This is a genomic window from Streptomyces solicavernae, from assembly GCF_029968095.1.
Classification (GTDB): Bacteria; Actinomycetota; Actinomycetes; order Streptomycetales; family Streptomycetaceae; genus Streptomyces; species Streptomyces solicavernae.
In genome coordinates this window covers 1-53,606 of the sequence record NZ_JASCIR010000013.1, presented here as the reverse complement: position 1 = coordinate 53,606, position 53,606 = coordinate 1, and the positions used below count along the sequence as shown (strand labels likewise).

General features: G+C 73.0%; 57 protein-coding genes and 2 pseudogenes (1 of these 59 running past the window's edge). 26 read left to right on the top strand and 33 right to left on the bottom strand.

Annotated features, from left to right (window positions below; genetic code table 11):
* A protein-coding gene (locus QIS99_RS17040; protein WP_282514255.1) for a DEAD/DEAH box helicase crosses the window boundary here: on the top strand, positions 1–95 show its final stretch. It extends 1,429 nt beyond the left edge of the window; the window shows 95 of its 1,524 coding nt (coding positions 1,430–1,524); the start codon falls outside the window, past its left edge; its stop codon occupies positions 93–95.
* Positions 96–178: 83 nt separating this feature from the next.
* Here QIS99_RS17040 and QIS99_RS17035 read toward each other — a convergent pair whose 3' ends face one another.
* Both QIS99_RS17035 and QIS99_RS17030 read right to left on the bottom strand, forming a co-directional pair.
* Entirely contained in the window at positions 179–589 is a 411-nt protein-coding gene (locus QIS99_RS17035) for a hypothetical protein (protein WP_282514254.1), read from the bottom strand.
* 223 nt (positions 590–812) lie between these two features.
* On the bottom strand, positions 813–1,184 hold the full coding sequence (locus QIS99_RS17030) for a VOC family protein (RefSeq protein WP_282514253.1): 372 nt from the start codon (positions 1,182–1,184) through the stop codon (positions 813–815).
* Between the two features lie 208 nt (positions 1,185–1,392).
* Between QIS99_RS17030 and QIS99_RS17025 the strand changes: the two genes are divergently transcribed.
* Positions 1,393–2,976, top strand: a complete 1,584-nt coding sequence (locus QIS99_RS17025) for an FMN-binding glutamate synthase family protein (RefSeq protein ID WP_282514252.1) — start codon at positions 1,393–1,395, stop codon at positions 2,974–2,976.
* A 100-nt stretch (positions 2,977–3,076) separates the two neighbouring features.
* Here QIS99_RS17025 and QIS99_RS17020 read toward each other — a convergent pair whose 3' ends face one another.
* The gene (locus tag QIS99_RS17020) at positions 3,077–3,751 is read right to left on the bottom strand and encodes an NUDIX domain-containing protein (protein WP_282514251.1); all 675 of its coding nucleotides are present in this window, start codon (positions 3,749–3,751) and stop codon (positions 3,077–3,079) included.
* Between the two features lie 9 nt (positions 3,752–3,760).
* Between QIS99_RS17020 and QIS99_RS17015 the strand changes: the two genes are divergently transcribed.
* From QIS99_RS17015 to QIS99_RS16990, 6 genes are all read left to right on the top strand, one after another.
* Positions 3,761–3,967 carry a hypothetical protein gene (locus QIS99_RS17015; protein ID WP_282514250.1) on the top strand — a complete coding sequence of 69 codons (207 nt, stop codon included), beginning with the start codon at positions 3,761–3,763 and terminating at the stop codon, positions 3,965–3,967.
* A complete protein-coding gene (denD, locus tag QIS99_RS17010; RefSeq protein WP_282514249.1) occupies positions 3,964–5,004 on the top strand; it encodes a D-erythronate dehydrogenase in 1,041 nt (346 codons plus the stop codon). The genes QIS99_RS17015 and denD overlap by 4 nt, the downstream gene beginning before the upstream one ends.
* Before the next feature lie 17 nt (positions 5,005–5,021).
* The gene (locus QIS99_RS17005) at positions 5,022–5,780 is read left to right on the top strand and encodes a FadR/GntR family transcriptional regulator (RefSeq protein WP_282514248.1); all 759 of its coding nucleotides are present in this window, start codon (positions 5,022–5,024) and stop codon (positions 5,778–5,780) included.
* 139 nt (positions 5,781–5,919) lie between these two features.
* Entirely contained in the window at positions 5,920–7,071 is a 1,152-nt protein-coding gene (locus tag QIS99_RS17000; protein ID WP_282514247.1) for an alkane 1-monooxygenase, read from the top strand.
* Complete coding sequence (locus QIS99_RS16995) at positions 7,068–7,235, top strand: rubredoxin (protein WP_282514246.1); 168 nt, start codon at positions 7,068–7,070, stop codon at positions 7,233–7,235. Before QIS99_RS17000 ends, QIS99_RS16995 begins: the two co-directional genes overlap by 4 nt.
* 107 nt (positions 7,236–7,342) lie before the next feature.
* The gene (locus QIS99_RS16990) at positions 7,343–8,107 is read left to right on the top strand and encodes an IclR family transcriptional regulator (protein WP_282514245.1); all 765 of its coding nucleotides are present in this window, start codon (positions 7,343–7,345) and stop codon (positions 8,105–8,107) included.
* A gap of 34 nt (positions 8,108–8,141) precedes the next feature.
* On the opposite strand, the gene hutH is transcribed toward QIS99_RS16990, so the two are convergent.
* Positions 8,142–9,680 carry a histidine ammonia-lyase gene (gene hutH, locus QIS99_RS16985; RefSeq protein WP_282514243.1) on the bottom strand — a complete coding sequence of 513 codons (1,539 nt, stop codon included), beginning with the start codon at positions 9,678–9,680 and terminating at the stop codon, positions 8,142–8,144.
* Positions 9,681–9,833: 153 nt separating this feature from the next.
* Positions 9,834–11,270, bottom strand: a complete 1,437-nt coding sequence (locus tag QIS99_RS16980) for an amino acid permease (protein ID WP_282514242.1) — start codon at positions 11,268–11,270, stop codon at positions 9,834–9,836.
* 142 nt (positions 11,271–11,412) lie between these two features.
* On the opposite strand from QIS99_RS16980, the gene QIS99_RS16975 reads away from it, so the two are divergent.
* A complete protein-coding gene (locus QIS99_RS16975) occupies positions 11,413–12,294 on the top strand; it encodes an IclR family transcriptional regulator (RefSeq protein ID WP_282514241.1) in 882 nt (293 codons plus the stop codon).
* Here the strand turns inward: QIS99_RS16975 and hutC are convergent.
* Complete coding sequence (hutC, locus tag QIS99_RS16970; RefSeq protein ID WP_282514239.1) at positions 12,227–12,991, bottom strand: histidine utilization repressor; 765 nt, start codon at positions 12,989–12,991, stop codon at positions 12,227–12,229. The two genes, QIS99_RS16975 and hutC, sit on opposite strands and share 68 nt — an antisense overlap.
* Before the next feature lie 282 nt (positions 12,992–13,273).
* Here hutC and hutU point away from each other — a divergent pair, with 282 nt between their 5' ends.
* The 4 genes from hutU (at position 13,274) to QIS99_RS16950 (ending at position 18,143) form a co-directional block, all read left to right on the top strand.
* Positions 13,274–14,950 carry a urocanate hydratase gene (hutU, locus tag QIS99_RS16965; RefSeq protein WP_282514238.1) on the top strand — a complete coding sequence of 559 codons (1,677 nt, stop codon included), beginning with the start codon at positions 13,274–13,276 and terminating at the stop codon, positions 14,948–14,950.
* A complete protein-coding gene (hutG, locus tag QIS99_RS16960; RefSeq protein WP_282514237.1) occupies positions 14,947–15,930 on the top strand; it encodes a formimidoylglutamase in 984 nt (327 codons plus the stop codon). Before hutU ends, hutG begins: the two co-directional genes overlap by 4 nt.
* A gap of 373 nt (positions 15,931–16,303) precedes the next feature.
* On the top strand, positions 16,304–16,780 hold the full coding sequence (locus tag QIS99_RS16955; protein ID WP_282514236.1) for a hypothetical protein: 477 nt from the start codon (positions 16,304–16,306) through the stop codon (positions 16,778–16,780).
* A gap of 94 nt (positions 16,781–16,874) precedes the next feature.
* Positions 16,875–18,143: a phosphodiester glycosidase family protein gene (locus QIS99_RS16950; protein WP_408909575.1), complete on the top strand. Its 1,269-nt coding sequence runs from the start codon at positions 16,875–16,877 to the stop codon at positions 18,141–18,143.
* A gap of 107 nt (positions 18,144–18,250) precedes the next feature.
* On the opposite strand, the gene QIS99_RS16945 is transcribed toward QIS99_RS16950, so the two are convergent.
* The 13 genes from QIS99_RS16945 to QIS99_RS16885 form a co-directional block, all read right to left on the bottom strand.
* Positions 18,251–18,445, bottom strand: coding sequence for a hypothetical protein (locus QIS99_RS16945; RefSeq protein WP_282514396.1), 195 nt, complete (start codon positions 18,443–18,445; stop codon positions 18,251–18,253).
* 148 nt (positions 18,446–18,593) lie between these two features.
* Complete coding sequence (locus QIS99_RS16940; protein WP_282514235.1) at positions 18,594–19,262, bottom strand: ABC transporter ATP-binding protein; 669 nt, start codon at positions 19,260–19,262, stop codon at positions 18,594–18,596.
* Positions 19,255–20,157 (bottom strand): ABC transporter ATP-binding protein, encoded by a 903-nt coding sequence (locus QIS99_RS16935; RefSeq protein ID WP_282514394.1) that lies wholly within the window; start codon positions 20,155–20,157, stop codon positions 19,255–19,257. Before QIS99_RS16935 ends, QIS99_RS16940 begins: the two co-directional genes overlap by 8 nt.
* 68 nt (positions 20,158–20,225) lie before the next feature.
* Positions 20,226–21,164: an ABC transporter permease gene (locus tag QIS99_RS16930; protein WP_282514233.1), complete on the bottom strand. Its 939-nt coding sequence runs from the start codon at positions 21,162–21,164 to the stop codon at positions 20,226–20,228.
* Positions 21,157–22,122 carry an ABC transporter permease gene (locus QIS99_RS16925; protein WP_282514232.1) on the bottom strand — a complete coding sequence of 322 codons (966 nt, stop codon included), beginning with the start codon at positions 22,120–22,122 and terminating at the stop codon, positions 21,157–21,159. The genes QIS99_RS16930 and QIS99_RS16925 overlap by 8 nt, the downstream gene beginning before the upstream one ends.
* Before the next feature lie 32 nt (positions 22,123–22,154).
* Positions 22,155–23,753 (bottom strand): ABC transporter substrate-binding protein, encoded by a 1,599-nt coding sequence (locus tag QIS99_RS16920; RefSeq protein WP_282514231.1) that lies wholly within the window; start codon positions 23,751–23,753, stop codon positions 22,155–22,157.
* A gap of 195 nt (positions 23,754–23,948) precedes the next feature.
* Positions 23,949–25,079, bottom strand: a complete 1,131-nt coding sequence (locus QIS99_RS16915) for an acyl-CoA dehydrogenase family protein (RefSeq protein WP_282514230.1) — start codon at positions 25,077–25,079, stop codon at positions 23,949–23,951.
* Positions 25,058–26,242: an acyl-CoA dehydrogenase family protein gene (locus QIS99_RS16910; protein WP_282514229.1), complete on the bottom strand. Its 1,185-nt coding sequence runs from the start codon at positions 26,240–26,242 to the stop codon at positions 25,058–25,060. Before QIS99_RS16910 ends, QIS99_RS16915 begins: the two co-directional genes overlap by 22 nt.
* A gap of 3 nt (positions 26,243–26,245) precedes the next feature.
* The gene (locus tag QIS99_RS16905; RefSeq protein WP_282514228.1) at positions 26,246–27,208 is read right to left on the bottom strand and encodes an NADPH:quinone oxidoreductase family protein; all 963 of its coding nucleotides are present in this window, start codon (positions 27,206–27,208) and stop codon (positions 26,246–26,248) included.
* 129 nt (positions 27,209–27,337) lie between these two features.
* Entirely contained in the window at positions 27,338–27,973 is a 636-nt protein-coding gene (locus QIS99_RS16900; protein WP_282514226.1) for a helix-turn-helix domain-containing protein, read from the bottom strand.
* A gap of 147 nt (positions 27,974–28,120) precedes the next feature.
* Positions 28,121–28,855: a PIG-L deacetylase family protein gene (locus QIS99_RS16895; RefSeq protein ID WP_282514225.1), complete on the bottom strand. Its 735-nt coding sequence runs from the start codon at positions 28,853–28,855 to the stop codon at positions 28,121–28,123.
* Positions 28,856–29,061: 206 nt separating this feature from the next.
* Positions 29,062–29,373: a DUF4873 domain-containing protein gene (locus tag QIS99_RS16890; RefSeq protein WP_282514223.1), complete on the bottom strand. Its 312-nt coding sequence runs from the start codon at positions 29,371–29,373 to the stop codon at positions 29,062–29,064.
* Positions 29,301–30,056 (bottom strand): TetR/AcrR family transcriptional regulator, encoded by a 756-nt coding sequence (locus QIS99_RS16885; RefSeq protein ID WP_282514222.1) that lies wholly within the window; start codon positions 30,054–30,056, stop codon positions 29,301–29,303. The genes QIS99_RS16890 and QIS99_RS16885 overlap by 73 nt, the downstream gene beginning before the upstream one ends.
* An 80-nt stretch (positions 30,057–30,136) precedes the next feature.
* On the opposite strand from QIS99_RS16885, the gene QIS99_RS16880 reads away from it, so the two are divergent.
* The gene (locus QIS99_RS16880; RefSeq protein ID WP_282514220.1) at positions 30,137–31,069 is read left to right on the top strand and encodes an AurF N-oxygenase family protein; all 933 of its coding nucleotides are present in this window, start codon (positions 30,137–30,139) and stop codon (positions 31,067–31,069) included.
* 65 nt (positions 31,070–31,134) lie between these two features.
* Here QIS99_RS16880 and QIS99_RS16875 read toward each other — a convergent pair whose 3' ends face one another.
* The 8 genes from QIS99_RS16875 to pcaH all read right to left on the bottom strand — a co-directional run bounded on the left by QIS99_RS16875 (position 31,135) and on the right by pcaH (position 40,478).
* Positions 31,135–31,818 (bottom strand): TetR/AcrR family transcriptional regulator, encoded by a 684-nt coding sequence (locus QIS99_RS16875; protein ID WP_282514219.1) that lies wholly within the window; start codon positions 31,816–31,818, stop codon positions 31,135–31,137.
* Positions 31,819–31,887: 69 nt separating this feature from the next.
* On the bottom strand, positions 31,888–33,717 hold the full coding sequence (locus tag QIS99_RS16870; protein ID WP_282514218.1) for a bifunctional sugar phosphate isomerase/epimerase/4-hydroxyphenylpyruvate dioxygenase family protein: 1,830 nt from the start codon (positions 33,715–33,717) through the stop codon (positions 31,888–31,890).
* Positions 33,710–34,582 carry a shikimate dehydrogenase gene (locus QIS99_RS16865; RefSeq protein WP_282514217.1) on the bottom strand — a complete coding sequence of 291 codons (873 nt, stop codon included), beginning with the start codon at positions 34,580–34,582 and terminating at the stop codon, positions 33,710–33,712. The genes QIS99_RS16870 and QIS99_RS16865 overlap by 8 nt, the downstream gene beginning before the upstream one ends.
* A gap of 95 nt (positions 34,583–34,677) precedes the next feature.
* Positions 34,678–36,051 (bottom strand): MFS transporter, encoded by a 1,374-nt coding sequence (locus QIS99_RS16860; protein WP_282514216.1) that lies wholly within the window; start codon positions 36,049–36,051, stop codon positions 34,678–34,680.
* Between the two features lie 251 nt (positions 36,052–36,302).
* Positions 36,303–37,451 carry a bifunctional 3-oxoadipate enol-lactonase/4-carboxymuconolactone decarboxylase PcaDC gene (pcaDC, locus tag QIS99_RS16855; protein ID WP_282514215.1) on the bottom strand — a complete coding sequence of 383 codons (1,149 nt, stop codon included), beginning with the start codon at positions 37,449–37,451 and terminating at the stop codon, positions 36,303–36,305.
* Positions 37,452–37,661: 210 nt separating this feature from the next.
* A complete protein-coding gene (pcaB, locus tag QIS99_RS16850; RefSeq protein ID WP_282514214.1) occupies positions 37,662–39,029 on the bottom strand; it encodes a 3-carboxy-cis,cis-muconate cycloisomerase in 1,368 nt (455 codons plus the stop codon).
* Positions 39,026–39,622 carry a protocatechuate 3,4-dioxygenase subunit alpha gene (pcaG, locus tag QIS99_RS16845; RefSeq protein ID WP_282514212.1) on the bottom strand — a complete coding sequence of 199 codons (597 nt, stop codon included), beginning with the start codon at positions 39,620–39,622 and terminating at the stop codon, positions 39,026–39,028. The genes pcaB and pcaG overlap by 4 nt, the downstream gene beginning before the upstream one ends.
* Position 39,623: 1 nt before the next feature.
* Positions 39,624–40,478: a protocatechuate 3,4-dioxygenase subunit beta gene (pcaH, locus tag QIS99_RS16840; protein WP_282514211.1), complete on the bottom strand. Its 855-nt coding sequence runs from the start codon at positions 40,476–40,478 to the stop codon at positions 39,624–39,626.
* A gap of 215 nt (positions 40,479–40,693) precedes the next feature.
* On the opposite strand from pcaH, the gene QIS99_RS16835 reads away from it, so the two are divergent.
* Positions 40,694–41,143 (top strand): MarR family winged helix-turn-helix transcriptional regulator, encoded by a 450-nt coding sequence (locus QIS99_RS16835; protein WP_282514210.1) that lies wholly within the window; start codon positions 40,694–40,696, stop codon positions 41,141–41,143.
* A gap of 177 nt (positions 41,144–41,320) precedes the next feature.
* Here QIS99_RS16835 and QIS99_RS16830 read toward each other — a convergent pair whose 3' ends face one another.
* From QIS99_RS16830 to QIS99_RS16815, 4 genes and pseudogenes are all read right to left on the bottom strand, one after another.
* Positions 41,321–41,713, bottom strand: a complete 393-nt coding sequence (locus QIS99_RS16830) for a VOC family protein (RefSeq protein ID WP_282514209.1) — start codon at positions 41,711–41,713, stop codon at positions 41,321–41,323.
* The gene (locus tag QIS99_RS16825; RefSeq protein WP_282514207.1) at positions 41,710–42,012 is read right to left on the bottom strand and encodes an ArsR/SmtB family transcription factor; all 303 of its coding nucleotides are present in this window, start codon (positions 42,010–42,012) and stop codon (positions 41,710–41,712) included. The genes QIS99_RS16830 and QIS99_RS16825 overlap by 4 nt, the downstream gene beginning before the upstream one ends.
* A gap of 68 nt (positions 42,013–42,080) precedes the next feature.
* Positions 42,081–43,349: a YncE family protein gene (locus tag QIS99_RS16820; RefSeq protein WP_408909574.1), complete on the bottom strand. Its 1,269-nt coding sequence runs from the start codon at positions 43,347–43,349 to the stop codon at positions 42,081–42,083.
* Between the two features lie 6 nt (positions 43,350–43,355).
* Positions 43,356–43,952: pseudogene (locus tag QIS99_RS16815) on the bottom strand (ankyrin repeat domain-containing protein); the annotation flags it as partial.
* Between the two features lie 302 nt (positions 43,953–44,254).
* Here QIS99_RS16815 and QIS99_RS16810 point away from each other — a divergent pair.
* From QIS99_RS16810 to QIS99_RS16765, 10 genes are all read left to right on the top strand, one after another.
* Positions 44,255–44,695: a hypothetical protein gene (locus QIS99_RS16810; RefSeq protein ID WP_282514206.1), complete on the top strand. Its 441-nt coding sequence runs from the start codon at positions 44,255–44,257 to the stop codon at positions 44,693–44,695.
* A 339-nt stretch (positions 44,696–45,034) separates the two neighbouring features.
* Positions 45,035–46,201, top strand: a complete 1,167-nt coding sequence (locus tag QIS99_RS16805) for a PLP-dependent cysteine synthase family protein (protein WP_408909571.1) — start codon at positions 45,035–45,037, stop codon at positions 46,199–46,201.
* Positions 46,198–47,487, top strand: a complete 1,290-nt coding sequence (locus tag QIS99_RS16800; protein ID WP_282514204.1) for an MFS transporter — start codon at positions 46,198–46,200, stop codon at positions 47,485–47,487. Before QIS99_RS16805 ends, QIS99_RS16800 begins: the two co-directional genes overlap by 4 nt.
* Positions 47,488–47,720: 233 nt before the next feature.
* Positions 47,721–48,845 carry an LLM class flavin-dependent oxidoreductase gene (locus tag QIS99_RS16795; RefSeq protein WP_282514203.1) on the top strand — a complete coding sequence of 375 codons (1,125 nt, stop codon included), beginning with the start codon at positions 47,721–47,723 and terminating at the stop codon, positions 48,843–48,845.
* Positions 48,842–49,453, top strand: a complete 612-nt coding sequence (locus QIS99_RS16790) for a CE1759 family FMN reductase (protein WP_282514202.1) — start codon at positions 48,842–48,844, stop codon at positions 49,451–49,453. The genes QIS99_RS16795 and QIS99_RS16790 overlap by 4 nt, the downstream gene beginning before the upstream one ends.
* A gap of 33 nt (positions 49,454–49,486) precedes the next feature.
* Positions 49,487–49,918 carry a tetratricopeptide repeat protein gene (locus QIS99_RS16785; RefSeq protein ID WP_282514201.1) on the top strand — a complete coding sequence of 144 codons (432 nt, stop codon included), beginning with the start codon at positions 49,487–49,489 and terminating at the stop codon, positions 49,916–49,918.
* A gap of 256 nt (positions 49,919–50,174) precedes the next feature.
* The gene (locus QIS99_RS16780; RefSeq protein ID WP_282514200.1) at positions 50,175–50,591 is read left to right on the top strand and encodes an N-acetyltransferase; all 417 of its coding nucleotides are present in this window, start codon (positions 50,175–50,177) and stop codon (positions 50,589–50,591) included.
* 171 nt (positions 50,592–50,762) lie between these two features.
* Entirely contained in the window at positions 50,763–51,089 is a 327-nt protein-coding gene (locus QIS99_RS16775) for a plasmid stabilization protein (RefSeq protein WP_282514199.1), read from the top strand.
* Between the two features lie 99 nt (positions 51,090–51,188).
* Positions 51,189–51,380 carry a hypothetical protein gene (locus QIS99_RS16770; RefSeq protein WP_282514198.1) on the top strand — a complete coding sequence of 64 codons (192 nt, stop codon included), beginning with the start codon at positions 51,189–51,191 and terminating at the stop codon, positions 51,378–51,380.
* Positions 51,381–51,431: 51 nt separating this feature from the next.
* Positions 51,432–51,698: a hypothetical protein gene (locus QIS99_RS16765; protein ID WP_282514197.1), complete on the top strand. Its 267-nt coding sequence runs from the start codon at positions 51,432–51,434 to the stop codon at positions 51,696–51,698.
* Between the two features lie 126 nt (positions 51,699–51,824).
* Here QIS99_RS16765 and QIS99_RS16760 read toward each other — a convergent pair whose 3' ends face one another.
* Both QIS99_RS16760 and QIS99_RS16755 read right to left on the bottom strand, forming a co-directional pair.
* On the bottom strand, positions 51,825–52,628 hold the full coding sequence (locus QIS99_RS16760; protein WP_282514391.1) for a sugar phosphate isomerase/epimerase family protein: 804 nt from the start codon (positions 52,626–52,628) through the stop codon (positions 51,825–51,827).
* Entirely contained in the window at positions 52,625–52,753 is a 129-nt protein-coding gene (locus QIS99_RS16755; protein ID WP_282514404.1) for a hypothetical protein, read from the bottom strand. Before QIS99_RS16755 ends, QIS99_RS16760 begins: the two co-directional genes overlap by 4 nt.
* Here QIS99_RS16755 and QIS99_RS16750 point away from each other — a divergent pair.
* A pseudogene (locus tag QIS99_RS16750) lies at positions 52,752–53,264 on the top strand (LacI family DNA-binding transcriptional regulator); the annotation flags it as partial. The gene QIS99_RS16755 and the pseudogene QIS99_RS16750 sit on opposite strands and share 2 nt — an antisense overlap.
* Between the last annotated feature and the right edge of the window lie 342 nt (positions 53,265–53,606).

Below are 53,606 nucleotides of genomic sequence, written 5' to 3'. Positions count from 1 at the left end.
GCGGCGGTGGCGGCGGCGGCCGGTCCCGGAAGTCGGCCGAGGCCCGCAAGCTCGCGGAGGCGCGGAAGGCCGCCCGGGTGCGGCGCGGACGGTAGGCCTGCGCGCCGTGCAAGGGGGTGACCGCACACCCGTCACCCGTTGAGCCGACGGCCGCCCCGTCCCCGCGCCCGCCCCCGTCTCACCGCGAACTGATCCGCAGCTGCACCTCCCGCTCCTGGTCGCCCGAGACCGTCCCCTCGTCGTGGAAGCTGAACGCGTCCTCCAGCGCGGCGTGGACGGCCGCGACGTCCAGCGGGGCGCCCTGCAGGGTGACCTCGACCGGGCCCCGCACGCCGACCGGGCGGCGCGGCACGTTGGACGGCGAGGCCACGGCCGTCACGTCGAGGGAGGCCGACCAGACGTTGGGGGTGTGCGGGTGCCTGTCCGGGGTCACCCGACCGCACTCCTCGTACGGGAACAGGCTGCTCAGGTAGTCGAGGACGGCGTGGGCCTCGTCGGCCCGGCAGTCGCTCAGCGTCACGGAGACGCAGCGGGCGCTCCGGGCCGTGGCCACGTCCTGGGCCTTGCTCGTGGTGCTCTGGTCGTTCATGGGCTGCGTCCTTCGTGGGGCTGCGTGCGGCCGGTGGAGGTACGGGATGCGTGCGGCCGGTGGAGGTACGGGATGCGTGCGGCCGGTGGAGGTACGGGATGCGTGCGGCCGGTGGAGGTGCGGGATGGGTGCGGCCGGTGGAGGTGCGGGATGCGTGCTGCCGGTGGGCCTGCCGCCTTCCAGCGAACCACCGGAACCGCTCGGGCGCGCGCCGCGGACCGCCTCACTTCTGGCAGAGGCAGAACGGGTGCCCCGCCGGGTCCGCGTACACCCGGAAGCCGCGTCGGCCGTCCTGGTCGTCCAGGTCGAGCGGCACCGCGCCCAGGGTGAGGGCCTGCGTCTCGGCGGCGCCCATGTCGCGCACGTGGAAGTCCAGGTGCAGCTGCTGGGAGTTGTCGTCGGCGCGCGGCCACTGCGGCGGGCGGTGGCCGGGGGCGCGCTGGAAGGCGATGCGGTGGCCGCCGGGCGCGTACAGGTCGTACCAGTCGTCGTCGTACTTCTCGACCTCGCCGCCGAGCAGCCTCTGGTAGAAGCCCGAGAGGGCGACCGGGTCGGGGCAGTCCACGGCGACCAGGCAGTATTCGACCGCAGGCATATCGGTCCTCCTTGTCCGTCCCGCCCCCGGCGTCCGTTCTGTCCCCCGCGCCGTCGCCGACCGGATACCCCGTCGGGCCCGACCCACACCAGCCCGGACCCGCGGACGGCGCTACGGGTGCTCACGGCACGGGGTGGTCACGGCGCGGGGTCCCTCCGGCGGCGGAGTCGGGTGCCTCCGGGGCGGCGAAACCGGTTAAAGGACGTTCATGACACGTTTCGCAGCTCTGGCCCTGTTCGTCGCCGCTACGGCCGCGTCGGTCCCGCTCGCCCTCCTTGTCTCCCCGTGGTGGTGGCTCGCGGCGGCGGTGTGCGGGGCGCCGGCGCTGCTGGGCGCGTACGACCTGATGCAGCGGAGACACACGGTGCTGCGGAACTACCCGGTCCTCGGCCATCTGCGGTACGGCTTGGAGTCGGTCCGGCCCGAGCTGCAGCAGTACTTCGTGGAGCGGGACTACGACGGCCGCCCGTACGACCGCGACACCCGCACGATCGTCTACGAGCGCGCCAAGGGCGAGGACGCGGAGGACCCGTTCGGCAGCGAGCTCGACATGAACGAGCGCGGCTACGAGTACCTGGTCCCGTCGCTGGCGCCGGTCGACGTGCCGGAGCGGGCGCCGCGCGTGCGGGTCGGCGGCCCCGACTGCACGCTGCCGTACGACATGGCACTGCTCAATGTGTCCGCGATGAGCTTCGGCTCGCTGTCGTCGCACGCCGTGCTCGCCCTCAACTCCGGTGCCGCGCGCGGGGGTTTCGCGCACGACACGGGCGAGGGCGGGATCTCCGAGTACCACCTGCGGCCCGGGGGCGATCTGGTGTGGGAGATCGGTACGGGCTACTTCGGCTGCCGCACCCGGGACGGGGACTTCGACCCGCGGCAGTTCGCGGACCGGGCGGCGCTGCCGGCGGTGCGCTGCCTGTCCCTGAAGCTGTCGCAGGGCGCCAAGCCGGGCATGGGCGGGGTGCTGCCGGGGGGCAAGGTGAACGCCGAGATCGCGGCGGCGCGCGGGGTCCCTCAGGGGCGGACGGTGGTGTCGCCGCCGTACCACCGGGCGTTCTCGACGCCGCGTGAGCTGGTCCTCTTCCTGGCCCGGCTGCGGGAGCTCGCCGAGGGCAAGCCGGTCGGGTTCAAGCTGTGCCCCGGCTCGCGCGCGCAGTTCCTCGCGGTGTGCAAGGCGATGCTGGCGGAGGGGATCACGCCGGACTTCATCGTGGTGGACGGCGCCGAGGGCGGTACGGGGGCGGCGCCGCTGGAGTTCGCCGACCACCTCGGGATGCCGCTGACCGAGGGTCTGATCGCGGTGCACCACGCGCTGATCGGGGTGGGGCTCCGGGACCGGGTACGGATCGGGGCGAGCGGCAAGGTGGCCACGGGGTCGGACATCGTCAAGCGGCTCGCGATCGGCGCGGACTACACGAACGCGGCGCGGGCGATGATGTTCGCCGTGGGCTTTATCCAGGCCCAGCGCTGCCACACCAACCGCTGCCCCACCGGGGTCACCACCCAGGACCCGCGCCGGGTCCGCGCCCTGGACGTCGCCGACAAGTCCGTACGCGTCAGCCGCTACCAGCGGGCCACGGTGCGCAGCGCGCTGCAGATCATGGCGGCGATGGGCGTGCGCGAGCCGGCCGGACTCGGCCCGCACCTGCTGCGCCGCCGCGGCCCCGACTTCGTGTTCCGCTCGTACGCCGAGCTGTATCCGCCGCCGGAGCCGGGCGCGCTGTGCGCGGCGCCGCCCGCGGACTGGGCCGCGGACTGGGAACGCGCGGACCCGGACCGCTTCACGGTCTGAGCCGCACGATTCCTCACGGCCTGAGCAGCCTCCCGCATCTGAGCCGCCTCACGCGTCTGGCCGCCTCACGGGCCTGAGCCGCCTCACGCGTCTGGCCGCCTCACCGGCGGTCGGACAGGGCCACCGCGAGGACGAGTGCCGCGCTCGCCGCGCACCGCAGCCGCCCGTCCCGTACGGCCGACACGGCTTCGTCCAGCGGGACATGGTGGATCTTCAGGTCGGCCTCGACGGGTTCCGGGGCCGCCGGGTACGGGTCCGGGTCGACGGTGCGCCACAGGTGCACGCGGGCCGGGGTGGCGCCGGGCAGGGGGTGCAGGGCGCCGAGGCCGGTCCAGTGGCCGTCGCGGTAGCCGGTCTCCTCGGCGAGTTCGCGCCGTGCGGCCGTGGCGGGGTCGCCGTCGGCGGGGTCGACGGAGCCGCCGGGCAGCTGCCACATCACGCCGGTCAGGTAGTGGTGCTGCTCGCAGACCAGGAGCGCCCCGTCGACCAGGGCGGCCACCCGCACCTGGTCGGGCACGCGCACCCAGTTGTAGGGGCCGCCGCTGCCGTCGGGGAACGTGACCTCGTCCCGGTAGGCGGTCAGGCGCGGGGTCGCGTACAGGGGCGTGCGGCGGTGGCGGGCCCAGGGGCCGAGAGAGTTCTCCGGAGCGGTGGCTTCCTGTTCGTCCATGGGTGAAGTCCTGCCCAGGGTGGGCCCGTTCATGGGCGGGAGGCCGTCGGAGACCGGAGCGATGCGCCCGGCGAGCGGCGCCGCGATCGACATTGTGACCGGCATCACAGCTCCATGGACGCTGTCCGCAGGTCATCATACGACCCGAAGCCGGACGGCGCGAGCGAGCTGAACTTCCGTCATCTGCTGTCCGTCGTGGACGAGTTGGGCTTCGACGGCTGGGTCGGCTGCGAGTACCGCCCGCGCGCCGGCACCAGCGAGGGGCTCGGCTGGCTGAGGCACCACCGCGCCACGCACCACCACCGAGGAGCACACGCATGAGGATCGTCATCACCGGCGGATTCGGCTTCCTGGGCCGCAAGGTCGCCGAGGCGCTGCTCGACCGCCGCACCCTGGGCGGGGTCCCCGTGGACCGCCTGGTGCTCGCCGACCGGTTCGTGCCCGAGGACTCCCCCGTGCTCGCCGACCCCCTGGTGAAGGTGGTCCGCGGGGACCTCGCCGAACGGCTCGACGAGGTGTTCGCGGAGCCCGTCGACGTACTGATCCACCTGGCGTCCGCGGTCTCCGCCGAGTGCGAGGCCGACTTCGACCTGGGGATGAGCGCCAACCTGGACACCACCCGGGCCCTCCTGGACGCCGCCCGCGCCCAGGCCGCCGCCGGTGGCCCGCTGCCGCGGATCGTGTTCTCGTCCAGCGTCGCGGTGTACGGCTCGGACGCGGCGCTGCCGCTGCCCGCCGTGGTCAGCGAGTCGACGCTGCCGACGCCGCGCTCCAGCTACGGCGTGCAGAAGCGGATCTGCGAGCAGCTGGTCGCCGAGTACACCCGCCGGGGCTTCCTGGACGGGCGGGTGGCCCGCCTGATGACCGTGTCCGTACGCCCCGGCAAGCCGAACGCGGCCGCCTCCGGGTTCCTGTCCGGCATCGTGCGCGAACCGCTCGCCGGGCTGCCCGCGGTCTGCCCGGTCAGCCCGGACCTGCGGGTCGCCCTGGCCTCGCCGCGGCGCACCGTCGAGGGGATCCTGCGCATCGCCGAGGCGGAGCGCGGCAGCGGACCCGGTCAGCTGGACGGGGACCTTCCGGTGAACCTCCCGGCGCTCACGGTCACGCTCGCCGAGATGCTGGCCACGGTGCGCCGGGTCGCCGGGGACGCGGTCGCGGACCTGGTGACCGTCTCGCCCGACCCGGCCGTCGAGGCGATCGTCGGCTCCTGGCCCGCCGTCTTCGACAACGCGCGGGCGGCGGCGCTCGGCCTCACGCCCGACGCCGATTTCGAGGCGGTCGTACGGGCGTACGTCGAGGACCACCCTCAGGCCGTGGCCGCCGGTGTGGCGACCGCCGCCGGGTCGGCCGGGGCCTGACGGATAGACTGGCACGCATGTTCTCCAAGGTGAGTGGCCCCGTACGGCTCGCGGACCGGGTCGCGGCAATCCTCTCGGAGGAGATCGAGTCCGGCCGCCTCGCTCAGGGCGACAAGCTGCCCACCGAGGTCGAGTTGGTGAAGCAGCTGGGCGTGAGCCGCACGGTGATCCGCGAGGCCGTGTCCCGGCTGCGCAGCGCCGGTCTGGTCGAACCCCGGCAGGGCCGCGGCGTGTTCGTCATGCCGCGGCGCACCCGGCCGCTCGACCTGGAGGCCGGCAGCGAGGGCTCCGCGACCAAGGCGAAGGTCCTGAAGATCGTGGAGGTCCGCCGCGCCATGGAGGGCGAGGCGGCCTCCCTCGCCGCGACCCGGGCCACCCCGGCCGACGTGGAGCGGATGCGGCAGGCCCTGACGGCGATCGACGAGGCCGTGGCCGCCGGGGGCGACGGGGTGGACGAGGACCTGGCGTTCCATCAGTCGATCGCCGAGTCCACGGGCAACGAGGTGATGGTCTCCACGGTCCGCTACCTCGGCGAGGTGCTGCGCAGCGGCATCCGCGTCACCCGCGCGAACGAGGCCCGCAGGGACGACTTCATCGAGGCGGTCCGGGTCGAGCACCATGCGATCCTCACGGCCGTCGAGTCCGGCGACGCCCGCGCGGCCCGCGCGGCGGTCCGCCGCCACATGAAGCACGCGGCGTCCCGCCTCCAGGACGCGGACCAGGGGTTCTGGACGGAGCGGGGTGCGGTGGACGTGCGACTGGAGGGTGAGGGGTAGGGGCCTGATACGCGGCTGCGCCCCCGAACTCCCCTGCTCCCAGAGCCTGTTACAGCTGTTGACACCATCGTCATCAAGTGGCTGACTGCTGGACGGGGAGAGGCGTCGGACGTAACCCACCGCACGAGGAGGGCGTCACATGGCTGACTCGACGGGAATCCCGGAGCCGGACTGGCGGGATCCGAAGCGCTACTACTGGCTGCTCGGACTGTTCATCCCGGCCTTCCCCTTCATCGCCTGGGGCCTGGTCGCCGCCACCGGCCAGGGCCTGTTCTGGTGGACCGGGATCGTGCTCCTGTACGTGGTGTTCCCGGTGATCGACCAGCTGATCGGCAAGGACGCGGACAACCCGCCCAAGAGCGCGCTGGCCTGGCTGGAGCGGGACCGTTACTACCGCTGGTGCACGTACCTGTATCTGCCGCTGCAGTACGCGGGCCTCGTCCTCGGCTGCTGGCTCCTGACCCGCGGCGGCCTCGGCACGGCGGACCGGATCGGGCTGACGGTCACGCTCGGCGGGGTGGCCGGGATCGGCATCAACACCGCCCACGAACTGGGCCACAAGAAGGAACGGCTGGAGCGCCGGCTGTCGAAGGTGGCCCTCGCCCAGACGCTGTACGGGCACTTCTTCATCGAGCACAACCGCGGCCACCACGTCCGCGTCGCCACCCCGGAGGACCCGGCGAGCGCCCGCCTCGGCGAGAGCTTCTGGCGGTTCCTGCCGCGCACGGTGTACGGCAGCCTGCGCTCGGCGTGGGGGCTGGAGCGGCGGCGGCTGGAGCGGCGCGGCAAGAGCCCGTGGTCGCTGCGCAACGACGTGCTCAACGCGTGGGCGATGTCCCTCGTCCTGTTCGGCGCGCTCGTGGCGGCGTTCGGCATCGAGGTGCTGCCGTACCTGCTCGCGCAGGCGGTGTTCGGCTTCAGCCTTCTTGAGGTCATCAACTACACCGAGCACTACGGCCTGTTGCGCGCCCGCACACCCTCCGGCCGGTACGAGCGCTGCGCGCCGCGGCACAGCTGGAACAGCAACAACGTCGCCTCGAACGTGTTCCTCTACCACCTGCAGCGGCACAGCGACCACCACGCCAACCCGACCCGCCGCTACCAGGCCCTGCGCCACTGCGACGAGGCGCCCGAACTCCCCACCGGGTACGCGGGGATGATCGTGCTCGCCTACTTCCCGCCGCTGTGGCGCCGGGTGATGGACCACCGGGTGCGCGCCCACTACGACGGCGACCTCACGCGCGCCAACGTCCACCCGGGCAAGCGGGACCGGTACGGGGTGACCGCATGAGCCGGCACCGCTGTCCCGTCTGCGACTTCGTGTACGACGAGGCGTCCGGTGCGCCCCGCGAGGGCTTCCCGGCCGGCACGCCGTGGTCCGGCGTACCCGACGACTGGCCGTGCCCCGACTGCGGCGTGCGCGAGAAGGCCGACTTCGAGGAGCTGACGGCGTAAAGGAGTGGCACGGCCCGGAGTGCGGACGGCGGCGATCCGCGTCTCGTATCCCAGACAAGCCGCCGCGCTCGGGCGAGTACGACCGCGCCCGGACGTAACCTCCGGACATGGCCCCCGTCCCCGCCGCCGCCCAAGTCCTCGCCATCCTGCGCTACCTCGCCGGCCAGGCGGGCCCCGTGCCCGCGGCCGCGATCAGCCGGGACGTCGGGGTGCCGCGCTCCACCACGTACCACCTGCTCGACACCCTGGCCCGCGAGGGCTTCGTCGTGCATCTGCCGGAGGAGCGGCGGTACGGCCTGGGCGTCGGGGCGTTCGAGCTCGGCTCCGGGTACAGCCGCCAGGCCCCGTTCCAGCGCCTGGCCCGCGTGCCGCTGGCGAAGCTCGTCGACCGTACGGGGCACAACGCGCACCTCGCCGTGCTGCACGGGCGCGAGGTCATCTACGTCATCGAGGAGCGCGCGCCGGGCCGGGCCCCGCTGGTGACCGAGGTCGGCGTGCGGCTGCCCGCGCAGCTGACCGCCAGCGGACGTGCCGTGCTCGCCGGGCTCGCGCAGGCGCAGGTGCGGGCGCTGTTCCCGGACGCCGCCGCGTTCGTGCTGCGCAACGAGAAGGGGCCGGGTTCGCTGACCGCGCTCCGGCAGCTCCTGGTGGAGGCGCGGCGGCGCGGGTATGCCACCGAGGACGGCGAGGTGACCCCCGGCTTCGCGTCCGTCGCCGCGGCGGTCCTGGACCACCGGGCGCACCCGGTGGCCGGGGTGGCGGTCACGTTCCCCGCCGAGGAGGTGGACGCGGCGGAGCAGCACCGGATCGCGGCCCAGGTCTCGCGTACGGCGGAGCAGTTGAGCCGCAGGATCGGCGGAGCGGGTTCCTGACCCGCCCCGCCGATGCCCGTCGCGACCGGCGGACTCAGCCGAGTTGACCCGTCACCGACTCGGCGGCGGCGAGGGCGCGGCCCTCACGGACGTACTGCACGGCGGCCTCGATCTCGGGGGCGAGGTACCGGTCCGTGCCGGGGCCCTCGACGTGCTCGCGCAGGCCCGCGACGACGGCGGCGGTGGCCGGCGACGGCGTGAGCGGGGCGCGCAGGTCGAGCGCGCGGGCCGCGGTGAGGATCTCGACGGCGACGACACGGGTCAGGCCGTCGATGGCGCGGCGCAGCTTGCGGGCGGCGGACCAGCCCATGGACACGTGGTCCTCCTGCATGGCGCTGGAGGGGATCGAGTCCACGGAGGCCGGGGCGGCGAGCCGCTTGAGCTCGGAGACGATGCCGGCCTGGGTGTACTGGGCGATCATGTGGCCGGAGTCGACGCCGGGGTCGTCCGCGAGGAACGCGTTGAGGCCGTGGTTGCGGGCCACGTCCAGGAAGCGGTCCGTACGGCGCTCGCTGAGCGAGGCGAGGTCGGCGACGGAGATCGCCAGGAAGTCCAGGACGGCGGCCACGGGCGCGCCGTGGAAGTTGCCGTTGGACTCGACGCGGCCGTCGGGGGTGACGACGGGGTTGTCGATGGCGCTGGCGAGCTCGCGGTCGGCGACGGTCTCGGCGTGCGCGAGGGTGTCGCGGGCGGTGCCGTGGACCTGCGGGGTGCAGCGAAGGGAGTACGCGTCCTGGACGCGGGTGCACTCGGGGCCGCGGTGGCTGGCGACGATCGCCGAGTCCGCGAGCAGGGCCGTCAGGTTGGCGGCGCTGGAGGCCTGACCGGGGTGCGGGCGCAGGGCCTGCAGGTCGGCGGCGAAGACGCGGTCGGTGCCGAGCTGGCCCTCGACGCTCATCGCGGCGGCGATGTCGGCGGTGCGCAGCAGCAGCCTCAGGTCGGCGGCGGCCATGACGAGCTGCCCGAGCATGCCGTCGGTGCCGTTGATGAGGGCCAGGCCCTCCTTCTCCTCCAGCGTGACCGGGCTGAGCCCGGCGGCGGCGAGGGCGTCGGCGGCGGACATCAGCTCGCCGTCGGCGTCTCGCACCTGGCCCTCGCCCATGACGGCGAGGGCGCAGTGGGCGAGCGGGGCGAGGTCGCCGGAGCAGCCGAGGGAGCCGTACTCGTGGACGACCGGGGTGATGCCGGCGTTGAGCAGGTCGGCGTAGGCCTGGGCGGTCTCGGGGCGGACGCCGGTGCGGCCGGTGGCGAGGGTGGAGAGGCGGAGCAGCATGAGGGCCCGTACGACCTCGCGCTCGACCTCGGGGCCGGAGCCGGCCGCGTGGGAGCGGACCAGGCTGCGCTGGAGCTGGGCGCGGAGTTCGACGGGGATGTGGCGGGTGGCGAGGGCACCGAAGCCGGTGGACACGCCGTAGTGCGGAACCACGTCGTCGGCGAGGCTCTCGATCACCTTGCGGCTCTGCGAGATCTCGCCGAGGGCGGCGTGGCTGAGGGTCAAGCGGGCCCCGTGCCGGGCGACGGACACGACATCGGCGGCGGAGAGGGGGCCGACCCCTACGGAGATTTCGTTCATGGGTCCATGAAGCCTGAGGTCGGGGGTGTTCCGGCAGGGGGTGCAAGGGGGTTCCTGTCTGGTATCCCAGACGGTTGGGCGGCCGCCGGACAGACAGGAACCGGCGGCACCGCGTCGTTCGCGGTGCCGCCGGTTCCTGTGCCTGGCCTGGGGTTATGCCCGGGGTGCCGCCTTCACCGGCTCGGCGGACGGGGCGGCATCGGCCGTTTCACCGGCCACCGCCTCCGCACGCCGCAGCCCCGGCCGTACGAAGAGGTAGAACACCGACGTCATCAGGGCCAGCCAGACGCCGCCGACGATCAGGGCGATCCGGCTGTCCTCGGAGAACGCGAGGAGCACGACCACGCCCGCCATGAAGACGATGGTGATGATCTGCCCGTAGGGCCAGAACGGGGCCGGGTACTTGAGCTCCGCGACCTCCTCCGGGGTCATCTTCCGGCGGGCGCTGACCTGCGAGAGCAGGATCATCAGCCAGACCCAGACGGTCGCGAAGGTGGCGATCGAGGCGATGACGAGGAAGATCCGCTCCGGCATCAGGTAGTTGAGCACCACGCCGAGGAGCAGGGCGCCGATCATGATGCCGACGGTCATGGTGGGCACGCCGTTGCGGGAGACCTTGCGCATGACCTTCGGGGCCTGGCCGCGCTCGGCCATGCCGTACATGATCCGGCCGGCGGCGAAGATGTCGCTGTTGATGGCGGAGAGCGCGGCGATGATCACGACGAGGTTGAGCACGCCCGCGGCGGCGGTGACGCCGAGCCCGGCGAAGATCTCGACGAACGGGCTGCCCTCGGACCCGATGTGCTTCCAGGGGTCCAGGGACATCAGGACGGCGAGGGTCAGCACGTAGAAGAGCATGATGCGCACGGGGATGGAGTTGACGGCCTGCGGGATCGTCTTCTCCGGGTTCTGCGCCTCACCGGCGGTGACGCCGATGATCTCGGTGCCGCCGAAGGCGAACATCACCACGGCGAAGGAGAGCACGAGCCCCTCGACGCCGTTGGGCAGGAAGCCGCCGTGGTCCCACAGGTTGGAGATACTGGCGCCGCTGTCGCCGCCGATGCCGAAGACGAGGATGGCGAACCCGCCGAGGATCATCGCGACGATCGCCACGATCTTCGCGAACGACAGCCAGAACTCCAGCTCGCCGAAGACCTTCACGCTGAACAGGTTCATCACGCCGATGACGGCGACGGCCGCGAGCAGCCAGATCCAGCGGGGCACGTCGGGGAACCAGAAGCCCATGTAGAGCCCGAGGGCCGTGATGTCCGCCAGACAGACGACGATCATCTCCAGGGCGTATGTCCAGCCCGTGAGGAAGCCGGGCAGCTTTCCGAGGTATTTTGTTGCGTATTCACCGAAGGATCCGGCGGACGGGCTGCTCACCGCCATCTCGCCGAGCGAGCGCAGGACCAGGAAGACCGCGGCACCGCCGATGAGATAGGCCAGCAGGACACCGGGTCCGGCTGTCTTGATGGATTCCGAGGAACCGTAGAAGAGACCGGTCCCGATGGCGGAACCCAGGGCGATGAAGCGTATGTGCCGGGACTTGAGCCCGCGCTGCAGGGTCGACGAGGTGTCGGTGGTCAAGGAAGGGCCTCCTTGGAACGCCGTGTTCCGGACGAGGTGGCGGGGTTCAAACACGGGCCGGTCTACGGCTCCCGTCGGCACATCCCGCATGACGAAGGCCTTGTATATGCCTGTATATACAAGGCCGTCAAGAGGTGGACCAATGGGTGAACGAGAGTCGACGTCCAGCGCCTCGCCCGCGGTCGGGCGCGCTCTGGACATTCTGCTGCATCTCGCGGGCCGCTCCGGACCGGTGCAGGCCGCGGCGCTCGCGCGCGAGCTCGGCATCCCCCGCTCGTCGGCGTACCACATCCTCACCGTCCTGGTGGACCGCGGCTTCGTCACGTATCTGCCGAAGGAGCAGGCGTACGGGCTCGGGGTCGCATCGTTCGAGATCGGCTCGGCCTATCTGCGGCACGAGCCCCTGGAGCGGCTTGCCCATCCGATCCTGCGCAGCGCCTCGGCCCGGCTCGGCCAGACCGTGCACCTGGGCATCGTGCACGGCGCGGAGACGGTGTACCTGCTCAAGGAGCGCCCCCCGACCGGGCGGTCCGGTCAGGCCGATCCGGCGCTCGTCACCGATGTCGGCGTACGGCTGCCCGCCCACCTCACCGCCAACGGCCGAGCCGTCCTCGCGCATTCCTCACCGGCACAGCTGCGCGCCCTCTTCCCGCGGCAGGCCAGCCTGATCACCCGCACCGGCAAGGGGCCGCGCTCCCTCGCCGAGCTGATCGACCTGCTCGCCACCGACCGGGAGCGCGGCTGGTCGGAGGAGGTCGAGCTGGTCTCGGAGGGGTTCAGGTCGCTCGGCGTCGCGGCGTTCGACCACAACGAGCGGCCCGTCGCCGCGCTCAGCTCCACCTGGCAGCGGCACTACAGCAGGCACTCGCCCGACGAGGTGCGCGAGGTCCTGGAGCAGGCCGCGAACCGGCTCACGGCCGCGATGTCCGGCCGGCGTCCGACGCCGGGTACGCGTCTCAGTGCGCGTCGAACGTCCCCTCAAGGCGGTAGCGCGAGCCGGGGTGGATCAGCCGCGCCACGCTGACGACCGCGCCCTGCGACCACGTACGCCGCTGGATGAGCAGGCAGGGCTCACCGGGGCCGACGCCGAGGATCTCGCACTCCTCGGCCGACGGAAGGACCGCCTCCACGATGTGCTCGCCCCGGCCGAGCGGGGCGACCTGGGACAGGAACGTGTACGGCGTACGGGCCGTGAAGTCCTGTTGCAGATAGCCGGGGGCGAAGTCCGGGTGGACGAAGCGGTCCTCCAGCTGGACCGGGGCGCCGTCCTCCAGGTGCACCACCCGGGAGCGGAACGCGCAGCGCCGCCCGTCGAGGCCGAGCTGGGCGGCGATCTCCGGGGCGGGCAGCTCCTCGCGCAGGGAGACGACGCGGGCGGAGTGCCGGTGGCCGCGGCCCTGGATCTCGTCGGCGATGTTGTGCACCTCGACCAGCGCGGAACTGCTCTTGCGGCGCTCCACGAAGGTGCCGACGCCCATCACCCGGCGCAGCAGGCCCTCGGCGCTCAGCTCGCGCAGCGCCCGGTTCACGGTCATCCGGGACAGGCCGAGCGACTCCACGAACTGGCTCTCCGAGGGCAGCGCCTGCCCCTCGCGCCAGCTCCCGCCGACGATCTGCCCGGCCACCAGGTCCTTGACCCGCTGATAGGCCGGGGCGGCCGTGGGCTCCTGCTCCGCATAGAGCTCGGCGAGCTCCGCCGTCGTCACGACCAAGCCGTCCACCGTCCTCGTCCCCCGTCGGGCCGCCGTGCCGCGTCCCGAGCCTCACCGGAAGTGTAGGCGAGCCGACTTGGGCCGGTCAGGCCCCCGGATCACGGGCGGGGGGCGATCGCGTTCTCGGATCCGAGAACTTCGCGCGGCGGCGCTGGATCGGGGCTCCGGCCGGGCCTGTCATGGAGCACAGCGGGCCGCGTTCCTCCGTACCGGCGTACCGACATACCCCACGGGAGGGGCGTGGGCCCCGCGCAGTTCCGCACCGACCTCCGTAAGCGATCTGGAGAGAACATGACCGGCACCTCCCCCGATGCCCGCCACATCCGCGCCCCCCGCGGCAGCGAACTCACCTGCCTCGGCTGGCAGCAGGAGGGCGCCCTGCGCATGCTCATGAACAACCTCGACCCGGAGGTCGCCGAGCACCCCGAGGACCTGGTCGTCTACGGCGGCACCGGCAAGGCCGCCCGCACCTGGGAGGCGTACGACGCGATCGTGCGCACCCTGAAGACGCTCAAGGACGACGAGACGATGCTCGTGCAGTCCGGCAAGCCGGTCGGCGTGATGCGCACCAGCGAGTGGGCGCCGCGCGTGCTGCTCGCCAACTCCAACCTGGTCGGCGACTGGGCCAACTGGGAGGAGTTCCGCTCCCTGGAGGCCCGCGGCCTGACCATGTACGGCCAGATGACCGCCGGTTCGTGGATCTACATCGGCAGCCAGGGCATCCTCCAGGGCACCTACGAGACCTTCGGCGCGGTCGCCCGCAAGAAGTTCGACGGCACCCTCGCCGGGACGATCACGCTGACCGCCGGCGTCGGCGGCATGGGCGGCGCGCAGCCGCTCGCGGTGACGATGAACGACGGCGTCGCGATCTGCGTCGACGTCGACGAGACCCGCATCGACCGCCGCATCGGCACCCGCTACCTGGACGTCAAGGCCGACAGCCTGGACCACGCCCTGGAGCTGGCGGTCAAGGCCCGCGACGAGCGCCGCGGCCTGTCCATCGGCGTCGTCGGCAACGCCGCCGAGATCTTCCCGGAGCTGCTGCGCCGCGAGGCCCCGATCGACATCGTCACCGACCAGACCTCCGCCCACGACCCGCTGGCCTACCTGCCCGTCGGCATCTCCGTCGAGGACTGGGACAAGGAGCGCGAGGCGGACCCGGCCGGCTTCACCGACAAGGCCCGCCACTCGATGCGCCTGCACGTCGAGGCCATGGTCGGCTTCCTGGACAAGGGCGCCGAGGTCTTCGACTACGGCAACTCGATCCGCGACGAGGCCCGCAAGGCCGGCTTCGACCGCGCCTTCGCCTTCCCCGGCTTCGTCCCGGCGCACATCCGCCCGCTGTTCGAGGAGGGCCTCGGCCCGTTCCGCTGGGCCGCCCTGTCCGGCGACCCGAAGGACATCGAGGCCACCGACAAGGCCATCAAGGAGCTGTTCCCGGAGAACAAGCACCTGCACCGCTGGCTCGACATGGCCGCCGAGCGCGTCTCCTTCGAGGGCCTGCCCGCCCGCATCTGCTGGCTCGGCTACGGCGAACGCCACCGCGCGGGCCTGAAGTTCAACGAGATGGTCGCCAACGGCGAGCTGTCCGCCCCGGTCGCCATCGGCCGCGACCACCTGGACTCCGGCTCGGTGGCCTCCCCCTACCGCGAGACCGAGGCCATGCTCGACGGGTCCGACGCGATCGCCGACTGGCCGCTGCTCAACGCCCTGGTCAACACCTCGTCCGGCGCCTCCTGGGTCTCGATCCACCACGGCGGCGGCGTCGGCATGGGCCGCTCCATCCACGCCGGTCAGGTCTGCATCGCCGACGGCACCGAGCTGGCCGCGCAGAAGCTGTCCCGCGTCCTCACCAACGACCCCGGCATGGGCGTCATCCGGCACGTCGACGCCGGGTACGACCACGCGAGCGACGTGGCCCGCGAGCGCGGCGTGCGCGTCCCGATGGCCGAGGGTGACGCCAAGTGAGCACGTCGTATGCCGTCCCCGTCGACGCGGCCGCGCAGCGGTGGCACGGACGGGACGACGGTCCCGGTGAGGCACATCTGCGCTGGCACCACGTCGTCGCTGCGGACTCCGGTGGTCCCGGCCCGTGGGACGCGACGTTCGTCGGCTTCCGCAGCGACGAGGGCGTACGGCGCAACAAGGGCCGGCAGGGCGCGGCCAACGGCCCCGCCGAACTCCGCGCCGCCCTGGCGCCGATGGCGCTCCCGGCCTCGCTGACCGCGCTGGACGCCGGTGACGTCGAAGTCGCCGACGGGGACCTGGAGTCGGGCCACCGCCGCCTCGGCGAGGCCGTCGCCGCGCTGCTCGACAGCGGCTCCCCGGTGATCGTCCTCGGCGGCGGCCACGAGGTGGCGTACGGCACGTACCTCGGGGTGCGCGAGAGCGCGGCGATGCGGTCCGGCGGGCGTCTCGCCGTCCTCAACCTGGACGCGCACTTCGACCTCCGGGACGACGTACGGCCCAGCTCCGGCACGCCGTTCCTGCAGATGGCGCGGAGCGAGGAGGAGCACGGGCGGCGACTGAACTACCAGGTCCTGGGCGTGAGTCAGCCGAGCAACACCGAGCACCTGTTCCGTACGGCGGACTCGCTCGGCGTGCGGTATCTGCCGGACACGGAGTGCGGGCTGCTGAACGTGGCCGCGGTGGACGCGTTCACCGACGCGTTCGTGGACAGCGGTGACGTGCTGCACCTGAGCATCGACCTCGACGTGCTGCCCGCCGCGGTCGCACCCGGCGTCAGCGCTCCGGCCGCGCACGGCGTCCCGATGGAGATCGTCGAGCGGGTCTGCGCCAAGGTCGCGGCGAGCGGCAAGCCGCTGGTCGTGGACGTGGCGGAGCTCAACCCCGACCTGGACGTCGACCACCGCACGGCCCGCGCGGGCGCCCGCCTGGTGCACCGCATCCTGACGGAGCGCCACGCGGCGCCCGGCCCGGCCGCCTGACCGGGCCCCCGGATCCGGTCGCCGGGCCGCGCAGCCGAGGACAGCCGCGGCCCGGCGACCGCACCAACTGCTTCCGTCACTCCTTTCCTCCCTCCTCGCTCCTCGCTCCTCGCTCCTCCCTCCTCGCTCCTCCCTCCTCCCCTACGGCCCGGGGTGCCCTCACACCCACGGGCTACCGGGGCCGGGCGCGTGCGGCGCCCGGCCCCGGTCGCATGACCAGCGGGTTCGGCTCGCGGCACGGACGGGCGACGCCCGTTCGGCGGCCCGCACCGAGGTGCTGGCGCGGGGACCGGCCACGTTCCATGAGAGCGCGGCGCGGTCAGGCAGCCGACGGACCCGAGACGACGGCCCGCGCCGGGAAGTGGGGTTCCCCATGCGCGCTGCACACCTGCTCGGCTCCCTCGCCCTCGCCTCGCTCGCCGTAGTCGGCGTGAGGGGGCAGGCCGTCGCGGGACCGGAGCCGTCCCTGTCGATCACGCCGAGCCCGGCCCCACCCGGCGCGTCCGTCGTGGTCTCCGTGTCCGGCGGCTGCACGGCGTCCTCGGCGACCGCCACGTCCGACGCGTTCACCGCCCGCGTGCCGCTCTCGATGGGCTCCGCCGGCGTCTACACCGGCAACGCCACCATCAAGTCCGACGCCGCGCCCGGCACGCACAAGGTCGACGTCGCCTGCCCCGGCGGCGGCACGTCCACGTACACGATCCAAGTCGCCGCCCGTGGCGTACGGGGCGGACTCGGCGGCGTGCAGGACGGCACGACGGGTACCGACATCGCGATCGGCGTCGGCCTCGTCGCCCTGGCGGGCGCGGGCACGATCGCGGTCCTGCGCCGCCGAGGCCGCCGCACCTGAAGGCGCCCTACGCGTACTGGTGAACTCCCCCACGAACTGGGACAGTTGAGCGACACGTTCCCGTGACGCATCAGGGGGTGCGGTGCCGCGCGCGATGTGGGTCGGACGGTTCGGACGGATCAGAACACCTCTCGGCGGAGCGCGGCGCGGGGCCGTGACTACCGCCCTCACCTGCGCCGCCCTCCTCGCCGGGGGCCTCGCCGGAGCCACACCCGCCGCGGCGGGCGGCGGGGACGACCCGTCGCCGGTGCGCGTCGCCCCCGGCGTCGAGTACCGCTCCTTCACCCTCCCCGCCTCCCACGGCCCGGCCCGCGCCCACCTGCTCACCGTGGACCTGCGCGACCCGCGCGTCCGGCTCGACCTGCTGTACCCGGGTGCCGTGGCGGCGCGCCGCACGGTCTCCGCGATGGCCGACGCGGCGGGCGCCGTGGCCGCGGTGAACGGGGACTTCTTCAACATCACGGAGACACAGCACCCGGGCGTCGAGGCGACCGGCGCCTCCGTGGGCCCGGCCGTGGCGAGCGGGCGGCAGCTCAAGGCGGCGGTGCCGGACGGCCAGCGGTTCGGCCCGGCACTGCCGCCGGGCACCCACACCCCGGATGTGTTCGGCGTCGGCGTCGACCGGCGCGCCCGCCTGGACCGGCTCGACCTGCACGGCACGGTCCGCACCGAGCACGCCCGACTGCCGCTCGGCGGGCTCAACCAGTACGCCCTGCCGGTCGGTTCGGTGGGCGCGTTCACCTCGGACTGGGGCACCGTGTCCCGGCTGCGCTCGGTGTGCGGCACGGACACGGACCGCGCCGCGCCGTGCAGCACGGACACGCACGAGGTGACCGTCCGGGCCGGGCGTGTCGTCGCCACGGCCGACACGCCGGGTGCCGGGCCGGTCGGCGCGCACGAGACGGTCCTGGTCGGCCGCGAGTCGGGCGCGCAGGCGTTACGGAAGCTGTCGGTGGGCGAACGGGTCCTCGTACGGCATCGGCTGGTCGCGGCGGATACGCGGGTCCCGTTCCGGTTCGCGGTGGGCGGCTATCCCGTACTGCGGGACGGGCGCCCGCTGCCCGGCCTTGACCCGCTGACGTCGGCGGTGCGCTCGGCGGTCGGCGTGTCGGACTCCGGGTACCGGCTGCATCTCCTCGCCCTGGACGGCGCGCCGGAGTTCCGTTCGGGCCTGACGATCGCCGAAGTGGCCCAACTGATGCGGGAGTTGGGGGCGCGGGACGCGTTCAGCCTGGACGGCGGCGGCTCCTCCACCCTCGCCTCCCGCGACCCGGGCGCGCCGGCGGTGACCGTACGGAACCATCCGAGCGGCGGCATCGAGCGGCCGGTTCCGAACGCGATCGGGGTGTTCGCGGACGGGTGAGTCAGCCGCGCTACGGGGTCCGGGGCATGCGAGCGAAGCCAGGGCGGAGTGCTTGAACTGTCCATGGAAAGGTGACAGTTGTTCATCAGTGCGCAACGCGCAACGCGTCACGGCTTCAGATCGCTCACAAGGTCCGCCGTCGCGGTGAGGCCGTTCTGAATCGTGGGCGCGAGGCTCGTGCCGGCCAGGTAGAAGCCGAGCAGGACGCAGATGATCGCGTGCGACAGCTTCAGCGCGCCGTTGCGCAGGAACACCACCGCAAGGATCAGCAGCAGCAGGAACACCGAAATCGAAATGGCCATGGTGGCTTCCTCCTCCGCCACGTCAACTCCGTGGCTCACGGCGGCCAGTGTGGCGGAGCGAGGGCGCCGTCCAGGTGAGTGACATGTCCCCCGAACGTGTACTGACGGGGCGTGACGGACAAGTCGCCCCAGTTGTCGCGCCGATGGGTCACTTGCCCGGGGAGGCCCCGAGGTCGCTCCACTCCGCCGTCCGGTCGCACCACCGCTGCAGCAGTACCCGGTCGTGGCCCACGGCGAGCAGGCCCGCGCCGGTCTCCGCGCGGTACTCCTCGACGACCGCCACGAGCGCGGCCGTCGTGGACGCGTCCAGCATCGCCGTCATCTCGTCGCACACCAGCCAGCGCGGCCGCAGCACCAACGCGCGGGCCAGGCAGGCGCGTTGCAGCTGACCGTCGCTGACCTCGTGCGGGCGGCGGCCGAGCAGTTCCGGACCGAGGCCGACCTTTTCCGCCAACTCCCGTACGTTATACGTGACTTCATTGCCGCGGCCGTTCGCGCGCAGCGGTTCCGCGATCAGGTCGGTGAGGCGCAGGCGCGGGTCGGCGGAGAGCCGGGGCTGCTGGAAGACCACGCCGAACGCGGTGCGCCGGGCGCGCGGGGCACGGTGGCGCCAGCCGGCGGCGGCCTCGCCGTCGATCACCACACGGCCGGCGTCCGGCCGGTGCAGGAGGGCCCCGACCCGGGCCAGCGTGGACTTGCCGCAGCCGCTCGGCCCGAGCAGGCCGACGGCCTCACCGGGGGCGACGGTCAGGGAGACGTCACGGAAGACGGGCACGCGGCGCTCGTACCCGGCGGTGACGTCCTGGAGTTCAAGCACGCTGGGCCTCCAGGGCGTGGTGGCAGGCGACACCGTCGTCGAGCGGCGGCAGCACCGCGCAGGCGGAGGTGGCGGTGGGGCAGCGCGGGGCGAAGGCGCAGCCCGCGGGCAGGTCGGCCAGCTCGGGCGGCATGCCGGGGATCGGGGTGAACTCCCGCTCGGGCAGAGCGTCCAGGAGGCCACGGGCGTACGGGTGGCGGGGTCCCGGCTCGCCGAAGAAGGCGCGGGCGTCGGCGTGTTCGACGATGCGGCCCGCGTACATGACGGCGATCCGGTCGGCGATGCGCTCGGCGGCCGCCAGGTCGTGGGTGATCATCAACAGGGCGCGCGTCTCGCCGGTGTGCCGCTTCAGCTCGTCGACGGTGCGCTCGACCAGGTCCCGGTCGAGCCCGGTGGTGGGCTCGTCGGCGAGCAGCAGCGGGGCGTCGCCGATGAGGGCGAGCGCGGTGGCGGCGCGCTGGGCGAGGCCGCCGGAGAGCTGGTGCGGGTACCGGTCGAGGTGGCCGTCGGGGAACGCGGCCCGCTCGGCCGCCGCCACCGCCGCCTTGCGGATGCCTGGCTTCGGGGTGTCGGTCAACTCCCGTACGGTCTCCTCCAGTTGGGAGCGGACCGTGCGTACGGGCGTGAGGTGCGCGGCGGGCGACTGCGGGACGAGTCCGATGCGCCGCCCGCGCACGGTACGGGCCAGGGTCCGCTCGTCCGCGCGCAACAGGTCGATGTCGTCGCCGAGGAGGGCGCTGCCCGCGGTCTCGGCGTTGCCGGGGAGCAGGCCGAGCAGCGCGGAGGCGAGCACGGACTTGCCGCAGCCGCTCTCCCCGACGAGGGCCAGGCACTCCCCGGCGGCCAGCTCGAAGTGCGCGTCGCTGACGGCCCGTACGAACGTGCCGCCGCGCATCCGGAAGCGTACGGAGAGGCCCTGGACGGACAGGACGGGTGCCGACGGCCCCGGGAACGTCGAGGTGGTCACAGCATCAGCTCCGATCGGCGGCGCGGGTTGAGCCGCTCCCGCCAGGCGCCCGCGAGCCCGGCGATGGCCAGGGTGGGCACGATGATGAAGAGGCCGGGGAACAGCGTCGGCCACCAGTCGCCGGCGAGCAGCGAGCCGCGGGCGGCCTGCACGAGGGTGCCGAGGCTGGCCTGGTGCGTGGGCAGGCCGAGGCCGAGGAAGGACAGCGCGGACTCGTGAAAGATGGCGTGCGGCACCATCAGGACCGCGGCGAGCCCGGCCTGCGGCAGTACGCCCGGCAGCAGATGGCGCACGGCGACCCGCCACCGGGAGGCGCCGCCGGAGATCGCGGCGTCGACGTACGGCCGGGAGCGCAGCGACAGCACCTCGGAGCGGACGATGCGGGCCGTGGACAGCCAGTGGGTGAGCGCCACGGAGATCACCACGGGCCAGACGCCGGGCGTGAACATCGCCACGATGAAGATGCCGAGCAGCAGGTGCGGCACGGACGAGAACAGGTCGACGAGGCGCATCACGACCCGGTCGAACCAGCCGCCCGAGGCCGCCGCGGCAGCGCCCACGGCGGTGCCGATGACCGTCGCCACGACCGCGGCGACGACCCCGACGAGCAGCGAGACGCGCAGCCCGTACACGCAGCGAAGCAGCAGGTCGCGGCCCACGTCGTCGGTGCCGAAGGGGTGTGCGAGGGACGGCGGTTGGAGTTTGGCGGCGAGGTCGACGGCCTGTTCGTCGAGCTGCACCAGCGGCGGCACGACAAGGACGGCGAGGACGACGAGCCCGACGATCACGGCGGAGCTGCGCACCCGCCACGCGCGCGTGGAGCGGCGCACGGTCCCGGCGGGCTTCCAGGTCACGGGCGCGGTCTTGGCGGCCTCAGGCGCGGTCTTGGCGGTCTCAGGCGCGGTCTTGGCGGTCTCAGGCGCGGTCTCAGCCATCGAATCCCACCCTCGGGTCGGCCAGTCCGTAAAGGAGGTCGGAGAGCAGGTTGCCGAGCAGCACCGCGATCGTGGCGAGCACGGTGAGCGCGGCGAGCAGCGGGAAGTCCACGGAGGTGGCGGCCTGCACGGTGGCGGCGGCGATGCCGGGCCAGCTGAACACGGTCTCCACGAGCAGCGCGCCCGTGATGAGTTCGGGTACGCGCGAGCCGATCAGGGTGAGGACCGGGAGCAGCCCGGAGCGCAGGGCGTGCCCGAGGAGCACGGTCCGCGCGGCGAGCCCACGCGCGCGTGCGCCGCGCACCGGGTCCTCCTCCAGGGCGTCGGCGACACCTTGGCGTACGTAGAGCACGAACCAGGGCAGCTGCGAGAGCGCCAGGACGGCGGCGGGCAGCACGAGATGGCTCGCGACCTGGTCGAAGGTGACCGTGGCCGAGCCGGTGTCGGTGAGTCCGCCCGCCGGGAGCACGCCCAGCTTGAGCGCGAACAGCCACATGGCGAGCAGCCCGAGCCAGAACGGCGGGGCGGCCTCCAGGGTGTACGCGAGGGAGGTGATCCCGCGGTCGAACCAGCCGCCCTGGCGGCGGGCGGCGAGCAGGCCGAGGGCGGTGCCGAGCAGCACGGCCACGGCGAACGCCACGGTGGCGAGGAGCACGGACCAGCCGACCCGCTCGACGAGGACCTGGGCGACGGGCTGGCGCAGGACCGCCGAGTCGCCGAGGTCACCGGTGACGGCGTGGGTCAGCCACTCCCACCAGCGGGTGACCAGCGGCTGGTCCACGCCGAGGTTGGCGCGCAGCTGGTCGAGGTTCTCCTGCGAGGCGGTGAGCCCGGCGGTGCCCGCGTACGCCTTGACGGGGTCGAAGGGCGAGGCCGCGGCGACGGCGAAGACGCCGAAGGTGACGGCGAGCAGGACGGGCACGGCGAACAGGGCCCGCCGTGCCGTCATGCGCGCCATCGGCCCCCAAGGGAGCTTTCTGGAGGGGGAGTTCACTTCGTCGGCTGCCAGTCCTCGACGTTCCACCAGGGGCCGGAGGCGAGGCCGTGGTCGTGCGGCTCGACCTGGGTGGTGAGGTCGCCGAAGCGCTTGTCGACGACGTACAGGTGGTCGATGTGCGTGAGGAAGGTGTAGGCCGGGTTCTTCACCAGCTCGCGCTGGATGGTGTCGTACGCGGCCTTCCGCTTGCCCTTGTCGTCGGTCTTGCGGGCGTCTTCGAGGGCCTTGTCGACGGTGGGGTTGTCGTACCAGGCCATGTTGTTGAAGCCGTCACCGGCGAGCTTGGAGGCGAGGAGGGGGTACTGGTCGAAGTCGGGGTCGGCGGGAGAGCCGCCGCCCGCGAGCACGGCATCGGTCTTCATCCTCGGCTCGATGACCTCCCAGGTGCCGGCCTGGACCTTGACCTCGATGCCGGCCTTCTTGGCGTCGGAGGCGTAGGCGAGGGCGTGGTCCTGGCGCAGCTTGTCGCCGGACAGGTACCAGAGCGGGAACGAGGCGCGCACGCCGTCCTTCTCCCGGATTCCGTCCTCGCCCTTCTTCCAGCCGGCGTCGTCGAGGATCTGCTCGGCCTTCTTCAGGTCGTGCTCGCGCTCGGTGCCCTCGGTGAACCACTCGCTGTCGGTGGGCACCGGCCCGTAGGCCTCCTTGCCCGCGCCGTAGAGGATGGAGTCGACCATCGCCTTGCGGTCGACGGCGACGTCCAGGGCGCGGCGGACGGCGGTGTCGCCGGTGACCTTGTTGTGCGAGGGCAGGGTGACGAGCCGGTAGTCGAAGCTCTTCGCGGTGTACGTGGTCTTGTCCTGGTCGTCCTTGAAGCCCTTGGCCAGGTTGGGCGGCAGGATCGCGCCGTCGAGGTCGCCGGAGCGCAGGCGGGTGGCGCGGACGTCGTCGTCCTTGATGACCGCCATGGTGAACTTCTTGATCTTCGGCGCGCCGCCCCAGTAGTCGGGGTTGGCCTTGAAGGTGAGCTTCTCGCCCTTGGACCACTTGACCAGCTCGTACGGTCCGGTGCCGATGGGCTTGGTGGTGAAGGGGCCGCTGTTCACGTCCTGCTTGCCGGCCACGTGCTCGGGCGCGATGGGCAGCACGGTCCGCTCGGCGAAGGGGGCGTAGGGGTACTTCAGATGGAAGACGACCTGGTCCTCGCCCTTCGCCTCGACGGACTTCAGGGCGTCCAGCTCGGTCCTGGAGGCGTTGTTGGTCTTCTTGTCGAGGATGGTCTCGTACGTGAAGACGACGTCCTTCGCGGTGAACGGCTTCCCGTCGGAGAACTTCACGCCCTTGCGGAGCTGGTACGTGTACGTCTTGCCGTCGTCGCTCACTTTCGGCAGCTCGGCGGCGAGGGCGGGCTTGAGCTGCATGTCCGCGTCGTGGGTGAGCAGCCCGTCGAAGATCTTGGAGTTGCCGTCCTTGCCGTAGCCGAGGAGCGGGCTGAGGCTGTCGGGCTCGTAAGCGATGCCGACGACGGCACTGTCCTGCGCGCCGTTCCGCCCCGAGCCGTCGCTCGGCGCGGAGCAGGCCGAGGCGGCCAGGGCCAGCGCGGTGACCGCGGTGAGCGCGCCGCCCGCGGTGCGTATCGATCGGGCCGTCATGCCCACACCCCTGTTCAAGATCAGCTGTTATTGCGAACGGGTCGCAATTATGCCGTACAGGGGAGGAGGGCAGGGACAGGGGCAGCGGCAGGGGCACGGGCATGGGCATGGGCATGGGCATGGGCATGGGCATGGGTAAGCGGACGGGCTGACGTGGAACCCCGACAGGGGGCGGGGGAAGACCCCCGCCGCCCCCTACGGCGCCTCCAGCCCCACCAGCTCCCCCACCGCCTCCCGGTGCCGCCCCGCCGAACCGAGCCCCACCGCATCCGCCTTGGCGCGCTTCAGGTACAGGTGCACCGGGTGCTCCCACGTCATGCCGATGCCGCCGTGCAACTGCAGCGCCTCCTCCGCCGCGTGCACCGCGACCGGGGAGCAGTAGGCCTGCGCGAGGGCGGCCGCGAGCGGGGCCTCCGCGCTCGACGTGGCCAGCGCGTCCGCCGCGTTGCGGGCCGCCGCGCGGGCGTTGACCGTCTCCAGCCACAGGTCGGCCAGGCGATGCTTGAGCGCCTGGAACGAGCCGACGGGGCGGTTGAACTGGTGCCGGTCGCGGGTGTGGGCGACGGTCTCCGTCAAGCACCAGTCGGCGAGGCCGAGTTGCTCGGAGGCGAGCAGCGCGGCTCCGGCCCGCAGACCACGTCGTACGGCCGTGTCCGGGTCCTCGCTGATCGGCTCTCCGCCGCGGGCGCCGTCGAGGGTGACGTCGGCGAGGGGCCGGGTCTGGTCGAGGGAGGTGCGCGGGGTGACGGTGACGCCGTCCTGGTCGGCGGCGAGCGTGTAGAGGGCGTCGTCGGTGGCGACGTAGAGGAGATCGGCGCCCGCCGCGTCGGCGACCGCCGTCACCGTGCCGTGCAGGAGCCCGTCGGAGCTGCGGCGCACCCGCGCGTACGGGGCGTGCGGCGCCGTCGTGAACGGAACGACGAGGGCGCCGATCTGGCGTCCGGAGGCCAACTCCGCGAGCTGCGCGCCCACTTGGGGCCTCTCCGCCGGACAGCCGAGCAGCGTCTCGACGGCCACCACCGCACTGCTCAGATACGGCACGGGCGCCACGGCGCGTCCCAGCTCCTCCAGGACTACGGCCGCCTCGCGGTGCGTGGCGCCCTGGCCGCCGAGCTTCTCCGGTACGAGGAGTCCGGCCAGGCCCATCTCCGTCGCGAGGGTCTTCCACAGCTCGCGGTCGTACGGCTCGTCGGTCTCGATCCGGGCCAGGACGTCGGCCGCGGTGCAGTGGTCGGTCAGCACGTCCCGTACCGCCGCACGCAGTTCGGTCTCGGTCTCCGAGTAGAGGAGGTCCACAGAGGTGCTCACCTGGCCAGGTCCTTCCATGCGACGTCCTTGTCGGTGCGCGGCTCGGAGGGCAGTCCGAGGACGCGTTCGGCGACGATGTTCAGCAGGACCTCGCTGGTCCCGCCCTCGATGCTGTTGCCCTTGGCGCGCAGATAGCGGTAGCCCGCGTCACGCCCGGTGAAGTCGACGATGTCGGGGCGGCGCATCGTCCAGTCCTCGTACGACAGGCCGTCCTCGCCGAGGAGTTCGAGCTCCAGGCCGCTGATGCGCTGGTTGAGCCGGGCGAAGCCGAGCTTCATGCCGGAGCCCTCGGGGCCCGGCTGGCCGGCGACGAGCTGCTGGCGCAGGCGTTCCCCGGTGAGGCGCGCGACCTCGGCCTCGACCCACAGCTTCAGGAGTTCCTGGTGCAGATCGTGGGTGCGCAGCTCGGGGCGCGCGCGCCAGGTCTCGACGACCGGGCCGATCATGCCGCCCTCGCGGGGCAGCCGCATGCCGCCGATGGCCACGCGCTCGTTCATGAGCGTGGTCTGCGCGACCCGCCAGCCGTCGCCGACCTCGCCGAGGCGGTGCGCGTCGGGGATGCGCACGTCGGAGAGGAACACCTCGTTGAACTCGGCCTCGCCGGTGATCTGCCGCAGCGGCCGCACCTCGACGCCGGGGTCGGTCATGTCGCACACGAAGTACGTGATGCCGCGGTGCTTGGGCTGCGCCGGGTCGGTACGGGCGATGAGGATGGCCCAGCGGGCGTTGTGCGCGTTGGACGTCCACACCTTCTGCCCGTTGACCACCCAGTCGTCGCCCTCCCTGACCGCGCGTGTGCCGAGCGCCGCGAGGTCGGATCCGGCGCCGGGCTCCGAGAACAGCTGGCACCACACCTCCTCGCCCAGCCACAGCGGCCTGAGCCAGCGCCGCCTCTGCTCCTCGGTGCCGTACGCGAGGATCGTGGGCGCGGCCATGCCGAGGCCGATGCCGATGCGCCGCGGGTCGTTGTCGGGCGCGCCCGCCGCCTCCAACTCGGCTTCCACGACGGCCTGTTGGGCGCGCGGCAGGCCGAGGCCGCCGAGCCCTTCGGGGAAGTGCACCCAGGCGAGCCCGGCGTCGAAGCGCGCTTCGAGGAAGGCCTCGCGCGGGGTGGAAGCGATCGGGTGCGCGGCAAGCAACTCCCGTACACGATCGCGCAGTTGAGCCTCACTGATCGTCATGGATCAGGCTCCTTCCGGGACGATCGCCACGCGGCCGGTGGTGACGCCGTCGGCGACGCGCTGCACGGCGGCGGCGCCGTCCTTCAGGGCGACCCGTTCGCTGATCAGCGGCTTGATGGCGCCCTTCGCGGCGAGTTCGGTGAGCGTGTCGTGGCAGCGGCGGACCGCCTCGGGGTCCTTGGTGTTGTAGAGGCCCCAGTGCAGGCCGACGACCGAGTAGTTCTTCACCAGGGCGTGGTTGAGCGCGGGCGTCGGAATGGCCCCGCTCGCGAAGCCGACGACGAGGATGCGGCCCTCGAAGGCCACGCACTTCGTGGACTTGGCGTACGCGTCGCCGCCCACCGGGTCGTAGACGACATCCGCGCCCCGGCCGCCCGTGGCCTCCTTGACGGCGGAGATGAGATCGTCGCTGCGCCGGTCGATGACGACGTCGCAGCCCAACTCCTCGGCCACGCACGCCTTTTCGGGGCCGCCGACGACTCCGATGACCTTGGCGCCCGCGGCCTTGCCGAGCTGTACGGCGGCCGAGCCGACCCCGCCGGCGGCGGCGTGCACGAGCAGCGTCTCGCCGGGCTGCAGGGCGGCCCGCCGGTGCAGCCCGAACCAGCCGGTCTGGTAGCCGATGTGCAGCGCGGCGGCCTCGGCGTCGTCGAGCGCGTCGGGCGCGGGCAGCACGGCGGCCGCGTCGGCGACCGCGTACTCGGCGAAGCCGCCGTACGGCAGGGCCGGGTTGGCGAGGACGCGGCGGCCGTCCTCGGTCTCGCCGCAGATCTCCACGCCGGGCGTGAACGGCAGCGGCGGCCGGACCTGGTACTGGCCGCGGCAGAGCAGCGCGTCCGGGAAGTTGATGTTGGCGGCCCGCACCTTGAGCAGCACCTGCCCCTCGGCGGGCGTGGGCGCATCCGTCTCTTCCAGGCGCATCACCTCGCCGGGCTCGCCGTTCTCGTGCACTCGCCATGCCTGCATGCGGGGCCTCCACGGAGGGTCGTGAACCAAGCTCTCTCGCCGAGCTCATCGCATACTAAGCGGTCGCTTGCCCCCCTGGGAACCCATATCGAACCGCTTCTTCGGCTACTTCTGCAGCTACTTCTTCAGCTACTTCTTCGCGGACGGCTTGGCCCGTACGTGCATCCGCTCGCCCTGCGGGCCGAAGAGGCTCAGGAACTCCACGCCGCCGCCGTCCGCCGGGCCGAACCAGTGCGGCAGCCGGCAGTCGAACTCGGCGGCCTCGCCGGTGCCGAGCACCACGTCGTGGTCGGCGAGCAGCAGCCGCAGCTTGCCGGAGAGGACGTACAGCCACTCGTACCCCTCGTGGGTGCGCTGTTCCGGCACCTCGGTGAGCTGGGGGATCACCACCTTGTACGCCTGGAGGCCGCCGGGCTGGCGGGTCAGCGGCACCATCGTGCGGCCGTTGCGGACGATCGGCTTGGCCCGCACACGCGGGTCGCCGACCGGCGGGGCGCCGACCAGTTCGTCGAGCGGGACCTGGTGGGCGCGGGCGATCGGCAGGAGGAGTTCGAGGCTGGGCTTGCGGTGGCCGGACTCCAGGCGCGACAGGGTGCTGACGGAGATCCCCGTGACCTCGGAGAGCCCCGCGAGGGTGGCGCCGCGGTCCTTGCGAATCCGGCGGAGCCTGGGCCCGACCTCGGCGAGGACGTCCTCGGTGCCTTCGGGGGCGGGCTCGTGGGCGTGGGCGTGGGCGTGCGGGTCGTGCTGCCGTGTCCGGGTCATGCGGGCCATTGCATTTTCAGCAAGCCATGTTGTCAAGACAGCCGCTCGTGAGGGGGGCAGTCCATGTCGGCTCCGACGTGCCATCGATCACGCCGCCCCCCTCATACCCGCCGTTCCTGACAGTGCGCCAGGTCAACGGTCGGGGGCTCAACGGCTGAAGACCTCGAACCCGACCGCGGGCCGCCCGCCGAACCGGTCGGCGACCATCGAGGTGCCCATGTCGAGGATCGAGCGCGCGTAGCCCTCCGGGTCCTCGTCCGTCAACGCCTCGATGTACGCGCGGTGTTCGAGCAGCGAGCGCACCCCGCGCTCGTAGCCGGGGCCTGCGTCCTGGGCGTGCGTCGGGGTGTCCGAACCGGCGATCGCGACCCAGCGCACCCCGTTCCACGGCTCCAGGCCCTGCTCGGTCAGCTCGGGGAAGATCCAGCGGTTGCCCGCGTCGCCCACCGCGTCGAGCGCGGCGCGGCCGACGGCGACGTGGTCGGGCGTGTTCCAGAACGCCCCGCCGGCCCAGGTCTCGCGGTGGTTCAGGGTGATGACGAGTTCGGGGCGGTGGCGGCGTACGGCGGCGGCGATGTCGCGGCGCAGGGCCGTGCCGTACTCGACAACGCCGTCCCGGTGGTCGAGAAACTCCACGTTCGCCACGCCCACGACGGCGGCGCCGGCGCGCTGCTCGCGCTCGCGGAGCGCGGCGCACTCGGTGGGGGCGACGCTGTCGATTCCGGCCTCGCCTCGGGTGGCGAGGAGGTACGTGACGTCCCTGCCGCCGTCCGTCCAGTGCGCGACCGCGGCCGCGCAGCCGTACTCCAGGTCGTCCGGGTGGGCGACGACGGCGAGGGCGCGCTGCCAGTCTTCGGGCATGGGCTTCAACTGATCGGTCATGGGGGAAGGTTATGCGGGCGCGCGGGTCTTGTGCGGCGCTTGTCCGGGGCTTGTGCGGGTCGGCTCGGGCGGCCGCGGGGCGGCAGCTCGCCGCAGATCCGTTCGTTGCGCGGTAGGCAGTCGTCCGGGGCGCGGTCACCTGTCCACTGCAGCGTGGGGGCGGGGCGCGTCCTGGTGGCCCGTGCGGGTCACCCTGGGGCCGGGGGTCACTCCCGGGGCAGGGTCCGGTCCACCGCGAACGGCGGCGTGCTCGTGCCCGCGATCCGGTACCGGTCCCACGGGTCGGGATCCGTGAGTTCGCCCCGCGCCTCGCCCTGCGGGGTGCGGAGGACGGCCTCCGCCCGCTTCCCGCCGAGCCGCGCGACCAGCTCCACGTCGGCGGCGATCCGCCCGTACCAGTGGTACCGGCCGTCGATGGGCTGGAAATGTCCGCGCAGGGTGACCTCTACGGGGTGCTCCTCGCCGTCGAGGACGAGAGTGGCGGCTCCGGCGTAACCGTCGTCGGTGGGCTGTGCCATGTCGGTGCTCCTCCTGCGCTGTGCGGGTCGATGTGTACGCCGTGCCGGGCGAGGTGGCCGTCGATGGCCGCCCAGGCGACGGGGGTGAGGAAGTCGACGATCTCGGCGCGGGTCAGGGACGGGGTCCGCAGCCACCACTCGGCGGTGTGGTGGACCAGGCCGACGACGGCGTGGGCGAGCGGTGCGGAGTCGCGGGCGTCCAGGCCGAGGGCGGGCAGCCGCTCGTCGAGGATCCGGCCGAGCGCGGCGGCGGCGAGCTCCTTCCCGGCGCGCACGGCGGAGCCCTCCGCAAGCGGGCCCTCGGGGATGGTGCGGTTCACCAGGCGGTAGAGGTTGGGGTGTTGGCCGAGTACGGAGAAGAACGCGTCGAGCGCGGCGCGCACTTGGGCGACCGGGGCGAGCGAGACGTCGAGGGCGGGCATCAGGCGCTCGACGAACAGCGTGGTGGCGCGTGCGTGCAGGGCTTCGAGCAGGTCGGTCTTGCCGCTGAACTGCCGGTACAGGACGGGTTTGCTGACGCCGGCCTCGGCCGCGACCTGGTCGACCCGCAGCCGGGGGCCGTGCCGGTCGAGGGCGCGCAGGGCGGCGTCGACGAACTCCTCGCGGCGCGCGGCCCGGTGGGACCGCCACCGTTCGCTGCGTCCGTCGGCCGACCGTCCTGGTTCCCCACCCTTGACTGCCACCCGGCACACGCTACATGCTACCCGGGGTAACCGTTACCTCTAAGTAACAGTTTCTCGGCACTGCGAGGAGTGAGCCGCACATGGCCCGTGCACTGCCCCGTAACACGTCAACCGCCAAGCAGCGCCCGGCCGTTCCGGACCGGGAGAAGACCGCCGCACGGCTGCTCGCCTCGTCGGCGAAGAAGTTCTACGACCCCTCGGTCGACATCGACTGGGACGCACCGCTCTCGGACGACAAGCAGTACCTGCTGCCGCACCGCGTCTCCCTCTACGGCACCCCGCTGTGGCAGCGGATGAGCGAGGAGCAGCGGCGCGAGCTCGGCAGGCACGAGATGGCCACGATCGCCAGTGTCGGCCTGTGGTTTGAGATCCTGCTGATGCAGATGCTGCTGAAGGTGGCGTACGACGGCGACCCGACGCGGCGGCACACGCAGTACGCGCTGACCGAGGTCGCCGAGGAGTGCCGGCACGTCACGATGTTCGCGCGGCTCGTGGAGCGCATCGACTGCCCGGCGTACGGCCCGCCGGAGTATCTGCGCCGGCTCGCCAAGGTCCTGCCGACGATCGCGTACGGCCCGGCGATGTACGGCTCGATCCTGGTCGCCGAGGAGGTCCTGGACAAGTTGCAGCGGGAGATGGCGGGCGACGACTCCGTACAGCCGCTGATGCGGATGGTCAACCGCATCCACGTCATGGAGGAGGCCCGGCACGTCACGTTCGCGCGTGAGGAAGTCCTGCGCGGCGTACCGGAGTTGGGCCGGGCCGAGCTGCGCTACCAGCAGTTCATGATCGCCCTGGTGTCGTTCTTCATCTCCCGCAGCCTGATCCACCCCAAGGCGTACGCGGCGGTCGGCCTCGACCCCAGGACGGCCTGGCGCACCGCGCACGCCAACCCGCACTACCGCCGGACGCTGCGGTACGGCGGCGAGCGCATCATGCCGTTCCTTGCGGACGCGGGCCTGGTCGGCGGCCCGGGGATGCGGCTGTGGCGGAAGGCCCATCTGCTGCCGTGAGGCGGGCGGCCGCGGGCGCGCCCCGGCCCCCTCAGCGGTCGGTCGCCCTCAGCGGTCGGTCGCAGTCAGCGGTCGGTCGCCGTCAGGTACGCGATCACCATGTCGGAGAGCATCGTGCGGTAGTGGTCCCGGCTGTCGGGCGCCGTCAGGTCGCGGCCGAACAGGGCGTGGAACGTGTGCCGGTTGGCGACCCGGAAGAAGCAGAACGAGCTGATCATCGCGTGCAGGTCGACGGCGTCCACGTCCGCCGTGAACGCGCCCTGCGCGCGGCCCTCGTCGAGGATGCGCGAAATCACCTCGATCGCGGGCGAGTTGAGGGCGCCGAGGCTCGGGGCGGCGGCGATGTGCTCAGCCTCGTGGATGTTCTCGATGGAGACGAGGCGGATGAAGTCGGGGTGCGCCTCGTGGTGGTCGAAGGTCAGCTCGGCCAGCCTGCGGATCGCGGGGACCGGCTCCAGGCCCTCGACGTCCAGCTGCTGCTCCTGCCTGCGGATGCCCGCGTACGCCCGTTCCAGGACGGCCGTGAACAGCTGCTCCTTGCTGCCGAAGTAGTAGTAGATCATCCGCTTGGTGGTCTTGATGCGGGCGGCGATCTCGTCGACCCGGGCGCCGGTGAAGCCGAGCCGCGCGAACTCCTCCGTGGCCACGTCGAGGATCTCCGCCTGTGTGCGCGCCTTGTCGCGCGTGCGCCTGCCGTTGCCGGACGCGGGGTCCTGCGACGGTGCGGTCGGCGGGGGTACGGCGGCCATGCGGCTCCTCGCTACGGGCGGTCCGGGCCGGTCAGTGTATCTCCGGGGCCCGGACCGCCCGTCGCGGTCTCACGGGCGGTGCTGATGGGCGTACTGGGCGGCGAGCCTGATGCCCGCGTTCAGCGCGCCGTAGCCCTGGTGGCCGCCGGTGCGCTGGACCAGCTCGAAGAAGACGCGGCCTACGGTCGCGGTGTAGCAGTGCAGGAACTCGCCGTGCTCGTCGCGGTCGTACAGGACGCCCGACTCCCGCAGCGCGTCCAGGAGGCGGGGGTCGAGGTCGTGGCGGGCGGCCAGGTCGTCGTAGTAGTTGGCGGGGATGGGCAGGAGGGCGGCGCCGCGGGCGCGGGCCTCGCGGGCGGCGGCGATCACGTCGTCCGTGGCGAGCGCGATGTGCTGCAGCATCTGGCCGTCGGCGCCCGGGCCCGGCGCCACGTTCAGGGCCAGCCGCACCCCGCCGCCGGGTGCTGCGACGGCCCTGCTGCGGAACAGGCCGTACGGGTCGGCCAGGTCGAGGCTCTCGTGCACGGTGAGGCCGAGCACGCCCCGGTGGAACAGCACCGCCTCGTCGAACTGGTGCCAGGGCTGGGTGAGGGCGACGTGGTCGATGCGCTCGACGTGCCCCGCCTGGTGCCGGGTGGCCGGGGCGGGCTCGAAGTCGCCGGTCCAGCTGGGGTGGTCGGGCCGGCCGGTGCGGCAGAAGAACAGCTCGGTGCCGTCGGGTGCGGCGACCGCGTCGAGGGGCGCGTCGACGGGGGCGCGGCGGCGCGGTACGACGGGCGCGAGCAGGGCCTCGGCGCGGTGTGCGGCCTGCGCCGGGTCGGGGGTCTCCAGGCCGACGGCGGCCAGGGCGGGCCCGTAACGCCGGGACCCGGCACCGGAGTTGAGCAGAATCCGCGCCGCCCCCTGCTCCCACAGCTCGACCGGTTTGGAGGTGTGCCGGCCGGTGCGGGCGAAGCCGAGCGCGTCGAGGACGGCGCGTACGGGTTCGGTGTCGGGCGTGGCCAGTTCGGCGAAGGCGAAACCGGTGGGCAGGGACGGGGCGGGCGGCTCGGAAAGCCCGGCGGACTCCTCCAGGACGAGCAGGGAGCGCAGCGCGTCGACGGCGGTCCGGGCGGCGTCGGCCTGCCGGAACACGTCGTTGAACACTTCGAGGGAGAGCGGCCCGTCGTAGCCCGTCCGGGCCGCGGCCTGCACGACGGAGGCGACGTCGAGGCCGCCCTGGCCGGGGAAGCAGCGGTGGTGGCGGCTCCACTGCAGGACGTCCATGGCCATCTTCGGGGCGTCCGCGAGCTGCAGGAAGAAGATCTTCTCGCCGGGGATGGCGGCGATGCCGGAGACCTCGCTGCCGCGCGACAGGATGTGGAAGGAGTCCAGGCAGGTGCCGAGCGCCGGGTGGCCGGCCTGCTCGACGATGCGCCAGGCGTGGTCGTACGTGTCGACGTGCCGCCCCCAGGCCAGGGCCTCGTACGCGATCCGGATGCCGTGCTCCTGGGCGCGGCCGGCGAGGCGGTGCAGCTGTTCGGCGGCGAGGGCGTCGTCGTCCAGGGCGCGCGGGTCGACGCTGGAGCAGACGAGCAGCAGGTCGGCGCCGAGCCGCCGCATCACGTCGAACTTCCGCTCCGCGCGCCGCAGATTGCGTACGAAGACGTCCTCGGGCACGGCCTCGACGTCGCGCATCGGCTGGTAGAGGTCGATGGCGAGGCCGAGGTCGGCGCAGCGGGCGCGGATCTCCTCGGGACTGAGGACCGTGCCCAGCAGGTCGTTCTCGAAGATCTCGACGCCGTCGAAACCGGCCGCGGCGATGGCGGTGAGCTTCTCGGAGAGCGGACCGCTGAGGGAGACGGTGGCGATGGACTTGCGGGCGCCGAGCCGCGCGGCGGAGGGCTGCGGGTCAGCCATGGCGGCCGCCCAGGGAGGCCGGGGCGGCGAGTTCCGCGAAGTCCGCGAGCATCGCGTCGCTGTGCGGTTCGAGGCCGGTGAACAGGCGGAAGGCGTCGGCGGCCTGGAAGACGGCCATGCCGCCGCCGTCGAGGGTACGGCAGCCCAACTCGGCTGCGGTGTCGAGGAGTTGGGTGCGCAGTGGCCGGTAGACGACCTCGGCGACCCAGAGTCGGGGGTGGAGCAGTCCGGCGGGGAGCGGGAGTCCGGGGTGGGCGGCCATGCCGGTGGGGGTGGCGTGCACGAGGCCGTCGGCGGTGCTGACGTCGGCGGGCCGGCCGGTGTCCGCGCGGCCCGCGCCGAAGCGGGCGGTGAGCGCGTCGGCCAGGGCGGCGGCGCGCGCGGGGTCGGTGTCGCAGACGGTGAGCCGGTCGACGCCGAGGGTGAGCAGGGCGTGCGCGACGGCGGCGCCGGCTCCGCCCGCGCCGAGCTGGACGACGTGACCGGTGGGCACGTCGGGCAGTCCGCGCGCGAAGGCCTTGGCGAAGCCGGTGACGTCGGTGTTGTGCCCGACGGCGCGCCCGTCGCGCAGGACGACGGTGTTGACGGCGCCCAACTCGGCTGCTTCCGGGGCGAGTTCGTCGAGGTGCTCGATGACGAGCTGCTTGCAGGGGTGGGTGATGTTCAGCCCGTCGAAGCCGAGGAGGCGGGCGGCCCGCAGCAGCTCGCCCACCTCCTCGGGCGGGGTGCCGAGCACGTCGAGGTCGAGCGTGCGGTACAGCAGCGGGACGCCGTGCCGGACCGCCTCGCGTTCGTGCAGGGCGGGACTGAGCGAGGGCCCGATACCGGAGCCGATCAGGCCGGTGAGGTACGAGGAGGAGGGCACGGGGTGCCTTTCTGCTGGTGTGACTTCCGGTGGGGTGACTTCCGGGGGTGACTTCCGGCGGGTGACTTCCGGCGGAGGGGACGAAGGAGCCGCGCTCAGACCGCAGCCGACTGCTTCGCGGCCCCCGGCCGCCCCGCCGCCTCCTCCGGCCGCAGCCCGAGTTCAGCCGTCGGCACCTTGTGCGTCTCCCGGCCGGTGGCCACCGCGACGGCACAGATCACGCACACGACCGCGGAGAACACCGCAACCCCCATCCAGTTGGCCCCGTCGCCCCCGGCGATCCGCTCCGCGATGGTCACCGCGAACCCGGCGACGGCAAAGCCGATCTGCGTGCCGACGGCCATGCCCGAGAGCCGGACGCTCGCCGGGAACATCTCGCCGTAGAAGGAGGGCCAGATGCCGTTGGCCGCGCTGTAGACGACACCGAAGAAGAGCACGCCGACGGCGAAGACCAGCGGGTAGCTGCCGAGGGAGATCGCCCACAGGTAGACGAAGATCAGCACGGCGCAGCCGAGCGCGCCGAAGAGGAAGACCGGCTTGCGGCCGATCCGGTCGGAGAGCTTGGCCCAGAGCGGGATGGCGAGCAGCGCGACGGCGTTGGCGCAGCCGTTGACCCAGAGCATGCCGGTCTTGTCGAGTCCGACGGCGTCGCTGGTGGCGTACGCGAGGGCCCAGACGGAGAAGATCGTGCTGACCGTGGCGATCAGGGCCGCGCAGATCACGCGCAGGACGCTCGCCCAGTGGTTCACGAGCAGCTCGGCGAGCGGCATCTTCGCGACGGCCGCGTGGGCGCTGGCCTCCTGGAACACCGGCGTCTCGTCCAGGGTGCGGCGGATGACGTACCCGATGACGGCGACGACCGCGCTCAGCAGGAACGGGATGCGCCAGCCCCAGGTGTACAGCTGCTCGTCGGGCAGCGCGGCGACCGGGATGAAGGCGAGGGTGGCGAGGATCTGGCCGGCCTGGGTGCCGTTGAGCGTGAAGCTGGTGTAGTAGCCGCGGCGGTGTTCCGGGGCGTGTTCCAGGGTCATGGCGTTGGCGCTGGCCTGCTCGCCGGCCGCGGAGAGGCCCTGCAGGACGCGCATCAGGACGAGCAGCACGGGGGCGACCGTCCCGGCCTGGGCGTACGTGGGCAGGCAGCCGATCAGGAACGTGGACAGGCCCATCAGGACGAGCGTCCAGACCATGATCGTACGGCGGCCGACACGGTCGCCGATGTGGCCGAGGACGAGGGCGCCGACGGGGCGGGCGGCGTAGGCGACGCCGAAGGTCGCGAGCGAGATCAGGGTGGCGGTGGCCGGGTCGTCCGGGTTGAAGAAGACCTTCGGGAAGACCAGGGCGGCGGCGCTGCCGTAGATAAAAAAGTCGTAGTACTCAAGGGCGCTGCCGATCCAGGCGGCGAAGGCGGCCTTGCGGGGTTTGCCCGTGGGCGGGGCGGGCGGCACCTGGGCGGCTTCCGGGTGGGACACGGGGGCTCCTCGGGGGGAGAGGCAGGGAACGGGGGCGGCGGCTCGCAAAGTCGCGGCGCCCGGGGAGTCTGCGGGAAGGCGGGTGCTGTCTGAAGTGTGCGACGACACCGTGAACACCTGCAGTTAACGCACTAGATAGTTAATTAACTTGGCTGTGATGCTGCCCGGACCTCCGGTTGGTGTCAAGGGGTCCGGGGAGACTCCGTGGAGGCTCCCCGGGAATCCGTCCGCACCGGAGGACCGGGCTCGGCTCAGCGGGTCTCCGGGCCGTCCTCCGCGAGGACGCGCTGGGCGACGGCGAGCGCGGCGTTGGCGGCGGGCACACCCACGTACACGCCGCTCTGCAGCAGTACGGCGCCGATCTCCTCGGGGCTGAGCCCGTTGCGTACGGCGGCGCGTACGTGCAGGGCCAGCTCGTCGAGGTGGTTGTGGGCGACGAGGGCGGTGAGCGTGACGAGGCTGCGGTCGCGGCGGCTGAGGGTGGGGTCGGTCCAGATCTCGCCCCAGGCGTAGCGGGCGATGAAGTCCTGGAAGCCCGCGGTGAGCCGGGTGGTGCGTTCCTGGGCGCGGTCGACGTGCGCGTCGCCGAGCACTGCGCGGCGCACGGTCATGCCCCGGCCGGGTCCGGGGGCCCCGAGGTGGTCACGCAGGGCGGCGAGGACGGCGTCGGGTTGTTCGGCGGGGGCGAGGTGTGAGGTGTGCGCGAGCTCGGTGAGCCGGGCGCCGGGCACGGCGTCGGCGATCTCGCGCGCGTGCGCGGGGGGCGTGGCGGGGTCCTCGCGCCCGGCGACGACCAGCGTGGGCGCGGTGACGGAGGGCAGGTCGGGGCGCAGGTCGCAGGCGGCGAGCGCGTCGCAGCAGGCGGCGTACGCCTGCGGGTCGGTGTGCCGCAGATCGTCGACGAGCGTGTGCCCGAGCCGCCCGTCCTCCCCGTCCAGGAACCCGGGCGTGAACCACCGCCCCGGCGCCCCTTCGACGACGGCGCTCATCCCCGACTCCCTTACCCGGGAGGCCCGTTCACGCCACGGCTCGGGCCGCCCGAAGTGCGCGGAGGAGCAGACGACGGCGAGCCGGTCGACCCGCTCGGGGTGGTGCGCGGCCAGCCAGAGGCCGACGGCTCCGCCGAGTGAGACGCCCGCGTAGTGGAAGCGGTCGAGGCCGAGGCGGTCGGCCAGGTCGAGGACGAGGGCCCCGAGTCCGGCGACGGTGGCACCGGGACCGATGAGGTCGACGGGCGACTGGCCGTGCCCCGGCAGGTCCCACCGGACGGTACGGAACGCCGAGCTCAGCTCGGGCGCGACGGCGTCCCACAGGGCCGTGGACGTGCCGAGGGAGGGGCCGAGGAGGAGCGCGGGGGCGGTCGGGGGGCCGGCGGAGTGGTGGTGCAGCGTGTCGTTCATGGCTGGCTCATTCGGTGCAGGGTCATTCGGTGCGGGCTCATTCGGTGGTGGCTCATTCGGGGCAGGGTCATTCGGTGCGGGCTCATTCAGTGGTGGCTCATTCGGGGCAGGGTCATTCGGTGCGGGCTCATTCAGTGGTGGCTCATTCGGGGCAGGGTCATTCGGTGCGGGCTCATTTGTTGCAGGCTCGCTCGTTGCTGACGCGGAGGCTCAGCGCCGGGTGAGGGCGCGGTCGGTGAGCGCCGCCGCGGCGCCGGTGTAGTGGGTGGGGTCGGTCAGGTCGGCCAGGTCGAGGGCGGCCACAGCCTCCTCGTCGAGCCCTTCGGCGTACAGCAGATCGGCCCAACTGAACTGCGCTGCAAGGCCGTTGGCCGACGCCTTGGTCAGGAGCCGCTTGGCCCGGGTCCGGCCCAGCGGCCCGGAGAGGGCTGCGGCCAGGCGTTCGGTCACGATTCTGCCGCCCGTGAGGTCCAGGTGGGCCCGCATCCGGCCGGGGAACACCCGAAGCCCGGCGGCGAGTTCCGCGGCGTCACGCGCGGCTCCGCCCACCGTACGCAGCAGCTCCCGCAGCGTCTCCCACTCGGCGTGCCAGGCCCCGGCGGGCCGCTCGTCCTCCGCCGCCACGCTGCCGTACAACGTGGCCGCGAGGGCCGGGGCGCGGCGGGCCGCGGCGGCGATCAGCGTGGACCGGACCGGGTTGGCCTTGTGCGGCATGGCCGACGAGCCTCCCCCGCCACCCTCGGCGAGCTCGCCGATCTCGGTACGGGAGAGGACGAGCACATCGGCGGCCACCTTGCCGAGCGCACCCGCCGCGAACGCGAGCGCACCGGCCAGGTCGGCGACCGGGGTGCGCAGGGTATGCCAGGGCAACTGCGGGTCGGCCAGGCCGAGTTGACGTGCGTACGCGGAGGGGAGCCGCAGGTCGGGCTCCTCCCCCGGCCCGGCGAAGGCCCCGAACGCGGCCAACGTTCCCGCCGCACCGCCGAGTTGGGCGGGCAGGCTCGCGCGCACGGCGGCGAGGCGGTCCCGGGCGTCGAGGATCAGGGCACGCCAGCCCGCCGCCTTCAGACCGAAGGTCGTGGGCACGGCGTGCTGGGTGAGCGTGCGGCCCGGCATCGGGGTGGCGCGGTGGGTGGCGGCTAGACGGCCCAACCCCTGTGCTGTGCTGTCGAGTTCGGGCACGAGCAGGTCAAGGACGCGGGACGCGACCAGCATCGCCGCCGAGTCCAGGATGTCCTGGCTGGTCGCCCCCCGGTGCACGTACTCCTTCGCATCCTCCGGCACGGCGGCCGTCAGGTCCGCGACCAGCGGGATCACCGGGTTGCCGCCCGCTCGGGCCCGCACCGCGAGGTCGCGGACGTCGAACCGCTCGGCCCGCGCGGCATCGGCGACGGCGTCCGCCGCCCGCTGCGGGGCCAGGCCGAGCTCGGCCTGCGCGCGCGTGAGGGCCGCCTCCGCGTCCAGCATGGCCTGCAGGAACTCCCGGTCCCCGGTGGCGAGTTCGGCGGGCGCGGCGACCCGCCCGGGTGCGAGCAACCCGACGTCGTACGCGGCGGCCCAGGTGTTCTCGTACGTCACGAGAACTCCAGGAACACCGTCTCGTCCGGCCCCTGGAGGCGCAGGTCGAAGCGGTGCGTGGCGTGGGGTCCGGGGGTGGCGATGAGGGTGGTGCGGCGCTCCGGCGGCAGGGCGGCGAGCAGCGGGTCGGCCGCGGCGGACGCCGGGTCCCCGTTCGGCACGTACACGCGCGTGAACAGGTGGTGAGTGAGGCCGCGGGCGAAGACGCAGACGCTCAGGTGCGGGGCGTGGCCGCCGCGGGCGCCGGGGCGCAGGGTGCGGATCGCCCAGTGGCCGTCGGCGTCGGTGGCGACGCGCACGAAGCCGGTGAAGTCCACGCCGTTACGGCCGAGGAAGCCGCCGGTGACCGGGTCACGCCGCAACGATCCGCCCTGTTGCGGGAGTTGACCCTCCGCGTCCGGGCCCCAGAACTCCAGGAGCGCGTCCGGCACAGGGGCGCCCGCGCCGTCCAGGACCCGGCCGTGCACGGTGATCGTGTCGGGGTGGGCGTGCGGGGCTGCGTCGGGGCCGCCGGGGAAGGGCAGGGCGTAGCCGTAGAACGGGCCGATGGTGTGCGACGGGGTGGGCGGGGTGGGCGGGGTCTGGGGGCTCATGTCAGCGTCCCTCCTCGATCCAGGTGGCGGCGGGGCCGTCGAGCACGATGTCCCAGCGGTAGCCGAGGGACCACTCGGGCCTGGACAGATCGTGGTCGTAGGCGGCGACGAGGCGGGCGCGGGCGGCCTCGTCGGTGACGGACTGCAGGATCGGGTCGTACGCGAAGAGCGGGTCGCCCGGGAAGTACATCTGGGTGACGAGGCGCTGTGTGAAGGCCGTGCCGAACAGCGAGAAGTGGATGTGCGCGGGCCGCCAGGCATTGGCGTGGTTGCGCCACGGGTAGGCGCCGGGCTTGACGGTGGTGAAGCTGTACGAGCCGTCGTCGCCGGTCAACACCCGCCCCACGCCGGTGAAGTTGGGGTCGAGGGGTGCGGGGTGCTGGTCGCGCTGGTGGGCGTAGCGGCCGGAGGCGTTGGCCTGCCAGAGCTCGATCAGCTGGCCGCGCACGGGCCGCCCGTCCCGGTCGAGGAGCCGGCCGCTGACGGTGATGCGCTCGCCGAGCGGCTCGCCCTGGTGTTGGCGGGTGAGGTCGCTGTCGAGTTCGGTGACGTCGGTCCGGCCGAAGGCGGGCGAGGAGAGTTCCACGGCCTCCGGGTCGAGCCGGGTGTCGATGGCGACGGGCGGCTGCGTGGGGTGGCGCAGGATGCTGGAGCGGTAGGGGGCGTAGTCGCGCGGCGGGTGGTGGCGGGGCTCGGCGCCCCCGGCGAGGTCCTTCTCGTACGCCTGGCGCTCGCGCGCGATCTGCCGGTCGATGTCGGCCTGCGTCAACTCCCGTTGTACGGGAGCCTGTTCGGGCAGCGGAGCGGCGGGGCTCCGGGTGGTCTCGGGTGGGGTCTCGGGTGTGACCTCGGGCATGGACCTCAACTCCTAGCGTTCGCGTACGAGGGCGAGGCCCCGGCGCGCGCCCGGGGGCCGGCTCCGCCTCATCATTTAATCAGTGCACTGACTATCTCCGTATGAGTCGGAAGCGTGGCATCATGTGTGACCGCAGTCAAGACCCTCAGTACAAGGAGCATTTCCGGTACGAGGAGTTACGAGAAGTTACGAGGAGTCCCGACGGAAGGACGCACGTGCCCGCGCTCGACCTCAGCACCCACCCCGGGCATCTGGCCCGCCGACTGCAGCAGGCGCACACGCTGCTGTGGCACACGGTCGTCTCGGAGGACGTCACCTCGCCGCAGTTCGCGGTGCTCAACGCGCTGGTCGGCGAGGGCGGCATGGACCAGCGCTCGGTGGGCGAGCGGGTGGGGCTCGACCGCTCCACGGTCGCCGAGGTGATCCGCCGCCTGGCCGACCGGGGCCTGCTCGACAAGGTCCGCGACCCGAAGGACGGCCGCCGGTCGGTCCTGCACACCACGGACGAGGGCCGCCGGGTCCACCGCCGCCTCGCACCCCGCACGGCCCGCATGAACCAGATCTTCCTGGGCCCGCTGGACGCCGGGGAGCAGGCGACGTTCCTGGAACTGCTGCGCCGGGTCGCGGACGCGGTGGAGGGGCTGCGGGGCGGGGAGCGGGGTTAGTGATGCGGTTGCAGTATTAGGGCCTGCCCGGCGGATCTTCGCGGAACAGGCCCAGGGTGCGCCTCCCCGAGGAGGGCGGTTCTTACGGGCCGGGTTCCGCACCGTCGCCCCGGGCAGCGCCTGAGACCCGGGCAGCGCCTGAGACCCGGGCAGCGCCCGATCGCCCTCCGGGCTCAGTCACTCCGGCTGCGTGGCGATCTGGATCAAGTTCCCGCACGTGTCGTCGAAGACGGCCGTCGTGACCGGGCCCATCTCCACCGGCTCCTGGGTGAAGTGGACGCCGAGGGCCGTCAGGCGGTCGTACTCCGCCCGTACGTCGGCGACGGCGAACTGGGCGATCGGGATGCCGTCCGCGACCAGCGCGTCGCGGTAGGGCTTCACGGCCGGGTGGCCCGCCGGCTCCAGGAGGAGTTCCGTACCGCCCGGCTCCTCGGGCGAGACGACGGTCAGCCAGCGGTCCTGCGCGCCGACCGGGACATCGTGCTTCTTCACGAAGCCCAGGGTCTCGGTGTAGAAGCGCTCGGCCTTCGCCTGGTCGTCGACGAAGACGCTGGTCAGGTGGATCTTCATGGGGTGCTCTCCTCCGGTCGGGAAGGGTCGGGCACGGGCCAGCGGTCGGTGATCTGCCGCAGCGGGGCCGTGTTCAGATCGTGGTACTTGTAGCGGCCCTCCCGCCTGGTCTCGACGAGCCCCGCGGACTCAAGCACGGCGAGGTGCTGGGAGACCGCCTGGCGCGAGAGGCCGAGCCGGTGCTTCATGCTCAGGCGCCCGCAGATCTCGAACAGTGTCTGCCCTGAGCGGTCCGCGAGCTCGTCGAGGATCGTGCGGCGGGTGGGGTCGGCCAAGGCTTTGAAGAGTTCTTCGGCCATGCCCCCACCATAGGCAAGTGACGACTTGCCTATCAAGCCCGGCCGGCCCCACGGGCACCCCGTACGCATCACAGCACGGCGATGCCCAACGGCCGCTCCCCCGCCGTCAGCCGGGACGTCCTGCCGCTCTCCACGTCGACGATCGTGAGGCCGTGCCAGTACCCGGCGCGCGTGAAGCCGCCGCTGACGTAGGCCGTGCGGCCGTCCGGGGAGACGGCGACGTCCTCGTGCGGCCCGGCCAGCGGGATCACCCGCTCCTTGCCGTCCTTCGTGCGGATCGTGAGGGACGGGTCCTCGTCGGACGAGCCGATGGGGCCGGTGCCGACGACGAACAGGGTGCCGTCCTCGGTGATCGTGGCGCCGTGCTGATGCGTGTTCGCGGTCATCCGCTCGACGCGGGACGCGCCGGTGCGCGGGTCGACCACGACGAGCCGCTCCCCCTCGAACGGGAAAAGGAGCTTCCCGTCGGCGGGCCGTACGACCGCGTAGTGCGGCTTCAGCCAGGAGCCGAGGCCGCCCTCGGTGCCGTACGGGGCGACCTCGATGCGGCGCGGCTCGCCTTCGCCGTCGGCGGGCACCACGGTCACGTCGAAGGAGTCGTGGTTCGTGGCGTACACCTCGCGGCCGTCCCGGGAGACGTCCACGTCGAAGGGGCGGCGGCCCACCGGAGCGGTGTCGGTCACCTTGCGGCTGCGGGTGTCGATCGTCTCCAACACCCCGTTGCCACCGGGGACGTTGACACCCACGTACACGTGCTCCCCGTCCGGCGCGAGCGCGATACCCATGCCGCCGCCGCGGTACTCCCCCGTCGCCGGAGGCCCGGACTCCGTCTCGTACGGGACGACTGCCTGCCGCTCGCGGGTGCGGGTGTCGACGACGGCGACACCCTCGGCGGTCGCCACCCACGCCCGGCCGTCCTCGCCGACGACAAGCCCGTACGGCGCGGTGCCCACCTCGACCGAGTCGACCGGGCCCTTCTTCGGGTCCACGAACGTCACGGTGTCGGAGCCGAAGTCGGCGACGAGGAGGGTGCCTTCGGGGGTGCGGCCCGCGGGCTCGGCGCCGGGGGCGGCCTTCGCGGGCTCGTCGCCCTCGCCCGGCCCCGCGGCCTGCGGGGTGCTGCACCCGGCGAGCAGCGCGACGGCCGCGGCCGCTACGACGAGGCCGGTACGGCGGACGCGGCGGGCGGGGGCCGTGGGGCTGGTTCGGCTGGTACGGCTGGTACGGCTGGTACGGCTGGTACGGCTGGTACGCGTACGGCTCGTCGGACCGCTCGTCGGACCGCTCGTCGGACCGCTCGTCGGACCGCTCGTGGGACGGCTCGTCGGACGGCTCATCGGGACGGCCCTCAGCAGACCCGCGATCCGGTCGAAGCCGCGTCGCTCGGCGTGTTCCAGGGCGGTGACGCCGTCGCCGTCCGGGAGCCCGGGCGTGGCGCCCGCCGTGATCAGCAGCTCCACGATCTCCTCGTGGTCCCGGCCCCCGTCGCCGAGGATCACGGCCTCCAACAGGGCGGTCCAGCCGAGGTGGTTGACGTGGTCGACGTCGATGTCGGTCTCGCGGAGGAGGGCCCGTACGTACTCGACGTGGCCGCGTTCGGCGGCGGGGATCAGCGCGATGCCGCCGAAGCGGTTGCGCAGGGTCAGGTCGGCACCGGCCGGGAGCAGCAACCGCATCATGGCGACACTGCCGGTGACTCCGGTGACCAGCCACGGGCTGTCGTCGCGGGCGTCCTGCGCGTTCGGGTCGGCACCGGCGGCGAGCAGCGCGCGGGCCGCCTCGACGTGGTCGGCGCTCGCGGCGAGCAGCAGGGCGGTGCGGCCCTGGGCGTCGCGGGCCTCCACGTGGGCGCCGGCGGCGAGGGCGGCCCGTACGCCTTCGGGGTCGCCCTGGGTGGCGGCGCGCAGCAGGGCGCCGTCCTGCTCGGTCGTTCTGGTCACTGTCGTCCACGCTCCTCGGTCCTGTCTGCCCTCCCATCCTGCGGGCGCGCGGGCCGCGGAGCCGTCGCCGTACCGGCTGAGGGAAGCGGGCACAACGGGGGACGGGCGGGTCGTCCGATCGGTGGATGCGAGGGGTGCGGGACTGTGCCTGTGCGCTGACAGAGAGGCACGTAATCAGGGGCATGGTGTCGTACGGAATGAGCCACGCGTCCGCGTCCCGTTCGGTGCGGGTACGGCCAATTCCCGCCACACGCATCCCATTTGATCGCGGAATTCCTGCGGCCTGCCGTTACGATCACCGCATGCCCACCGCCTCCCGGAGTTCCGCGCCGCCACAGGCCCGCCCGCAAAGGGCGGGCCTGTGGCGGGTTCTCTGGCTGGCCGCCGTGCTGCTCGGAGTGCTCTACACGCACGGCGCGAGCGGCGAGATCGTCGCCGAGCACGTCTCTCCCCTGACCACCGGAGCCGTTGCCTCCGCGCCGCCCCTCGACGGCGTCCCGGCCGCGCAGGCAGTCGAGCGGGTGAAGCCGCCGGGCCACCACGGCGGGGGCTCGGCGGAGCACGCCGCCCAGGACTGCGCCTCGGGCCAGCCGCAGGAGGCGGCCGCGCCGGCCCCGCCCGCCCTGTCGCCGCTGGACCGCACGCCCCACCACCTGGGCCCGCTGCACGCCGCCGTGAACTCCCTTTCCGCGCACGCCGATCCGCCGACCGCCGGACGAGATCCGGCCGCGCTGCGCATGTAGGCCGAAGGCCGAACCTTTTCGAACGTGCACGTGGTCCGTACGGATCGCGCCGCATTCCGTACTCGCGCCATCCGGCCGAGTTTCCGCGCGCCTTTTCGCCGCACCGCCCTGCGCCGATTCCACGCGCGTCTCTCTTCTCGTTCGACTCGTTCATCTCGTTCATCTCGTTCATCTCGTTCATCTCGTTCATCTCGTTCATCTCGTTCGTCGGCATTCACGGAGAACCCGTACGGAGATCCCGTAAGCGATCCCGCACAGAGATCCGCACGGAGATCCCGCACGCAAATCCCGTACGTAAATCCCTCGCGGAATGCCGACCGGCTCAGTGAAAGAGCAGCCTTGAACATTCCACTCACAACCACGCACCCTCCCCTCGGCCGCACCGGCCAGGGACTCGCCGCGCTCGTCGGCCACACTCCCGTCCTGCGGATCGCCGAACCGCTGGCCCCGCCGGGGCGCGGTTTCTGGGCGAAGCTGGAGGGGTTCAACCCGGGCGGCATGAAGGACCGGCCCGCCCTGCACATGGTCGAACGGGCCCGCGCCCGCGGCGAGTTGGCGCCCGGCGCCCGGATCGTCGAGTCCACCAGCGGCACCCTCGGCCTGGGCCTCGCGCTCGCGGCGCGGGCGTACGGGCATCCGCTGACCCTCGTCACCGACCCGGGCCTCGAACCGTCCATGACCCGGCTGCTCGGCGCGTACGGCGCCCGGATCGACGTCGTGCCCGAGCCGGACCCCGTCGGCGGCTGGCAGCAGGCGCGGCGCGACCGGGTGGCCCGGCTGCTGCGCGAGGAGCCCGGCGCGTGGTGCCCCGACCAGTACAACAACCCCGACAACACCGCCGCGTACACCCCGCTGGCGCTCGAACTCGCCGCGCAGCTCGGGCAGGTGGACGTGCTGGTGTGCAGCGTCGGCACCGGCGGGCACTCGGCGGGGATCGCCCGGGTGCTGCGCGCGCTGCACCCCGGGATCGAGGTGGTCGGCGTGGACACGGTCGGCTCGACGATCTTCGGGCAACCGGCCAGGCCCCGCCTGATGCGCGGCCTGGGGTCGAGCATCCACCCGCGGAATGTGGCGTACGGGCAGTTCACCGAGGTGCATTGGGTGGCGCCCGCCGAGGCCGTGTGGACCTGTCGGCGGCTCGCCGCGTCGCACTGTGCGACGGGCGGCTGGAGCGTCGGCGCCGTCGCGCTCGTCGCGGGCTGGCTCGCCGCCCACCGGCCCCCGGACACGCGGATCGCCGCGGTCTTCCCGGACGGCCCGCAGCGCTACCTCGGCACGGTGTACGACGACGCGTACTGCGCCAGGAACGGCCTCCTCGACGCTCCGCCGGGCGCCGAGCCGGATGTGCTCGGCCGGCCCGACGAGAAGGAGGTCACCCGGTGGACGCGGTGCACGACCGTCGTCGACCCCCGCACCGACACTACGGGCGGCACAGGCGGCACAGGCGGCACCGACGGCACGGGTGGCACGGCTGGCACGAACGGCTTCGCAGGGGGCGTGCGGTGAAGGGGACGCTCGCGCAGGTGCGCTCGCACGACCGCGCCGTACAACTCCTGATGGTCAATCAGTTCACCATCAACCTCGGCTTCTACATGCTGATGCCGTACCTCGCCGCGCATCTCTCCGGCACGCTCGGCCTCGCCGGGTGGGTCGTCGGGCTCGTGCTCGGCGTGCGGAACTTCAGCCAGCAGGGCATGTTCCTGGTCGGCGGGACGCTCGCGGACCGGATCGGCTACAAGCCGCTGATCGTCGCGGGCTGCGCCCTGCGCACCCTCGGCTTCGCGACGCTCGCCCTGGTCGACTCGCTGCCCGCGCTGCTCGCCGCGTCGGCGGCGACCGGGCTGGCCGGGGCGCTGTTCAACCCGGCTGTGCGGGCGTATCTGGCGGCGGGCGCCGGGGAGCGCAGGGTGGAGGCGTTCGCGCTGTTCAACGTCTTCTACCAGGCGGGCATCCTGCTCGGCCCGCTGGTCGGCATGGTGCTCACGGGGGTGGACTTCCGGGTGACGTGCCTGGTGTCGGCGGGGATCTTCGCGGTGCTCAGCGTGGTGCAGATCCGCGCGCTGCCGGCCCGCCGCGGGGCCACGAAAACGGGCGACGGGAGCACGGAGGGCGTGCTCGCGCAGTGGCGCTCGATCCTGGCCAACCGGCCGTTCCTGCTGTTCTCGGCGGCGATGACCGGCTCGTACGTGCTGTCGTTCCAGGTGTATCTGGCGCTGCCGCTGGAGGTGCGACGGCTCGGCGGGGACGGGGGTGCCGGGACGGCCGCGGTGGCGCTGCTGTTCGCGGTGTCCGGTCTGAGCACGGTCCTCGGGCAGACCCGGGTGACCGCCTGGTGCAAGGCCCGCATGGCGCCGGGGCGGGCGCTCACGTGCGGGCTCGCGGTGCTGGGGTGCGCGTTCCTGCCGCTGCTCGCCGCGTCGGCGCTTCCCGTGCCGGACCGGGGGGCGGGGCTGTGGCTGCTCGCGGCCGGGCCGCCCGCGCTCGCCGCGCTGCTGCTCGCGCTCGGCACGATGATCGCGTACCCCTTCGAGATGGACACCCTCGTGCGGCTCTCCGGCGACCGGCTCGTCGCCACGCACTACGGCCTCTACAACACCGTCTGCGGCATCGGCATCACCCTCGGCAACCTGCTCACCGGCGCCGCCCTCGACGCGGCGCGGGCCGCGGGCCTTGCGGCGCTGCCGTGGTGCGCGCTGCTCGCCGTCGGCCTGGGCTGTGCGGCCGCGGTGTACGGCCTGCACCGCTCGGGACGGCTCGCGGAGCGGGCGCCGCAGGCGGTGGCGGCGGTCTGAGCTCCCCTGCTACGGGCGGCCTGAGCTCCGCTGCTACGGGCGGCCGGTGTCCGTCGGCCAGAGCGCCGCGGACACCGGCGCGGGGGCCGCGCCGCGGGCGGATGGTTCACTTGTCGGCCCTGACGCGGCCTCTCACCTGCGCTTCCCCGCCCGCCCCCGGCCCGGGAATATCCCCGCCACCTGCTACGCTCAAGGTGTTAGTTGAATCGTAAACTAATACGGAGGTGGCTCCCATGCAGTTCGGGATCTTCACTGTCGGCGACGTCACGCAGGACCCGACCACGGGCCGCACGCCGACCGAGCGCGAGCGGATCAAGGCCATGGTCGCCATCGCGCGGAAGGCCGAGGAGGTCGGCCTCGACGTCTTCGCGACCGGCGAGCACCACAACCCGCCGTTCGTGCCGTCGTCCCCGACCACGATGCTGGGGTACGTCGCGGCGCAGACCGAGAAGCTGATCCTCTCCACCTCCACCACCCTCATCACCACCAACGACCCGGTGAAGATCGCGGAGGACTTCGCGATGCTCCAGCACCTCGCCGACGGACGCGTGGACGTGATGACGGGACGCGGCAACACCGGCCCCGTCTACCCCTGGTTCGGCAAGGACATCCGGCAGGGCATCCCGCTCGCCATCGAGAACTACGCACTCCTGCGCCGTCTGTGGCGCGAGGAGACGGTGAACTGGGAGGGCAAGTTCCGCACGCCGCTGCAGGGCTTCACGTCCACGCCGCGCCCCCTCGACGACGTACCGCCGTTCGTCTGGCACGGCTCCATCCGCTCGCCGGAGATCGCGGAGCAGGCCGCGTACTACGGGGACGGGTTCTTCCACAACAACATCTTCTGGCCGGCCGACCACACCAAGAAGATGATCGAGCTCTACCGCACGCGGTACGCGCACCACGGCCACGGCACCCCCGAGCAGGCGATCGTCGGCCTCGGCGGCCAGGTGTTCATGCGGCACAACTCCCAGGACGCGGTACGGGAGTTCCGCCCGTACTTCGACAACGCGCCGGTGTACGGGCACGGGCCGAGCCTGGAGGACTTCACCCGGCAGACGCCGCTGACCGTGGGCTCCCCGCAGCAGGTGATCGAACGGACCCTGTCCTTCCGGGAGTACGCGGGCGACTACCAGCGCCAGCTGTTCCTGATGGACCACGCGGGCCTGCCGCTGAAGACCGTCCTGGAGCAGCTCGACCTGCTCGGCGAGGAGGTCGTGCCGGTGCTGCGCGAGGAGTTCGCCAAGCTGCGGCCGGCGGGGGTGCCGGACGCGCCGACGCACGCCTCGCTGCTCGCCGCCAAGGAAGTCGCAAAGGACGTCGCAAAGGACGTCACAGAAGAAGGAGTGACCGTCGCATGAAGCTGACCGTCGTATCGGCCGGGCTGAGCGTCCCGTCGTCGACCCGGCTGCTCGCGGACCGGCTGACGGCTGCCGTGCAGGCACAGGCGCAGGGTCCCGTGGACGTGCGCGTCGTCGAGGTGCGGGAGCTCGCTGTGGAGATCGCGCAGAACTTCACCAGCGGCTTCCCGGGCCGCGCCCTGTCCGAGGCCCTGGACGCGGTGGCGTCGGCTGACGGCCTGATCGTGGTCACGCCGGTGTTCTCCGCCTCGTACAGCGGACTGTTCAAGTCGTTCTTCGACCTGCTCGACAAGGACGCGCTCGGCGGCAAGCCGGTGCTGCTCGCCGCGACCGGGGGCAGTGCCCGGCACTCGCTCGTCCTGGAGCACGCGCTGCGCCCGCTCTTCGCGTATCTGCGGGCCCTGACCGTGCCGACCGCGGTGTACGCCGCCTCCGAGGACTGGGGCGCGGCCGGTCTCGACGGCCGGATCGAGCGGGCGGCGGGCGAGCTGGCCGGCCTGATGACGGGCGCCGCCCTGCACCACGCGCCGCGCGCGGGCGGCACACCGGGCGACGACTTCACCGTCGTGCCGTTCGAGGAGCAACTCGCCGCGCTTCAGGCGGAGTAGCGGACAGTCACAACGCACAGGAAGGGATGTGCCATGACCGACAGGTTCGACAGCGTGCGCCCCGACGGCCGGGCGACCGAGGACCGCTGGGCCGGCGCGCTGCACCTCTTCGACGACGGGCCCGAGGGCGCCGTCGCCCGCGAGGAGTCCCCGGTCGAGCGCTGGGAGCGCGCCGGGCTGCTGTTCGGCGAGAAGCGGTACGGGGCCGCCGCGCGGCTGCTCGCCGAGGTCGTCGAGGAGTTCCCGGAGCACACCGCCGCCCGGATGCTGCTGGCCCGCGCGTACTACCACTCGGCCCAACTCGGCCGCGCGGAGGCCGAGTTGCGTGAGCTGGTCGAGCGGGACCCGGTGGACGCGTACGCCCATCTGCTGCTCGGCCGCACCCTGGAGCGGCAGAGCCGGAAGGAGGAGGCGGCGCCGTGGCTGCGGATGGCGCGGGCGTTCTCGGCGGCGGAGGACGACTAGGAGGCGTCTCCCCGAGCGGGAGGGCGCTCCAGCGATTTCTACAAGCGTGTCGAACAGCACTTCCGCAAGCCTTGCCCGGCGGGGCCTCCACGCGCGTAGGGTGCCGGATGACACCGCTTCGCACTGGAGGCCCCGTGGGTACGAGGTTGACGAGGCTTCGTACGCAGCGTGCGGGGCGTACGGGGTATGCAGGGCGTGCAGGGCGCACGGCGCGTACTGGGCGTGCTGGGCGTGCTGGGCGTGCTGGGCGTGCGAGATGAGCGGGCTGCGTGAGCGGCTGCACCGGCGCTTCTGGCCCGCGCACGCCCCCGCCTGCGGGACGGTGCACTTCCGGCTCGCCCTGACCGACGGCGCCCCGGCCGGGCCGCGCGTGCTCACGTTCCTCGACGCGGACGAACGGACCGTGGGGCAGCTCGACCACCAGACGTGCGCGGCCTGTGCCGCCGTGTTCGTCGCCAACATCGCCGTCGCCACGCACTGGCAGGGCCGCGGCGTCGGCCGCGAGGCGCTCACCTTGGTCGCCGACCGGGCGCCCGGCTACCGCTGGTCCACGTCACGGCAGTCCGCCGAGGGCCGTGGCTTCTTCGCCGCGCTGGCCGAGGAAACGGGCATCGAGTTCGTCGAACGCGGCAGCCGCTGCCCGCACATGACGGGCGCCGCGCCCCCGCACTGAGGCGCCGTTCAGCTGCGCGTTTGCCGCCGTGGACATCGAAGCGCACAGTGGGAGCCGTCGGGCCGTACGCGCACGGTCCGTGCCGGTTCGGCCGGCGCCCGAGGGGTACTCGGCGCAGCGGACACCTTCCGTCACCGGCCCCCGTGACCACGTACGACCAGGAGGGCCGAGATGCCTGCCGGATCGAGCGCGAAACGCGAGCGACAGTACGAGCACGTCAAGGAAGGCGCCAAGGAGCGCGGAGTCTCAAAGCAGCGGGCCGAGGAGATCGCCGCCCGGACGGTGAACAAGGAACGTGCCCGCGCGGGCGAGTCCCGTACCGCGAGCCGGACCTCGACGAAGGACCCCAAGTCCGCCCCGGAGCGCGGCGGGCAGCGCTCGCACTCCGGAGCGCAGGGACCCACCAAGGACCAGCTGTACGCGGAGGCCCAGAAGAAGAACATCGAGGGCCGCTCCACCATGAACAAGCAGGAACTCCGCCGCGCGCTGGGGCGCTGACCCCCGCGATACGCGCGGCGCGGCCGCGAGCGAGGCGGCCGCGAGCAAGACGGCCGCGAGCAAGGCAGCCGCGAGCAAGGCAAGGGAGCCGGAAGCACGATGGGAAACCAGATGGACGTCGTCCGGGCGAAGCTCGCCCGGATCATGGCGGCGAAGAAGCAGACCGACGGCGTCGCCCTCCACCGGGAGGAGCTCAAGGAGGAGGGGCGCCGGGAGTCGGAGGCCGCGCGCCGGGCCGAGGAGGCGGCGAAGGCCGCGAAGGCCGCCCGCCGGGAGGCCAGGCGCCACTGACCCGACCCCGACCGCAGGCGGCCGACCGCCGGAACGTGAAGGGAGCGCACCATGCCCGACGACCGGGAGCCCGCGCAGACCTCGACCCGCAAGCCCGACGCCGTACCCCACGACCCGCAGGACCAGCAGGCGAGCCCCGACGACACCGGGAGCGAGGACCACTGGGACGTCCCGACACCGGGCACCGGACCGGACGAGGGCGGTTCCGAGACGGCGCAAGGCGATGTGCCGGAGACCGACGAGGCGGGCACCGGCCGCAGAGGCGAACAGCAGAACCGCCCCTCGACCCAGCCGGAACCTCAGGAACCGTCCGGCTGACCGGAGCGCCGTGCCCTGCCCCCCCCCGCGTGCCGCAGCCACCGCAGATAGCACTCGGCGTACGTCACCCCGCCGGTGTCGTGGTGGGTCACCGGCCGGACGTCGGCAGCCGCCCGGCCCGGTGCCTCACCCCCCTGCTGCCGGAGCCGCCGCAGCCGCAGCCGCAGCCCGGAGTGTCCCGGCCGCCACCTCCAGACCCTCAAGGCGGCCCAGCTCCGCGTCCTCGTGCTCGATGTTCACGGCCATGTCCGGGTCGACCCTCGCGAGCGCGGCCAGGAAGTCGCGCCAGTACGACGTGTCGTGGCCGCGGCCGACCGCCACGAAGTCCCAACTCGACTCCGTGGGCCAGTCGTTGAGGGTCCAGGGGCCGCCCAGGGAGAGGGGGCTCCGCGTGACCCGGGTGAAGCGGTCGTCGAGCACGCCGTCGACGCGGCAGCGCGGGTTGAGCCGGGTGTCCTTGGCCGCCGCGTGGAACACCAGCGGGCCCAGGTCCTCGACGGCCGCCACCGGGTCGATGCCCTGCCAGAACAGGTGGCTCGGGTCGAGTTCCGCGCCGATGTGGCGGGCCTCGGTGCGCTCGACCAGGCGCCTGAGCGTGGCCGGGTTGAAGACCAGGTTGTGCGGGTGCATCTCGATGCACACCCCGACTCCGTGCCGGGCCGCCAGCTGCTCGACGTCCCGCCAGAACGGCACCGCCACCCGGTCCCACTGGTACTCCAGGGAGTCCAGGTACGCGCTGTGCCACGGGTTGACGTTCCAGGCCGGCACCCGTCCCCCGGGTTCCGCGGCGGGCAGTCCGGACATCGTGACCACGCGCCGTACGCCGAGCAGACCCGCCACCTCGATCGCGCGCCGCAGATCCGCCGCGTGCCGTGGCCCGGCCTCGGGGTGCGGGTCAAGCGGGTTGCCGTTGACGTTGAGCCCGGTCAGCTCGACGCCGGCCGCCGCGAAGGGCTCCAGGTACGCCTCGGGTCGACGGCCGGGTTGTTCTCCTCGCAGAAGTCGTCCGGGTGCGCCTCCAGGTTGAGGGCGATGCCCTCACGCTCGTAGCTCATGGACCACCTGGCCGAGCTCGGGCACCGCCGGATCGTGCACATCGACGGCGGCCGCGAACCGGGTTCCGCCGAGCGCCGCCGCGCGTACCGCGCCTCGATGCGCCGCCTGGGTCTGCAGGAGGAGTCCCGGGTGGTGCCCGGCCAGCACAGCGAAGCGGCCGGTGTCCGGGCGGGCCGCCTGCTCATCGCCGAGCGCGAGCGGGGCACACCGCTGCCGACCGCCGTGTTCGCCTCCAACGACCGGTGCGCGATGGGCCTGTTGATGGCGTTCGCGCGCGGCGGGGTGGACGTGCCGCGCGAGGTCTCGGTGGTCGGGTACGACGACAGCCATCTCTCGCACCTGATGCCGGTCGCCCTCACGACGGTCCGCCAGGACGCCGGGCTCGTGGCCGGGCAGGCGGTCCGCTTCGCGGTGGAGCGCCTTGAGGACCAGTCGCTCGACCCGAGGGAGGCCGTGATCGAACCGAAGCTGGTCGTACGGGACACGAGCGGGGCGCCGCCGATGGAATGAGCCGGGGCAGCTCCTGGAGTCGGTCGACCCGCTCGGCGACCTGGGTGTGCTGGGGGCGCAGGGCGTCGAGGACGTCCGCGGCTGGTCCCCATGGTCGCCCTCGTCGCCGGGGGCGCCCGTGCCGCTGTACGTCGCGGGTGTTCCAGGGCGTGTCCCGGGGCCCGTCGGGCGGATGGGGGCGTCCTGGAACGCCCAGCGGGGCAGATGAGCCGACGTGCAGGGGACGTGACGAACGCGGGCCTGCCGTAGATGCCGTGGTACGGCTCCGGGGGCACCGCGTCCGGGGCGGAGGGGGTGGGGGGGGGGGGGGGGGCGGGTCCCGAACGCGTAGTGGTCGCTCGT

What these genes read in the sequence shown, in the direction of transcription:
- QIS99_RS16920 (WP_282514231.1), bottom strand. Translation starts at nt 23,753, where the DNA reads ATGACGGCCCGATCGATACGCACCGCGGGCGGCGCGCTCACCGCGGTC.
- QIS99_RS16765 (WP_282514197.1), top strand. Translation starts at nt 51,432, where the DNA reads ATGCCCGACGACCGGGAGCCCGCGCAGACCTCGACCCGCAAGCCCGAC.
- QIS99_RS16945 (WP_282514396.1), bottom strand. Translation starts at nt 18,445, where the DNA reads ATGGCCATTTCGATTTCGGTGTTCCTGCTGCTGCTGATCCTTGCGGTG.
- pcaH (WP_282514211.1), bottom strand. Translation starts at nt 40,478, where the DNA reads ATGCCCGAGGTCACACCCGAGACCCCACCCGAGACCACCCGGAGCCCC.
- hutU (WP_282514238.1), top strand. Translation starts at nt 13,274, where the DNA reads ATGACCGGCACCTCCCCCGATGCCCGCCACATCCGCGCCCCCCGCGGC.
- QIS99_RS16995 (WP_282514246.1), top strand. Translation starts at nt 7,068, where the DNA reads ATGAGCCGGCACCGCTGTCCCGTCTGCGACTTCGTGTACGACGAGGCG.
- QIS99_RS17005 (WP_282514248.1), top strand. Translation starts at nt 5,022, where the DNA reads ATGTTCTCCAAGGTGAGTGGCCCCGTACGGCTCGCGGACCGGGTCGCG.
- pcaG (WP_282514212.1), bottom strand. Translation starts at nt 39,622, where the DNA reads ATGAGCCCCCAGACCCCGCCCACCCCGCCCACCCCGTCGCACACCATC.
- QIS99_RS16910 (WP_282514229.1), bottom strand. Translation starts at nt 26,242, where the DNA reads ATGACGATCAGTGAGGCTCAACTGCGCGATCGTGTACGGGAGTTGCTT.
- QIS99_RS16905 (WP_282514228.1), bottom strand. Translation starts at nt 27,208, where the DNA reads ATGCAGGCATGGCGAGTGCACGAGAACGGCGAGCCCGGCGAGGTGATG.
- QIS99_RS16775 (WP_282514199.1), top strand. Translation starts at nt 50,763, where the DNA reads ATGCCTGCCGGATCGAGCGCGAAACGCGAGCGACAGTACGAGCACGTC.
- QIS99_RS16955 (WP_282514236.1), top strand. Translation starts at nt 16,304, where the DNA reads ATGCGCGCTGCACACCTGCTCGGCTCCCTCGCCCTCGCCTCGCTCGCC.
- QIS99_RS16785 (WP_282514201.1), top strand. Translation starts at nt 49,487, where the DNA reads ATGACCGACAGGTTCGACAGCGTGCGCCCCGACGGCCGGGCGACCGAG.
- QIS99_RS16875 (WP_282514219.1), bottom strand. Translation starts at nt 31,818, where the DNA reads ATGGCCGCCGTACCCCCGCCGACCGCACCGTCGCAGGACCCCGCGTCC.
- QIS99_RS17000 (WP_282514247.1), top strand. Translation starts at nt 5,920, where the DNA reads ATGGCTGACTCGACGGGAATCCCGGAGCCGGACTGGCGGGATCCGAAG.
- QIS99_RS16790 (WP_282514202.1), top strand. Translation starts at nt 48,842, where the DNA reads ATGAAGCTGACCGTCGTATCGGCCGGGCTGAGCGTCCCGTCGTCGACC.
- QIS99_RS16770 (WP_282514198.1), top strand. Translation starts at nt 51,189, where the DNA reads ATGGGAAACCAGATGGACGTCGTCCGGGCGAAGCTCGCCCGGATCATG.
- QIS99_RS16880 (WP_282514220.1), top strand. Translation starts at nt 30,137, where the DNA reads ATGGCCCGTGCACTGCCCCGTAACACGTCAACCGCCAAGCAGCGCCCG.
- QIS99_RS17035 (WP_282514254.1), bottom strand. Translation starts at nt 589, where the DNA reads ATGAACGACCAGAGCACCACGAGCAAGGCCCAGGACGTGGCCACGGCC.
- QIS99_RS16935 (WP_282514394.1), bottom strand. Translation starts at nt 20,157, where the DNA reads ATGCGCGGCGGCACGTTCGTACGGGCCGTCAGCGACGCGCACTTCGAG.
- QIS99_RS16795 (WP_282514203.1), top strand. Translation starts at nt 47,721, where the DNA reads ATGCAGTTCGGGATCTTCACTGTCGGCGACGTCACGCAGGACCCGACC.
- QIS99_RS16825 (WP_282514207.1), bottom strand. Translation starts at nt 42,012, where the DNA reads ATGGCCGAAGAACTCTTCAAAGCCTTGGCCGACCCCACCCGCCGCACG.
- QIS99_RS16780 (WP_282514200.1), top strand. Translation starts at nt 50,175, where the DNA reads ATGAGCGGGCTGCGTGAGCGGCTGCACCGGCGCTTCTGGCCCGCGCAC.
- QIS99_RS16895 (WP_282514225.1), bottom strand. Translation starts at nt 28,855, where the DNA reads ATGACCGATCAGTTGAAGCCCATGCCCGAAGACTGGCAGCGCGCCCTC.
- QIS99_RS16810 (WP_282514206.1), top strand. Translation starts at nt 44,255, where the DNA reads ATGCCCACCGCCTCCCGGAGTTCCGCGCCGCCACAGGCCCGCCCGCAA.
- QIS99_RS16755 (WP_282514404.1), bottom strand. Translation starts at nt 52,753, where the DNA reads ATGAGCTACGAGCGTGAGGGCATCGCCCTCAACCTGGAGGCGCACCCG.
- QIS99_RS16925 (WP_282514232.1), bottom strand. Translation starts at nt 22,122, where the DNA reads ATGGCGCGCATGACGGCACGGCGGGCCCTGTTCGCCGTGCCCGTCCTG.
- QIS99_RS17025 (WP_282514252.1), top strand. Translation starts at nt 1,393, where the DNA reads ATGACACGTTTCGCAGCTCTGGCCCTGTTCGTCGCCGCTACGGCCGCG.
- hutH (WP_282514243.1), bottom strand. Translation starts at nt 9,680, where the DNA reads ATGAACGAAATCTCCGTAGGGGTCGGCCCCCTCTCCGCCGCCGATGTC.
- QIS99_RS16915 (WP_282514230.1), bottom strand. Translation starts at nt 25,079, where the DNA reads ATGGAAGGACCTGGCCAGGTGAGCACCTCTGTGGACCTCCTCTACTCG.
- QIS99_RS17030 (WP_282514253.1), bottom strand. Translation starts at nt 1,184, where the DNA reads ATGCCTGCGGTCGAATACTGCCTGGTCGCCGTGGACTGCCCCGACCCG.
- QIS99_RS16950 (WP_408909575.1), top strand. Translation starts at nt 16,875, where the DNA reads ATGTGGGTCGGACGGTTCGGACGGATCAGAACACCTCTCGGCGGAGCG.
- QIS99_RS17020 (WP_282514251.1), bottom strand. Translation starts at nt 3,751, where the DNA reads ATGCCGGTCACAATGTCGATCGCGGCGCCGCTCGCCGGGCGCATCGCT.
- QIS99_RS16975 (WP_282514241.1), top strand. Translation starts at nt 11,413, where the DNA reads ATGGGTGAACGAGAGTCGACGTCCAGCGCCTCGCCCGCGGTCGGGCGC.
- QIS99_RS16870 (WP_282514218.1), bottom strand. Translation starts at nt 33,717, where the DNA reads ATGGCTGACCCGCAGCCCTCCGCCGCGCGGCTCGGCGCCCGCAAGTCC.
- QIS99_RS16820 (WP_408909574.1), bottom strand. Translation starts at nt 43,349, where the DNA reads ATGAGCCGTCCGACGAGCCGTCCCACGAGCGGTCCGACGAGCGGTCCG.
- pcaDC (WP_282514215.1), bottom strand. Translation starts at nt 37,451, where the DNA reads ATGAACGACACGCTGCACCACCACTCCGCCGGCCCCCCGACCGCCCCC.
- QIS99_RS16830 (WP_282514209.1), bottom strand. Translation starts at nt 41,713, where the DNA reads ATGAAGATCCACCTGACCAGCGTCTTCGTCGACGACCAGGCGAAGGCC.
- QIS99_RS16890 (WP_282514223.1), bottom strand. Translation starts at nt 29,373, where the DNA reads ATGGCACAGCCCACCGACGACGGTTACGCCGGAGCCGCCACTCTCGTC.
- denD (WP_282514249.1), top strand. Translation starts at nt 3,964, where the DNA reads ATGAGGATCGTCATCACCGGCGGATTCGGCTTCCTGGGCCGCAAGGTC.
- QIS99_RS16900 (WP_282514226.1), bottom strand. Translation starts at nt 27,973, where the DNA reads ATGACCCGGACACGGCAGCACGACCCGCACGCCCACGCCCACGCCCAC.
- QIS99_RS17015 (WP_282514250.1), top strand. Translation starts at nt 3,761, where the DNA reads ATGGACGCTGTCCGCAGGTCATCATACGACCCGAAGCCGGACGGCGCG.
- QIS99_RS16930 (WP_282514233.1), bottom strand. Translation starts at nt 21,164, where the DNA reads ATGGCTGAGACCGCGCCTGAGACCGCCAAGACCGCGCCTGAGACCGCC.
- QIS99_RS16990 (WP_282514245.1), top strand. Translation starts at nt 7,343, where the DNA reads ATGGCCCCCGTCCCCGCCGCCGCCCAAGTCCTCGCCATCCTGCGCTAC.